The organism is Flavobacterium movens (genome assembly GCF_039581425.1).
GTDB lineage: Bacteria > Bacteroidota > Bacteroidia > Flavobacteriales > Flavobacteriaceae > Flavobacterium > Flavobacterium luteolum.
Genome location: NZ_JBCPXY010000005.1, coordinates 57,672 through 115,342, shown reverse-complemented (window position 1 = coordinate 115,342; position 57,671 = coordinate 57,672). Strand labels below are relative to the sequence as shown.

Annotated in this window: 50 protein-coding genes and 1 pseudogene (2 of these 51 cut by a window edge); 30 read left to right on the top strand and 21 right to left on the bottom strand. The window is 34.6% G+C overall.

What is annotated here, in order from left to right:
* The 4 genes from AAYQ05_RS10830 to AAYQ05_RS10815 all read left to right on the top strand — a co-directional run.
* On the top strand, positions 1 to 574 hold the 3' portion of the coding sequence (locus tag AAYQ05_RS10830) for a helix-turn-helix domain-containing protein (protein WP_343543271.1). Its footprint begins 296 nt before the window's first position; only the last 574 of its 870 coding nucleotides appear in the window; its start codon lies off the left edge, out of view; it ends in the stop codon at positions 572 to 574.
* A gap of 311 nt (positions 575 to 885) precedes the next feature.
* Entirely contained in the window at positions 886 to 1,284 is a 399-nt protein-coding gene (locus AAYQ05_RS10825) for a cupin domain-containing protein (RefSeq protein ID WP_343543270.1), read from the top strand.
* Between the two features lie 260 nt (positions 1,285 to 1,544).
* Positions 1,545 to 2,597 carry an NAD(P)-dependent alcohol dehydrogenase gene (locus AAYQ05_RS10820; RefSeq protein WP_343543268.1) on the top strand — a complete coding sequence of 351 codons (1,053 nt, stop codon included), beginning with the start codon at positions 1,545 to 1,547 and terminating at the stop codon, positions 2,595 to 2,597.
* A 129-nt stretch (positions 2,598 to 2,726) separates the two neighbouring features.
* Positions 2,727 to 3,710 (top strand): aldo/keto reductase, encoded by a 984-nt coding sequence (locus AAYQ05_RS10815; RefSeq protein ID WP_343543267.1) that lies wholly within the window; start codon positions 2,727 to 2,729, stop codon positions 3,708 to 3,710.
* A gap of 185 nt (positions 3,711 to 3,895) precedes the next feature.
* On the opposite strand, the gene AAYQ05_RS10810 is transcribed toward AAYQ05_RS10815, so the two are convergent.
* Complete coding sequence (locus AAYQ05_RS10810) at positions 3,896 to 4,483, bottom strand: DUF4142 domain-containing protein (RefSeq protein WP_343543266.1); 588 nt, start codon at positions 4,481 to 4,483, stop codon at positions 3,896 to 3,898.
* A 126-nt stretch (positions 4,484 to 4,609) separates the two neighbouring features.
* On the opposite strand from AAYQ05_RS10810, the gene AAYQ05_RS10805 reads away from it, so the two are divergent.
* The 6 genes from AAYQ05_RS10805 to AAYQ05_RS10780 all read left to right on the top strand — a co-directional run bounded on the left by AAYQ05_RS10805 (position 4,610) and on the right by AAYQ05_RS10780 (position 8,071).
* Positions 4,610 to 4,846 (top strand): hypothetical protein, encoded by a 237-nt coding sequence (locus AAYQ05_RS10805; RefSeq protein WP_343543265.1) that lies wholly within the window; start codon positions 4,610 to 4,612, stop codon positions 4,844 to 4,846.
* Between the two features lie 208 nt (positions 4,847 to 5,054).
* Positions 5,055 to 5,462 (top strand): hypothetical protein, encoded by a 408-nt coding sequence (locus AAYQ05_RS10800; RefSeq protein WP_343543264.1) that lies wholly within the window; start codon positions 5,055 to 5,057, stop codon positions 5,460 to 5,462.
* Between the two features lie 252 nt (positions 5,463 to 5,714).
* On the top strand, positions 5,715 to 5,954 hold the full coding sequence (locus AAYQ05_RS10795; protein ID WP_281632244.1) for a DUF7218 family protein: 240 nt from the start codon (positions 5,715 to 5,717) through the stop codon (positions 5,952 to 5,954).
* A 40-nt stretch (positions 5,955 to 5,994) separates the two neighbouring features.
* Positions 5,995 to 7,092, top strand: a complete 1,098-nt coding sequence (locus AAYQ05_RS10790; protein ID WP_343543262.1) for a DNA topoisomerase IB — start codon at positions 5,995 to 5,997, stop codon at positions 7,090 to 7,092.
* A gap of 77 nt (positions 7,093 to 7,169) precedes the next feature.
* Positions 7,170 to 7,334: a DUF1328 domain-containing protein gene (locus AAYQ05_RS10785; RefSeq protein WP_008463190.1), complete on the top strand. Its 165-nt coding sequence runs from the start codon at positions 7,170 to 7,172 to the stop codon at positions 7,332 to 7,334.
* Between the two features lie 89 nt (positions 7,335 to 7,423).
* Positions 7,424 to 8,071: a DUF5661 family protein gene (locus AAYQ05_RS10780; RefSeq protein WP_343543257.1), complete on the top strand. Its 648-nt coding sequence runs from the start codon at positions 7,424 to 7,426 to the stop codon at positions 8,069 to 8,071.
* 70 nt (positions 8,072 to 8,141) lie between these two features.
* On the opposite strand, the gene AAYQ05_RS10775 is transcribed toward AAYQ05_RS10780, so the two are convergent.
* Complete coding sequence (locus AAYQ05_RS10775; protein ID WP_343543255.1) at positions 8,142 to 8,681, bottom strand: hypothetical protein; 540 nt, start codon at positions 8,679 to 8,681, stop codon at positions 8,142 to 8,144.
* 186 nt (positions 8,682 to 8,867) lie between these two features.
* On the opposite strand from AAYQ05_RS10775, the gene AAYQ05_RS10770 reads away from it, so the two are divergent.
* The 3 genes from AAYQ05_RS10770 (at position 8,868) to AAYQ05_RS10760 (ending at position 10,943) form a co-directional block, all read left to right on the top strand.
* Positions 8,868 to 9,431 carry a YciE/YciF ferroxidase family protein gene (locus tag AAYQ05_RS10770; protein WP_281632248.1) on the top strand — a complete coding sequence of 188 codons (564 nt, stop codon included), beginning with the start codon at positions 8,868 to 8,870 and terminating at the stop codon, positions 9,429 to 9,431.
* A gap of 70 nt (positions 9,432 to 9,501) precedes the next feature.
* Positions 9,502 to 10,233 (top strand): DNA-formamidopyrimidine glycosylase family protein, encoded by a 732-nt coding sequence (locus AAYQ05_RS10765; protein WP_343543253.1) that lies wholly within the window; start codon positions 9,502 to 9,504, stop codon positions 10,231 to 10,233.
* Positions 10,230 to 10,943, top strand: a complete 714-nt coding sequence (locus AAYQ05_RS10760) for a DUF72 domain-containing protein (protein ID WP_343543252.1) — start codon at positions 10,230 to 10,232, stop codon at positions 10,941 to 10,943. Before AAYQ05_RS10765 ends, AAYQ05_RS10760 begins: the two co-directional genes overlap by 4 nt.
* 281 nt (positions 10,944 to 11,224) lie before the next feature.
* Here the strand turns inward: AAYQ05_RS10760 and AAYQ05_RS10755 are convergent, their stop codons facing one another.
* Entirely contained in the window at positions 11,225 to 11,725 is a 501-nt protein-coding gene (locus tag AAYQ05_RS10755) for a pyridoxamine 5'-phosphate oxidase family protein (RefSeq protein WP_281632251.1), read from the bottom strand.
* Positions 11,726 to 11,955: 230 nt separating this feature from the next.
* Between AAYQ05_RS10755 and AAYQ05_RS10750 the strand changes: the two genes are divergently transcribed.
* Positions 11,956 to 12,387 (top strand): response regulator, encoded by a 432-nt coding sequence (locus AAYQ05_RS10750; RefSeq protein ID WP_343543249.1) that lies wholly within the window; start codon positions 11,956 to 11,958, stop codon positions 12,385 to 12,387.
* Here AAYQ05_RS10750 and AAYQ05_RS10745 read toward each other — a convergent pair.
* A complete protein-coding gene (locus AAYQ05_RS10745; protein WP_343543247.1) occupies positions 12,377 to 15,199 on the bottom strand; it encodes a PAS domain-containing sensor histidine kinase in 2,823 nt (940 codons plus the stop codon). The genes AAYQ05_RS10750 and AAYQ05_RS10745 overlap by 11 nt on opposite strands.
* 189 nt (positions 15,200 to 15,388) lie before the next feature.
* Between AAYQ05_RS10745 and AAYQ05_RS10740 the strand changes: the two genes are divergently transcribed.
* Together AAYQ05_RS10740 and AAYQ05_RS10735 are read left to right on the top strand one after the other, a co-directional pair.
* Positions 15,389 to 15,730, top strand: coding sequence for a hypothetical protein (locus AAYQ05_RS10740; protein WP_177209914.1), 342 nt, complete (start codon positions 15,389 to 15,391; stop codon positions 15,728 to 15,730).
* A 331-nt stretch (positions 15,731 to 16,061) separates the two neighbouring features.
* Positions 16,062 to 16,892 carry a hypothetical protein gene (locus AAYQ05_RS10735; RefSeq protein ID WP_343543246.1) on the top strand — a complete coding sequence of 277 codons (831 nt, stop codon included), beginning with the start codon at positions 16,062 to 16,064 and terminating at the stop codon, positions 16,890 to 16,892.
* A 62-nt stretch (positions 16,893 to 16,954) separates the two neighbouring features.
* On the opposite strand, the gene AAYQ05_RS10730 is transcribed toward AAYQ05_RS10735, so the two are convergent.
* Positions 16,955 to 17,215, bottom strand: coding sequence for an SWEET family sugar transporter (locus AAYQ05_RS10730; protein WP_343543245.1), 261 nt, complete (start codon positions 17,213 to 17,215; stop codon positions 16,955 to 16,957).
* A 130-nt stretch (positions 17,216 to 17,345) separates the two neighbouring features.
* Positions 17,346 to 18,191 carry an SDR family oxidoreductase gene (locus AAYQ05_RS10725; RefSeq protein WP_343543244.1) on the bottom strand — a complete coding sequence of 282 codons (846 nt, stop codon included), beginning with the start codon at positions 18,189 to 18,191 and terminating at the stop codon, positions 17,346 to 17,348.
* A gap of 392 nt (positions 18,192 to 18,583) precedes the next feature.
* Here AAYQ05_RS10725 and AAYQ05_RS10720 point away from each other — a divergent pair, with 392 nt between their 5' ends.
* From AAYQ05_RS10720 to AAYQ05_RS10700, 5 genes are read left to right on the top strand one after another with little or no spacing between them, the layout of a single operon-like run.
* Entirely contained in the window at positions 18,584 to 19,798 is a 1,215-nt protein-coding gene (locus tag AAYQ05_RS10720; RefSeq protein WP_281632257.1) for a hybrid sensor histidine kinase/response regulator, read from the top strand.
* A gap of 17 nt (positions 19,799 to 19,815) precedes the next feature.
* Entirely contained in the window at positions 19,816 to 23,382 is a 3,567-nt protein-coding gene (locus AAYQ05_RS10715) for a response regulator (protein ID WP_343543241.1), read from the top strand.
* 17 nt (positions 23,383 to 23,399) lie between these two features.
* Positions 23,400 to 23,765, top strand: coding sequence for a response regulator (locus AAYQ05_RS10710; protein ID WP_281632259.1), 366 nt, complete (start codon positions 23,400 to 23,402; stop codon positions 23,763 to 23,765).
* A gap of 7 nt (positions 23,766 to 23,772) precedes the next feature.
* On the top strand, positions 23,773 to 24,585 hold the full coding sequence (locus AAYQ05_RS10705) for a CheR family methyltransferase (protein WP_281632260.1): 813 nt from the start codon (positions 23,773 to 23,775) through the stop codon (positions 24,583 to 24,585).
* The gene (locus AAYQ05_RS10700; RefSeq protein ID WP_343543236.1) at positions 24,564 to 25,157 is read left to right on the top strand and encodes a chemotaxis protein CheB; all 594 of its coding nucleotides are present in this window, start codon (positions 24,564 to 24,566) and stop codon (positions 25,155 to 25,157) included. Before AAYQ05_RS10705 ends, AAYQ05_RS10700 begins: the two co-directional genes overlap by 22 nt.
* Positions 25,158 to 25,226: 69 nt before the next feature.
* On the opposite strand, the gene AAYQ05_RS10695 is transcribed toward AAYQ05_RS10700, so the two are convergent.
* Together AAYQ05_RS10695 and AAYQ05_RS10690 are read right to left on the bottom strand one after the other, a co-directional pair.
* Positions 25,227 to 25,991, bottom strand: coding sequence for a porin family protein (locus AAYQ05_RS10695; protein WP_343543235.1), 765 nt, complete (start codon positions 25,989 to 25,991; stop codon positions 25,227 to 25,229).
* Between the two features lie 12 nt (positions 25,992 to 26,003).
* The gene (locus tag AAYQ05_RS10690) at positions 26,004 to 27,125 is read right to left on the bottom strand and encodes a hypothetical protein (RefSeq protein ID WP_343543234.1); all 1,122 of its coding nucleotides are present in this window, start codon (positions 27,123 to 27,125) and stop codon (positions 26,004 to 26,006) included.
* 295 nt (positions 27,126 to 27,420) lie between these two features.
* Between AAYQ05_RS10690 and AAYQ05_RS10685 the strand changes: the two genes are divergently transcribed.
* The 7 genes and pseudogenes from AAYQ05_RS10685 to AAYQ05_RS10655 form a co-directional block, all read left to right on the top strand.
* On the top strand, positions 27,421 to 27,744 hold the full coding sequence (locus AAYQ05_RS10685; RefSeq protein WP_343543233.1) for a DUF6660 family protein: 324 nt from the start codon (positions 27,421 to 27,423) through the stop codon (positions 27,742 to 27,744).
* 120 nt (positions 27,745 to 27,864) lie between these two features.
* Positions 27,865 to 30,987, top strand: a complete 3,123-nt coding sequence (locus AAYQ05_RS10680) for an efflux RND transporter permease subunit (RefSeq protein WP_343543232.1) — start codon at positions 27,865 to 27,867, stop codon at positions 30,985 to 30,987.
* Positions 30,988 to 31,024: 37 nt separating this feature from the next.
* Positions 31,025 to 32,308: a TolC family protein gene (locus tag AAYQ05_RS10675; RefSeq protein WP_343543230.1), complete on the top strand. Its 1,284-nt coding sequence runs from the start codon at positions 31,025 to 31,027 to the stop codon at positions 32,306 to 32,308.
* Positions 32,309 to 32,310: 2 nt separating this feature from the next.
* Positions 32,311 to 33,585 (top strand): efflux RND transporter periplasmic adaptor subunit, encoded by a 1,275-nt coding sequence (locus AAYQ05_RS10670; RefSeq protein ID WP_343543228.1) that lies wholly within the window; start codon positions 32,311 to 32,313, stop codon positions 33,583 to 33,585.
* A 549-nt stretch (positions 33,586 to 34,134) separates the two neighbouring features.
* Positions 34,135 to 36,135, top strand: a complete 2,001-nt coding sequence (locus tag AAYQ05_RS10665; RefSeq protein WP_343543226.1) for a heavy metal translocating P-type ATPase — start codon at positions 34,135 to 34,137, stop codon at positions 36,133 to 36,135.
* Positions 36,136 to 36,228: 93 nt separating this feature from the next.
* A complete protein-coding gene (locus tag AAYQ05_RS10660; protein ID WP_343543224.1) occupies positions 36,229 to 37,188 on the top strand; it encodes a hypothetical protein in 960 nt (319 codons plus the stop codon).
* Positions 37,189 to 37,193: 5 nt separating this feature from the next.
* Positions 37,194 to 37,382: pseudogene (locus AAYQ05_RS10655) on the top strand (hypothetical protein); the annotation flags it as partial.
* Positions 37,383 to 37,420: 38 nt separating this feature from the next.
* On the opposite strand, the gene AAYQ05_RS10650 reads toward AAYQ05_RS10655, so the two are convergent.
* The 10 genes from AAYQ05_RS10650 to AAYQ05_RS10605 all read right to left on the bottom strand — a co-directional run bounded on the left by AAYQ05_RS10650 (position 37,421) and on the right by AAYQ05_RS10605 (position 50,579).
* Positions 37,421 to 37,819, bottom strand: a complete 399-nt coding sequence (locus tag AAYQ05_RS10650) for a tautomerase family protein (RefSeq protein WP_343543220.1) — start codon at positions 37,817 to 37,819, stop codon at positions 37,421 to 37,423.
* 43 nt (positions 37,820 to 37,862) lie between these two features.
* Complete coding sequence (locus tag AAYQ05_RS10645) at positions 37,863 to 39,143, bottom strand: DUF6624 domain-containing protein (RefSeq protein WP_343543219.1); 1,281 nt, start codon at positions 39,141 to 39,143, stop codon at positions 37,863 to 37,865.
* 62 nt (positions 39,144 to 39,205) lie between these two features.
* Positions 39,206 to 39,856, bottom strand: a complete 651-nt coding sequence (locus AAYQ05_RS10640) for a VOC family protein (RefSeq protein WP_343543217.1) — start codon at positions 39,854 to 39,856, stop codon at positions 39,206 to 39,208.
* Positions 39,857 to 40,520: 664 nt separating this feature from the next.
* Positions 40,521 to 41,663 (bottom strand): cytochrome-c peroxidase, encoded by a 1,143-nt coding sequence (locus AAYQ05_RS10635; protein WP_343543216.1) that lies wholly within the window; start codon positions 41,661 to 41,663, stop codon positions 40,521 to 40,523.
* Positions 41,664 to 41,760: 97 nt separating this feature from the next.
* Positions 41,761 to 43,224 carry a hypothetical protein gene (locus AAYQ05_RS10630; RefSeq protein WP_343543215.1) on the bottom strand — a complete coding sequence of 488 codons (1,464 nt, stop codon included), beginning with the start codon at positions 43,222 to 43,224 and terminating at the stop codon, positions 41,761 to 41,763.
* Entirely contained in the window at positions 43,211 to 44,671 is a 1,461-nt protein-coding gene (locus tag AAYQ05_RS10625; RefSeq protein WP_343543214.1) for a RagB/SusD family nutrient uptake outer membrane protein, read from the bottom strand. Before AAYQ05_RS10625 ends, AAYQ05_RS10630 begins: the two co-directional genes overlap by 14 nt.
* A gap of 4 nt (positions 44,672 to 44,675) precedes the next feature.
* Positions 44,676 to 48,032 (bottom strand): SusC/RagA family TonB-linked outer membrane protein, encoded by a 3,357-nt coding sequence (locus AAYQ05_RS10620; RefSeq protein WP_343543213.1) that lies wholly within the window; start codon positions 48,030 to 48,032, stop codon positions 44,676 to 44,678.
* A 10-nt stretch (positions 48,033 to 48,042) separates the two neighbouring features.
* Positions 48,043 to 49,146: a FecR family protein gene (locus AAYQ05_RS10615; RefSeq protein WP_343543212.1), complete on the bottom strand. Its 1,104-nt coding sequence runs from the start codon at positions 49,144 to 49,146 to the stop codon at positions 48,043 to 48,045.
* Positions 49,147 to 49,213: 67 nt separating this feature from the next.
* Positions 49,214 to 49,813 (bottom strand): RNA polymerase sigma-70 factor, encoded by a 600-nt coding sequence (locus tag AAYQ05_RS10610; protein WP_343543210.1) that lies wholly within the window; start codon positions 49,811 to 49,813, stop codon positions 49,214 to 49,216.
* A 355-nt stretch (positions 49,814 to 50,168) separates the two neighbouring features.
* Complete coding sequence (locus AAYQ05_RS10605; protein ID WP_343543209.1) at positions 50,169 to 50,579, bottom strand: DUF1810 domain-containing protein; 411 nt, start codon at positions 50,577 to 50,579, stop codon at positions 50,169 to 50,171.
* Between the two features lie 362 nt (positions 50,580 to 50,941).
* Here AAYQ05_RS10605 and AAYQ05_RS10600 point away from each other — a divergent pair, with 362 nt between their 5' ends.
* Positions 50,942 to 51,691: a 4-hydroxy-tetrahydrodipicolinate reductase gene (locus AAYQ05_RS10600; RefSeq protein ID WP_177209889.1), complete on the top strand. Its 750-nt coding sequence runs from the start codon at positions 50,942 to 50,944 to the stop codon at positions 51,689 to 51,691.
* A gap of 271 nt (positions 51,692 to 51,962) precedes the next feature.
* Here AAYQ05_RS10600 and AAYQ05_RS10595 read toward each other — a convergent pair whose 3' ends face one another.
* From AAYQ05_RS10595 to AAYQ05_RS10585, 3 genes are all read right to left on the bottom strand, one after another.
* Positions 51,963 to 52,709 carry a succinate dehydrogenase/fumarate reductase iron-sulfur subunit gene (locus tag AAYQ05_RS10595; RefSeq protein WP_111376931.1) on the bottom strand — a complete coding sequence of 249 codons (747 nt, stop codon included), beginning with the start codon at positions 52,707 to 52,709 and terminating at the stop codon, positions 51,963 to 51,965.
* 103 nt (positions 52,710 to 52,812) lie between these two features.
* Positions 52,813 to 54,723 carry a fumarate reductase/succinate dehydrogenase flavoprotein subunit gene (locus AAYQ05_RS10590; protein ID WP_343543207.1) on the bottom strand — a complete coding sequence of 637 codons (1,911 nt, stop codon included), beginning with the start codon at positions 54,721 to 54,723 and terminating at the stop codon, positions 52,813 to 52,815.
* Positions 54,724 to 55,013: 290 nt separating this feature from the next.
* Positions 55,014 to 56,291 (bottom strand): acetyl-CoA C-acetyltransferase, encoded by a 1,278-nt coding sequence (locus tag AAYQ05_RS10585; protein WP_343543206.1) that lies wholly within the window; start codon positions 56,289 to 56,291, stop codon positions 55,014 to 55,016.
* Between the two features lie 237 nt (positions 56,292 to 56,528).
* Between AAYQ05_RS10585 and AAYQ05_RS10580 the strand changes: the two genes are divergently transcribed.
* Positions 56,529 to 57,671: the 5' portion of a TonB-dependent siderophore receptor gene (locus tag AAYQ05_RS10580; protein WP_343543204.1), read on the top strand. It continues 1,293 nt past the right edge of the window; 1,143 of the gene's 2,436 nt are visible here — the first part of the coding sequence; the start codon lies at positions 56,529 to 56,531; its stop codon lies off the right edge, out of view.

Genomic DNA, 57,671 nt, shown 5'->3' with positions numbered 1-57,671 from the left:
AAAAGACCGTTCAGAAACCCTTCAGGAATCGCCTTTGTTTAAAATAGGAGGAACGCCAATCTTTACTTTAACACCTGAACAAAAGGTGTTTATAGATTCGTTGTTTCAAAAAATGATTGAAGAATATGAAACCGATTATGCATTCAAAGACGATTTGATGCGCAGTTACGTCAATTTGATTATTCATGAATCGATGAAAATGCAGCCTTCAGAGAGTTTCTTTAAACATAAAAATGCTTCTTCGAGAATTACTTCTTTGTTTTTAGAATTGCTGGAAAGACAATTCCCAATAGAAACCAAAGATCAGCCCTTAACTCTAAAAACACCTCAAGATTACGCGCAAAGTCTTTCTGTGCACGTGAATCATTTAAATCGTTCTGTAAAAGAAGTTACAGGAAAACCTACTACAGCGCACATTACCGAAAGAGTCATTAACGAAGCAAAAGCTTTATTGCAGCACACAGATTGGAGTATTTCGGATATTGGTTATTCGCTCGGTTTTGAATATCCAAGTTATTTCAATAATTATTTTAAAAGACTTACAGGAACAGTTCCAAAATCACTTCGCGTATAAATTGTTTCAATTTCTTAATTTTTTGTTTGAATTTTGTTATTTCGGCATTGTAGTATTGCACTACATTTGCCCTGAAATAAACAACGAATCTTTGTATCAGTTTTTTTAATGACTAAATAACACTTCACAAAAGCGATGCTCCGCTTTGCATTTAGTTTTAAATTTTGATAGTAGAAAAAATATAAATTTTTTAAAGTATTAACTAAAATCAACAATCTCCTTCTATAAGAGATTCGATGTGCTGATTATTTCATTCAAATAAGCTTATAAGAATTTTTAAAATTAATTATTAACCTAAAAAAATCGAAATTATGTCGACACAATTCACTGCCGTAACCGAAGAAGGTAAAATTCCAAATACTTATATGACAGGCGAAGTGTCATATAAGAAGCAGACAAGCGAAATTCATCCTGAAAACACTGTTATAAAAGATGTTTCTTTTGAGCCTGGTGCAAGAAGTAATTGGCGTATCAATGCGAGTCTGCAATTGATTATTGTAACCGATGGAGCGGGCTATTACCAAGAAAGAGGCGGACAAATTAATCTTATCGAAAAAGGAAAAGTAATCACGGTTTTACCTGGAATAGAGCATTGGTATGGAGCAACACCAAAAACGAAATATTCTCATATTACTATTGTTACAGAAGTAGACAAAGGTCATGGAACATGGCTAGATAGCGTTACAGATGAAGAATATCATTCTTTTTAAAGATGCTAAGGTTCTAAGATTCTAAGTTTTTTTACACAGATTTTACTGATTTATAACAGATTTTATTTTTTGGTTAGGTTAAAATAATCGAAATTTATATAACTATTTGTAAATCAGTGTAAATCGGTTGAATCTTTACGCCAATTTCGTAACAGTTTTTGAACTTGAAACTCTAAACCTGAAACCTGAAACCTGAAACCTGAAACCTGAAACCTGAAACTTCAAACAAAAAACAATTAACAACAAACTATAAAAAAAATATGGAAACAAAAGACATTAAAGCCTTTGGTACAGTAGCTGCCGAAGCACCATTAAAAACTTTAGATATTAAAAGAAGAGCTGTACAGGCGCATGATGTTGAAATAGAAATTTTGTATTGCGGAATCTGCCACTCAGATTTGCATTCGGCTAGAAACGAATGGCATGGCACTATTTATCCGATTGTTCCGGGACATGAGATTGTAGGTCGTGTAACAAAAGTGGGAGATCACGTAAAAGGTTTCAAAGTTGGCGATTTGGCGGGAGTTGGATGTATGGTCGATTCTTGCAGAGAATGTGAGCAATGTAAAGAAGGATTGGAGCAATATTGTGATCCAGGAAGCATCTTAACATTCAATTCTCCTGATAAACATTTAGGCGGACAAACTTTTGGAGGTTATTCTCAAAGTATTGTAGTCGATGAAAATTTTGTACTTCATATTTCAGATAAGTTAGAACTTTCTGCTGTTGCGCCATTATTATGCGCAGGAATCACAACATATTCTCCGTTAAGACACTGGAAAGTTGGTCCTGGTCAAACAGTTGGAATTGTTGGTATCGGAGGTTTAGGACATATGGGAATCAAATTAGCAAAAGCTATGGGAGCTCATGTGGTTGTTCTAACAACTTCTTTATCTAAAGTAGAAGATGCAAAACGTTTGGGTGCTGATGAGGTTATTTTGTCTACAGATCCAGAGCAAATGGCAAAACACGCCAAAAGCATGAATTTTATCTTAGACTGCGTTTCTGCTGAACACAACATCGATTCTTATTTAAGTTTACTAAAAGTAGACGGAACTTTAACTTTAGTTGGAGCGCCAATGGATCCGCTTCCTGTAACTTCTTTCAGCCTTATTTTAGGAAGAAGAAGCTTCGCTGGTTCTGCCATTGGAGGAATCGCAGAAACTCAAGAAATGCTTGATTTCTGTGCCGAACACAATATTACTGCCGATGTTGAAGTAATTGGCGTTAATGATGTAAACGATGCCTACGAAAGATTATTAAAAGGAGATATTAAGTACCGTTTTGTGATTGATATGGCATCGCTTAAATAAGGTGCTAAGGTTCTGAGGTACTAAGCTTCTGAGTTAAAAGAAAAGCTTAGAAGCTTAGTATCTCAACGCCTTAAAAACTTTAAAAAAAGCTTAGCTCCTTAGTATCTCAGAACCTTAGAACCTTAAAAAATGCAAACAAGAAAACTAGGAAATAGCGGTTTAGAAGTCTCAGCATTGGGACTCGGCTGCATGGGAATGAGTTTTGGATACGGTCCAGCTCATGATAAAAATGAAATGATAAGTCTGCTTCGTTCTGCTTATGAAAAAGGAATTACTTTTTTTGATACGGCTGAATGTTACGGACCATTTTTGAACGAAGAACTTTTAGGAGAGGCTTTAGCGCCTTTCAGAGATAAAGTTGTCATTGCAACAAAATTCGGCTTTTTGGAAGGCGATTCTAAAAAAGGATTAGACAGCCGTCCAGAATGGATTAGAAAAAGCATTGAAGGTTCGTTAAAAAGATTAAATACTGATGTAATCGATTTGTATTATCAGCATCGCGTTGATCCGAATGTGCCTATGGAAGATGTTGCCGGAACCATAAAAGATTTAATTCAGGAAGGAAAAGTAAAACATTTTGGACTCTCTGAAGCTGGCGTAGAAAGTATTCGCCGTGCGCATGCTGTTCAGCCTGTTACCGCACTGCAAAGCGAATATTCACTTTGGTGGAGAACTCCAGAAGAAGAAATTCTACCTGTTTTAGAAGAATTAGGAATTGGTTTTGTGCCTTTTAGTCCGTTAGGAAGAGGTTTTTTAACTGCAAAAATTGATGCAAACACACAATTTGACAGCACCGATTTTAGAAATACATTGCCTCGTTTTGCTCCTGAAGCTAGAAAAGCAAATCAAACGTTTGTAGATCTATTAGGAAAAATGGCTGCCGATAGAGGTGCAACAAATGCACAAATTGCACTTGCGTGGATTTTAGCACAAAAACCTTGGATTGCACCAATTCCAGGAACCACAAAATTACATCGTTTAGAAGAAAACCTCGGCGCATTAAATTTAGTGCTTTCTGCCAGCGACCTTTCAGAAATTAACGATGCCGCATCAAAAATAACAATAGAAGGCTCGCGATACCCAGAGCATTTGCAGAAGATAGCTGGGAAGTAAGTTTCTGAGATTCTAAGACGCTAAGATATTAAGCAACTAGGAGAAAACTTAGAATCTTAGCATCTAAAAAGGAAACCCCCTCAAGCAATTCAACTCTTGAGGGGGTTTTTAGCAAAGATTTGAGGTTCTTAGATACTTTATACTTAGAATCTCAGAACCTTAGAATCTTAGCGTCTTAATTCATTTTACTTTTTGTCTAGGTTTTGTTTCAGCAATTTAGCGTGTTCCAAATGCGCTGTTAAACCTGCAATATTATTAGAAGCCCAAGTTTTTACATCCTCGTCAACGGCATTTTTAGTTGCATCTTGAAGCTTTTTGATCGCTTTTTCGTGACCATCAATCATCATATCGGCGAATTTTTTATCAAAATCAACACCAGATTTTTCGTTTAATTTATTGTATTCTTCTTGTCCTTCCTCAGTTAGAGAAGTTGGAAGAGTAAAGTTTTTCGCTTTTGCTAAAGCACTTACTTCGGAAGCCGATTTAGTGTGCTCATCAACAAGCATTTTACCAAATTTTTTCACTTCAGGATTTGTACTTTTTGTTTGTGCCAGTTTACCGATTTCGATTTCAGCCAAATTAATTTCAGCTTGATCTACCAAAAATTCAGAATCATCTTCTTTGCTATCAATAGAATCAAATTTTGCTTCGTTTGCATCTTCTGCAACTTCTTTTGGATCTTCTTGTTTGGTTTCGTTTTTACAAGATTGAAGGAATATAATAATAAGTCCTGCTCCTAAAATGGCTTTTCCGGCTAATAGTAACTTTTTCATGATTTTAATAGTTTAAATGTTATAATGTAAAATTATGGAGTAGTTACAGGAATGTCTTACAGGATTTTGAGAGATTGTTATAGGATTAAGATGTAAATTTTTATATTAGCCTAAAATCAATTTAAAATGGAAAAAGATTTTATTTATGGCATGAAAGGTTCTTTAGAAAACGAATCTGGTATTGTCATAAGAGATAAAGAAGATCAATCATTTTTTTGTGGACTGATTCGTTGGGATACACCAAAAGAAAATGATATCGAAGATTGGAGAGGACAATTCGGGACATTTATTAGGGTACGAGGTATTATTTTAGATAGTGATTACGAATTTAAATACATAACTGAAGAAGGACTTTCTAAATAGTATTTAGAGATTTTATTTAATATTAAATGAAAAAGATACTTTTTATAATTTTAGTTCAATTCTAATAGTTTCATGCGAACAGAAGAAAAAATATAAAACCATCGACTTTGGTGATTTTGAAATAACAGTTCCAAAGCAATGGAATAAATTAGAATTTAAAGGAACTGATAGTTATGTTGGTGGAATAATTACACCAGAAAGAGATTCTTTGATTTTTGATATTGGCTTATATTCTGGAGATGCTTCAAATGATTTTTCATTAGTTTTTGATAAACAACCTTATGCAGAGTTAACTAAAAAGCAAAAAGAACTTTTGAAAAAAACGAAACATTTAGTTGTTGATTCTTTGTCTGGAGATATTGATTTTGGAAAATATCAAAAATATAAATCTGTTTTTTATTCCATAGATTGTTTTAAAGCTAAAATAACAATACCCACTAATGTAGAATTTGGTTCAACAGGTATTTATATTGATAGTTTAAAAGGAAATTCTAAAAATTTTAATAAGGTAAAAATGGCTTTCTATGGTTTTGATTTAAAAGAGAAAACTCAAAATCAATTTGTAACTGCTTTAAAAACAATTAAATTAAAAGGATACTGCCATTTAGAAAAATAAGATTAGAAAAGATAATTATAATCCCAACTCCAAAAGAGCTGGGATTTTTTTTTGCAACCAACATCTAACATTTCACAAATCACAAATCACAAATCACAAATCACACAAAAAACATTTTACATTTCCCCTTACACAATTCCCATCCTACAAATATGAAATATCGAGCCAAAATTCTATAACAGATTCGCTTAACATTTTGAGGAACTTTGACTTATCAGATTTTTAGAATTTAAACCCTTAAAATTTAAAGTCATGCCAGATCCAAGAATTAAGAATGAAGCGCAATATGAAGCATTGGTAAAAAAAGGATACAGCAAAGAAAAATCGGCTCGAATTGCCAATACACCAGACGCAGGTAAAAAGGGCGGAAAAGCAAAACCGTATGAAGAATGGACAAAAGAAGAACTTCTGAAACAAGCCAGTAAAGTAGGCATAAAAGGAAGATCTTATATGAACAAAAGAGGTTTAATTGAGTCTCTAAGAAATAATTAAAATAATAAATAAGTTTTAATGTGATAAAATTTTAAATATCATGAATGCTGCAGCTAGAAAAGAAATCTTAATGAATCAGCTGATTAAAGCTCCACATTTGGTCATCGAAAAACTGGATTTGGAGTACATCAATGATCATCAATTGACGATTGTACGCTGTCGCGAAGGTGAGAATTTCGTTTATAAAAAGAACGGAAGAAGCCTTAAAAATAAAAATGAAATTAAACGCATTAATAGCTTAGTGCTTCCGCCAGCTTGGGAAAATGTTAGAATTACAGATGTAACAAACGGGCATTTGCAAGCAGTAGGAACCGATCTTAAAAATAGAAAACAATACCGTTATCATCCGAGATGGAATTTGATACGAAACCAAACCAAGTTTTACAAAATTGCTTCGTTTGGCGCTAAGCTTCCTTTAATTAGAAAACAGGTCGATATTGATTTAGAAAAGAAAGAATGGTCAAAAGAGAAAGTAATTGCTTTGGTGATTCGGTTAATGGAAGAGACACACATTCGGATTGGAAATGAGAAATATGCCAAAGACAATAAATCGTACGGACTTTCGACTTTAAGAAAACGCCATATTAATATCAATAAGAATTCGCTTCGATTTGAATTTATTGGAAAAAAAGGAGTACAGCATACCATTACGACTCGAAATAAACAATTGATCAAACTGGTAAGCCGATGCGAAGAAATTCCAGGTTGGGAAGTTTTTAAATATTACGATAAAAATGGCGAAAAGAAAGTACTCGACAGCCATATGGTTAACGAGTATTTACATACTATTTCGGGAGAAGATTTTAGTGCAAAAGATTTTAGAACCTGGGCAGCCTCGATTATTTTTTTCGAAAGTTTAATGGAGCTCGGAATTACAAATGACGAAAAAGAAAGCAAACAGAACATTATAACTGCTTTCGATTTAACCGCCGAAGCACTTGGAAATACAAGAAAAGTATGTAAAGATTATTACGTTCATCCACTTTTAATTTCGACTTATGAAGACGGCTCTATTCAGAAATATTTTGATATAGCCAAGAAAAGCCGAAGCACAAAAAAGTATTTTACAAAATCAGAAATAGCATTTTCAGAATTGATTCAGAATTATCAGATCAATCTAGAATCGCCTTGTCAATAAAAGAGTTACTGCATCTCTTAAAAAGCTTAAAAGTTTGAATTACAAACAAAATCATTATTAACTAAAAAACTATTATTATGTTACGTTGGACAGTCACTTTTATTATTCTAGCCATAGTGGCGGGAATATTTGGTTTCGGTGGAATTGCCGCTGGAGCCGCTAGTATAGCTAAAATTTTATTCTTTATATTTTTAGTTCTTTTCGTTATTTCTTTAATAAGCGGAAGATCAACAAGAGTATAGAAGAAGTATCAGTAAATACAAAAAAATCAAAACGGCACATCTTATTTCGAAGATGTGTCGTTTGTGGTTTGATTAAAAAAAAGCAAATCATGGGAACAAAAAGCGGTGCTTATCAGGATGTTTATATTAAAAGAGAAGACAAAATGGTAAGCCTTAAAAATGATGTGACAGATTTTTGTGAAAAGTATATAAAACCTGTTCATCCTAAAGATTGGGATTGGTCGGTGCGTGATTTTGAAAATCCTAAAAACGATCCGACAACTGCAGAAGCGCGAGCTATTGCAAATGTAGTTTTTAAGGATTTAAATGATAAAAAACACACCGATGTTGATCTTTCTACAATGAATAATGTTCATGCAATAAAAGCCTACCTGGATCCGAAAAGCAAATATGAAGCTTTTAATATGGAAGAATTTGCTTTTGCATTAAAAGTAGAGTTGGAGCACGGAAGGGTAAAAGATGTAAATGTTACCAATAACCATCCGTTTTTGACGGCTATGATTGCGCTTGCACACATGACCGAAAGTCTAACGTATTATAAAAGATTAAAAGTGATGGAAGCTGAGGGCGAGATTTATGAAATTGTTAGAAAAATAGAATCATCGTCAGTTGGCAAGGAAAAATGGTATAAAGAATTAGGGAAAGCAGAACAGGAGCTTAACGAAGCCAAAGCTGGATTAGCCGAGCGTTTGGCGCGTATGGACGATATTCCAGTATTGAAAATTATTGGAGATTAGTGTTAAATTTTAAACTCAAAAAAACCGTCTTGTTATTCAACGAGACGGTTTTTTATCCTTTTAAAAAAAATTAGAATCGACGGGGATCATTTTCTGGATATCTATCGTCATCCTTATCTTCCTGAACATCATCCTCGATGTAATCGGTGTCGTCGTCCTCGTCAATATCTTCTTCTATGTACTCTTCTTCATCGTCTTCATCATCATCTTCGTCTTCGTCTTCGTCAAGATCTTCCAAGACGTCTTCAGTTTCATTAAAATCATATTCTTCTTCGGTTAAATCTGAAGGATTGTCAAATTCGTCGTTTTCTTCGAAATCATCTTCCAATTCGACTTCATAAATATCACCGTTATTGTCTTCTAAATCCCTGTCCTTATGAAAATCGTCATTTAAATCATCCAAATCATCATCGGCAAAATCCTCCTGATCTGGATTAGGTCGGTTCGGATTGAAGCCATTTCTTACCGTATATCCTCGTTCTGCAATTTCACGATTATCGGTATCCGGTTTTCTAATATCGTTTTTAAGATCTTCTGCCAGATTTCGGTCATCTGAGAAATGATCTCTGAAATCTTTATTTGTGCCGTTGTTTTTATCTATAGTACTCATGGTCGCTGTTTTTTATGATTATATATACAAAGCTAGCATGAAGCTGACGGATTATATTATAAAATTATAGAGTGTAATTCTATAATTAACAGATGTTTAGAATAGAATTTTAACTTGTAATCATATAACCAGTCTGATTGTACAGGCAGTAATTTTACCAGCATATTAATCATAAAAACTATTACCATGAAAACTACAGATAGTAAAAACGCAAAAGAAACTACGCCGAGAGGAGTTACCAAGCCGAAGTCGAATGCTGCTTCAGGATTAACAGAATTATTTGAAGACGGATTAAAAGATATTTATTGGGCAGAAAAAGCACTGACCAAAGCTTTGCCTGTAATGGTTAAAAATGCTTCTTCTGTTGAATTGAAAGACGCGATTGACAATCATTTAACCGAAACCGAAGAACAGATTATTCGTTTGGAAGAAATTTTTAAAATTATTGGTAAAAAAGCAACAGCAAAAAAATGCGACGCAATGGAAGGTTTAATTGAAGAAGCCAAAGGAATGCTCGAGGAAACCGAACTTGGTGTAGTGCGAGATGCAGCAATTATTGCAGCAAGTCAGAAAATTGAGCATTATGAAATTGCTACTTATGGTACTTTAAGACAATTTGCAGAAACGCTAGGTCTGCCAGAAGCGGCAACTTTATTAGAACAAACGCTCGACGAAGAAAAAGGAGCCGATAAAACCCTTACAGAAGTCGCTGTAAACGCAGTAAATCTTGAAGCTGCTGAACTTGAATAGCAGATTAAGAAATGAAATAAAAGTGCAGTTCTAAATCTGCACTTTTTTAGTTAAATAAAAAATTCAGTATATGCCCGAAGGTCCGTCTATAGTAATCTTAAAAGAAGAAGTGCAGCAATTTGCCGGACAGAAAATAATTTCTGTATCTGGAAATGCCCATATTGATATTTCTCGCCTGAAGGATAAAACCGTTCTTGCTTTTAAAACCTGGGGAAAACATTTTTTAATCTGTTTTGATTCCTTTACAGTGAAAATTCATATGTTAATGTTCGGAACGTATCGAATTAATGAACGCAAAGATTCAAAACCAAGATTGAGTTTAGTTTTTGAGAATGGAGAGATCAATTTCTACACCTGCTCAGTTAAAATTTTAGAAGGCGATGTCAATTCACATTACGATTGGAGTGTCGATGTAATGAATGAAAATTGGAATCCGAAAAAGGCAAAAGCTAGTGTCGACAAAATGGAAAACAAAATGATTTGTGATGTAATTCTAGATCAGGAAATTTTTTCTGGAGTAGGTAATATCATTAAAAATGAAGTTTTGTACCGCTGTTATGTACATCCAGAATCGATTGTAGAGAAAATTCCGCCTCACGTTATTAGTGAGCTTATTGCAGAATGTTCTACCTATAGTTTTGAATTTTTGTATTGGAAAAAGAAATTCGAACTGAAACAACATTGGGAAGCTTATACCAAAAGTATTTGTTTGCGATGTAATCTGCCGTTTCAAAGAAAACAGACGGGAGAGCGAAAACGCAGAAGTTTTTTCTGCACCAATTGTCAACAACTATACAAATGAAAAATCAAGTAATAATAGGATGTTCAAGCTTTTACAACAGTTTCTGGAAAAATATTTTTTATCCTCAAAACCTGCCTTCAAAGCAATGGTTTGAGTTTTATTGCCATCATTTTGATACTTACGAATTTAACGGTAGTTTTTATAAATTTCCGACAGTAAGAATTTTTCAAAATTGGTACAATAAAACGCCTGAATCTTTTTTGTTTTCTGTAAAAGTACCCAAAGAAATTACTCATATCAAAAAACTGCAAGAATGTGAAACACTATTGAATGACTTTTATGAGATCTGTAAAGTAGGTATGAAGGAAAAACTTGCGGTAGTTTTATTTCAATTTCCTCCGAGTTATATTTTTAGTCGAGAAAAATTAGAAACTATAATCAATAGCCTAGATTATAATTTTAAAAATGTGGTCGAATTTCGTCATGAAAGCTGGTGGAATGACGAGGTGTGGAATGTTTTCAAAGAAAATAATATTACATTTTGCAGTGTGAGCCATCCTAATCTTCCTCAAACTATTTTTAAAGATTTTCCACTCTTCTATATGCGATTTCACGGAGTTCCAAAATTGTTTTATTCCAGTTATTCTACTGAAGAATTGACTAAAATAAACCGTGAAATTAATTCCAAAAAAGGTTTTATTTATTTTAATAACACAGCAAGCGAAGCAGGAATTTTGAATGCCTTGGAGTTAAAAAGAATGAATGGTTAGAGTCTTTCTTGTTTTTTTAACCGCAAAGTGCGCAAAGGTTTTTTGTTTTGAAGACTTAATGCAAACGTAAAAAAGTTCGCAAAGCTGTTCTTGGTATATGTAGATTTAAACAGATTCAATTTAATCTTTTATCCCGATAACTATCGGGAATGGCAAAAAAAAAATTAACCACAAAGAGCACAAAGATTTACGCAAAGCACACAAAAGAAAAAATCTTAGCGAACTTAGCGTAAACCTTTGCGCTCTTTGCGGTTAAATAATCTTTGCGGTTAAACAGAAAACTACAATTTCAAACTTCCTTCAATTCCGTCATCCATGGTTTTTCCTGTTACAAAAGCAGCGGTCATTTTTGCAATGGCAACCATTTTTCCATTTTTGTTGTTCCAATAATATCCATCTTCGGGAACTACTTTAATCACACTCAAATTTGGATCATCGACACCGCCAGGCATCCAGATTTTCACAATAGGATTCCATAATTTTTCGATAGTTTCCCTGTCGTATGAAATGCTTGCGGTTCCGTGAAGTGTTAGAAATTTATCATGCGGTTCAGAAAAGAAGATTTCAACCATTGGGTTTAATGTAATTTCTGCATTCTGACTGCTGTTTCGGTCAGATAAAAACCATAAGTTTCCCAAATCGTCAATTTTCTGAACAGACATTGGTCGTGACTGTAATCTATATTCATTGTATGTACAAAACATACACGTTTTAATATGCTCAGCAAGATCTTTTATCTTATCAACAGCAAATTCATCTGTAAGGTCTTTATGATCGCCCATAACGTTATTTTTTTAAGTTTTTTTATATTTAATTATTTGACTGACAGTAAGATATTGTCTGAAAAATGTAGAAAGTAAAGTTGGTGCTTTTTGTACTTTTTTAATTTATATAATTAAACTTATAAATTATGAGATTTCTATTTGTTTTGTAACAAACTCGGGCGGTTCTGCCTTTTGTTACATAAAATTGCACTATATTTGGAAAAATAAACTTCTAAGCCTAAAATACCATGACAGATTTTACCATATTCTATACCGATGATGACGAAGATGATTTGTGTATTTTTGCTGATGCCGTAGAATCTATACCTCAGAATATCAATTTGCAAACCTATTCAGGAAGTCAAAATTTTCTGAATGCGCTTTCAGATTCATCTGTTGTTCCGTCTGTTATTTTCTTGGATTTAAATATGCCAGGAAAAAATGGTTTTGATGTTTTGGAAGAACTTAGAAAATCTGATGATAAAAAAGACATTCCTGTTGTGATTTATTCAACATCGAGTGAACCGGGCAACATTGAGAGATGTCTTAATCTTGGAGCCAACTGCTTTATTACCAAACCAGTTTTAATGAGCGATATTATAAAAGCAATAGAACACGCTATGAAGATTGACTGGGATAAATTTATTCCGAACAAATCTAATTTTGTATTTAAATATTAATTTCTGATAAATCGGGAATATAAATATTAAAAACCGAGCCTTTACCTTTTTCACTCGAAACTGTAATTACGCCTTTGTGGTTTTCTACGATTTTTTTCACTATTGCAAGACCGATTCCTGTTCCTTTGTATTCGCTTTCGGTGTTTAAGCGCTGGAAAACTTCAAAGATTTTTTCTTTATAAATCAATTCAAAACCAATTCCGTTATCCGAAACTTGGAGATGATGGTACATTTTGTCTTTAAATTCAGCATTTGGAACCGATTTTCCGTCAACTTTTGTAACCTTTATTTTTACTTTTGGAGGAACACCTGGACGCGAAAATTTTAAGGCATTTTCTACTAAATTATGAAGCAGCTGTCTAAACTGAAATTGTATAAGAGTAGCTTCTCCTAAATCATGATATTCAACTACAGCATTTTTTTCTTCAATTCGATCCGAAAAATCACCAATTACTTCGTCGGCAATTTCGTCTATTTTAACCGTTGTAAAAACTCGATCGGCAGAATTGGCGCGGGAATAGGTTAGTAAATCCTGTATTAGATTTTGCATTTTCTTTGCCGAAAACTCAATTCTTGCTAAATAGGTTTTGGCATTCGCCGAAATATTCTGCTCATCTAAGTCAGATAATCGGCTTGCAAAAGTCTGTATTTTTCGTAATGGTTCTTGAAGGTCGTGGCTAGAAATATAAGCAAATGATTGCAGTTCAATATTCATATTGACAAGGTCTCTATTGGTAAGTTCCAGCTGTGTGGTGCGTTCAATAATCTGTTCTTCCAATTTATTGGTAATATTCTTCTGTTCTTCTATATCGGTACTGGTTCCAACCCACATTTGTACCTTTCCAAGTTCGTCCAATTGCGGAATAGCACGACTCAGCTGCCATCTGTATTCGCCATCATATCGCTTAAAACGATGCACAAAAAGAAATTCGTGTCCAGTTTTGACAGATTCCATCCAAAGCTTTACATTTTCTTCTCTATCATCTGGATGCACGACTTGAAGCCATCCATTTTTGTCAATTTCTTCCTTTGTAAATCCAGAATAGGTGAAGAAAGTTTCATTAAAATAATTCAGATTTCCTAAAGTATCACTTGTCCAGATTAATTGAGGGATAGAGTCGGCAAGTAGCCTGAATTTTTTCTCACTTTTTGCTAAAACTTGCTGACCTTCTTTTTCGGTTGTAACATCCATAACAGTTCCCACCATTTTTGAAGGTTCATTATTTTCATCAAAAAAGATTTTGCCATGCACTTTAATCCAAGCTATAGAATTGTCCACCTTAAAAACTCGGGCTTCATATTTATAAATGCTCGTTTGTAAAGCCTTTTCAAATGCATCTGCAACAATATGTTCATCTTCAGGAATAACACGGCTTCGAATGTCTTGATGCACTATTTTTTTATTTTTGTCAAATCCGAAAATGTCAAGGATATTATCGCTGTAGATTAATTTTTTGTTCTTTAAATTCAAATCCCACATTGCAATTTCGCCAATTTCGGCAGCTTGTCTAGCTCTTTCTTCAGCAGTTTCAATTTTTTTACGGGCTTTGACTTTAGCAGTTACATCATAAACGGTACACATAATACCAGAGGCGGTTCCATTTTTTTCATAAAGTGTTGTATATTCATAATCAAGGTAGAATTTTTTTAGTTTTCCGTTGATATCAACATAAGCAACGCCTTCATTTTCTTGGATTGTTTTTCCATTAATCAGAACTTCAAGCAGCAATTCAGGATATTTTTGATTTTTCAATTCAGGAAAAACTTCTAATAGCGGTATGCCAATACAGTCTTTTTCTTCTTTTTGCCAGATATTATGCATCATGGTTTTATTGGCCATTTCGATTATAAAATCTTTTCCTCTAAATATCGCCATTGCAATAGGAGAGTCCATTACAATTTCTCTAAATGCTTTTTCGCTTTCAGTCAAAAGGTGTCTTGCTTTTACTTCTTCAGTTACTTCGTAAGACACAACGGTGACACCTTCGATGACACCATTTTCATCTTTTAATGGATAAAAAACGAGATTAAAGTAGCCCAATTCCTCTTTGTTATAACGATTTAAAGTCACAGGAAGTTCATCAGTAAAATAGGCGGTTCCAGTTTCGAAAACATTTTTCAGCAACGGGAAAACCTTTTCTTTTGCCTCAGGAACCGAATCAAAAATAGGTTTGTCAAGAATGTCTTTCTCCTCTTTGTCAATAATATGAAGATAGGTGGCATTAACCATTTCTGCAATTAGATCTGGGCCTTTTAAAACGCAGATTCCAAGCGGAAGCTGTTTTACTGTGTTTCTAAAGCGTTTTTCACTTTCTTCAAGTTTTTTTCGAGTAAGAACTTGCTCTGTTGTTTCATTGCATATAACGAGAACACCAGCAATTTTGCCATTGTCATCATTGACAGGACTATAACTAAAAGTCCAGTAAACGTCCTCCATTTTGCCATTTCTATAAATAGGCAATAATTGGTCTTCATGCCAAGTTGCTTCTCCTTTGGTTAGCACCTGATCAATTAAAGGCTGAATAAAATGCCAGATTTCTGGCCAATAAGCAGCACCTTTTTCACCAAGGATAGAAGGGTGTTTGCCGTTATTTCCTAAACTCGGTCTATAAGCATCATTATAAAAGCAAATATGATCTGGTCCCCAAAATAAAAACATGGGAAATTTAGAGTTTAGCAGAATGCCTAAAGTCGTGCGGAGACTTTGAGGCCAATATTCTACTGGCCCTACTGCTGTTTTGCTCCAATCTTTGGCACGGGTAAGTTCTCCCATTTCGCCTCCGTTGGCCAGAAAATCATGGTTTTTATTCATTAATAGTTTGCTTTTTGTTTAATTTCTAATAGGCTTTTATTCAGTATTTCGAATTTAGCTCTGTTAAAATTAGTAAAAAATAAAATCTCTTTTAAAGTCGTTTTTTGAATGAGGCAAGATTAAAATCAATTGAGTTAATTTTATCTCCTTTGTATACGGAAATTTGATAAACAGATAAACTGAAAAGATATGAAACGAGAAGATTCAAAACATGAAACCGACAATATAAAGAGATATCAAGAGGAAGGTTATACTGCTAATTACATATTCGAAAATGATCGTTTAGTAGACTCAGAAACTAAGGAGGTTTATAATCCTGAAGATGTATTTATTGTGGCGCATCATCGATATGAAGGAATGAGCGATCCAGATGACATGTCAATTTTATATGTTATCGAAACAAAAGATAAAAGAAAAGGAACTCATTTATTAGGATACGGACCTATGGCCGATTTGGAAGAAGCAGAATTTTTTAAAGACATTCCGAAAGCCAATTATGCTAAAAATGCAGACATAAACGAATTGACTTAAAAGAATAAAAATAGATTGGTATTTTTATTTTGCTGATGAGCAGTTGTTTCAAATTTATTTGAGGCAGCTGCTTTTTTTTTTGAAGTTGCTGAGATGCTAAGTTTCTAAGATGCTAAGTTTTTTTTTTCACTATTTTTTTGAAATCTTAGAATCTTAGAAACTTAGCATCTCAGCAACTCTAAATAAGAATTATGAAATATCTTCTAAAAATTGTATAAATGGTTGAAGGTAAATATAAACGAAATTTGGATTATAGAAATGAAGTAAAAACCAAAGTTAGTTTTTGTACGTAAATAATTACTAACCACTTTATTAAAACCAAAACCATATAATGAAAAAACTTTACATAAATACTGGAAGCTTTGATGCTGTTTTTAATAATCTAAAAGAGAGTTTTGGCGGAGACTTAAGTGTTACTGCCAATGAATACAAATTGACAATTAAATCAAAATGGGCAAAAGGAAGCATTTCTGGAGTACGTTTTGAAAAAGAAATGACGTATCTCAACTTTGATTTGTCTTTTAATCAAGACGTTAATTTAAGTATCGAATCTAATCCGTTTGCGCCTGTATTTTTTGCTTATTGCGAAAATGGAAATGTTTTGCACAGTTTTGGTGCAAATGGAGCTGTTAAACGCTTAAAAAAGCAGCAGTCTGGTATTATGAGTAATTCTTCTTCAATTAATAGCGTATTGTATTTTGAAAGCCACAAACAGATTCAGTTTTCATTGATTGGAATGCCAACTAATAGAGAATCAAAAGAAGCCGATGTTGATTTTATTGCTCAAGTTAGAAAGAGATTTACGTGCGAATCTGGAAATTATATTTATATCGGAGCTGAGAATTTAAAAATAGGAGAGAAGTTTCAGGAACTTAAAGCAATTCCAAAGCAAGGAACTGTTCGCTATCTGCTGATGAAAAGCATTTTGCGAGATATTTTAGAGTTGGAGGTAGCGCAGCATAGTTACAATTATTTAACTCCGTTTGTTCCGATTTTGAATTTCGCTATTAAACAGCTAGGCGAAATCAGAAAACTTTCAGAAATAAATTTGGGAGCAGTTATGTCGCCAGTACTATTCTTTAAAAGAAGCTTGCAATCGCGAACTTTAAAAGAAAAGTTGCATTTAGAATTAAAACCTTATAATCAAAAATTAGCTAGCTAGTAAGCATTATTATATTCTTCAATTTCTGAAAAAACAGCTTCATCCGAGCTGTTTTTTTATGCTTATTCTTTTTCATAATAAATGATAAAATAAACCATGATGAGATTTAAAATAAGCGAAATGCTATTGGTGATAATAATGGGCAAATCGTTTTTTAAAATCCCATAAACCACCCAAACCGCAATTCCGAAAGTGAGTGTGCCAAACATTTTAAGCGAAATTTCTTTTACTTTTTTGGTTCTCCAAACTTTCAGAATCTGCGGTATCGTTGCGATGGTCACACAAGTTCCAGCAAAAAGTCCGATGATTTCTACAAAATTCATTTTTCTTTTTTTTAAGTTTCTAAGCTCCTAAGGTTCTAAGGTATTCGCTGGTTTTGTTATTAGGCTCATTATGTAGATTACAAAAAGAAAAACTTAGAACCTTAGCATCTCAGAACCTCAGAACCTTATTTTACCCCACCAATTCACCGCCATTGATATGAATAAACTGTCCAGTAATATAACTGCTGTCTTCGCAGGCCAGAAATACATACGCAGGAGCTACTTCAGATGGCTGTCCGGCTCTTTCCATCGGATTATCTTTTCCGAAATCAGATAATTTATCAAAACTGGCTACGATCAAAGGAGTCCAGATTGGTCCTGGAGCAACGCCATTTACACGTATTTTCTTTTTTGCCAACATAGTCGAAAGTGATCGCGTAAAACTAACAATCGCACCCTTTGTGCTGGCATAATCTGCTAAATGCTCGCTTCCGCGGAAAGCAGTTACAGACGTTGTATTGATAATTGAATCGCCTTCTTTTAAGAAAGCAAGTGCCGCTTTTGTGATATAAAAGAAAGGATAAATGTTGGTTTCAAAAGTTTTATGGAGTTGTGTCGTAGTTATATTTTCTATTTCAGTTTGCGGAAACTGAGTTGCCGCATTATTCACAATAATATTGAGGCTTTTAAAAGTACTATGACACTTTTTAATGGCATTTTGGCAAAATTTTTCATCTTTTAAGTCACCGCTAATCAATAGACATTGCTGACCTTCTTTTTCGATCATTGCTTTGGTTTCTTTGGCATCTTTATCTTCTTTTAAGTAGACAATCGCTATATTGGCACCTTCGCGGGCAAAATGTACCGCGACACTTCGTCCTATTCCGCTGTCTCCTCCAGTAATAAAAGCTGTTTTTCCAAATAATTTACCGCTTCCAACATAGTTTTCTCTAATAATTTCAGGCTCGGGATTCATCATGTGTTCATTGCCGGGAAGATTTTGTTTTTGCTCGGGAAATGTTTGTTTCTTTTTCATGATTTCTCTTTTTAAGCTTTTTTAATGCAATTAAAATTAGATGATAGCTATAATTTTACTTGCCTTAAAAGACATTTTGTTTGCCTCAATAAAATCAAAAAGCGGTGTGTTGTATGAAAATACATCAATTAGTGGAAAATGTTGAAATAATAAGAAATTTCTAATAAGTTAGCAATCATACAGTATGATTAAAATCACGGCAAAAGATGGGAATTTTGTAACTATTTCCGATTTAGATAAAAAACCTGCTCGCTATTTTTTTTATACATTTGAGAATTTCTACATAATTTTTAAGAGTTGCTTCGGCAATTCTTTAAAAAAATAAGAAAATTTTTAAATTTCACTTTAAATTCAAGAGTTTTGATTTACAACAGATTTAGCTCCCACACGGCATGGTATTAATTGTAGACGATATAAGGGCGAATATTATTGCCTTAAAGAAAACATTAGAGCTGCATAATATCGATGTCGATAGTGCCGAATCTGGAGAAGAAGCTTTAAAGAAAATCCTAAAAACAGATTATTGTCTGATAATTATGGATGTTCAAATGCCAGGACTTGATGGCTTTGAAGTGGTAAAAATCCTTTCAGGAAACCAACGCACAAAAGACATTCCCGTAATTTTTCTTTCGGCACTTAATACCGAGAAAAAATACATTTTTAAAGGATATGAAACAGGTGCTGTTGAATATATTACCAAACCAGTAGACAGCGATTTGCTGATTCTTAAAGTAAAGACTTTCATTAAGATTTACGAACAGCAAAACGAACTTCGAGCTATGAAAGACCTGCTTTCTAAAGAAATCAAAATTAGAAAAGAAGCTCAGGACAATCTTGAAATAAAAATTGCGGAGAGAACGCGGGAATTGGTTCAGAAAAACGAAGAACTGGAACTCCGAAATCATGAGTTGCAGCAGTTTTCGTGGGTAGTATCGCATGATTTAAATGAACCTATTCGCAAGATTCAGATATTCATTAAAATTATAAAAGATCTGTATTTAAAGGCAGACGACAAAGCGATTGATTATGTAGATCGAACGATAAAATCGGCAGAAAGAATGCAGACTTTGATTACCGATCTTTTGGCCTATTCTAGACTTTCGGCACAAGTTAAACCTGAGAAAACAGATTTAAACGTGGTTTTACAGGAAGTGTTGGGTGATTTTGATTATCTCATAGAACGCAAAAATGCCACAATAAAAACCAACGAACTACCAACAATTGACAGTATTCCGAGCCAGATGCGTCAGGTTTTTCAAAATCTCATTGGAAATGCTTTGAAGTTTTCTGGAAATGACGAAAAAGCGGTAATCGAAATTACTTCGGAAACTATTTTAGAAAAAGCAATCGAAAGTCCGACTTCGCCAGAAGGAAAATTTTGCAGAATTACAGTAAAAGATAACGGAATTGGTTTTGATGAGATTTATCTTGATCGTATTTTTATTATCTTTCAAAGCTTAAACGATCGCCAATCTTACGAAGGAACGGGAATTGGACTGGCAATTGCTAAGAAAATCATAGAAAAACATAACGGATTAATTACGGCTAAAAGTAAAGTGGGAGAAGGTGCAAGCTTTATCATTGTTCTTCCTTTAAAATACGAATAAAAATAATTTAGAAATATATGAATGGTAATTTTAAAAGAAATTTATTAATCAGTTCACTAGTTTCACTGCTTGTACTTACTATTAGTTCTGTTGCCTCTTTTATTAGTATTAAAAGTTTACTAAACAGTAACTTTTGGGTAAACCATACGCAGGATGTAATCTATAACCTAAACGAAGGTTCATCGATTATTACAGAAGCCCAAACCAGCATGAGAGGCTATCTGCTTACAGGAGACGAACAGTTTGTGGGCCGTTTTAATGATTCGGAAGCCAAATCAAATACTTATTTTGAAAAGTTAGATGAACTTACGTCTGACAATCCCTCACAGACAAAATTACTAGAAGAATTGCGTACCAAACGCTCCGGTTTCTTTAAATATTTGAATAATCAGATTGTCAAAAAACGATTAAGCAAAGAAACACTGATTTTCGACTTGAATGAAGGTCGAAAAATGATGAATGACATTAAGGCAATCGTCAAAAAAGTTGAAAATACAGAACAAAAACTTTTAGAGGAACGTAATTCAAATTCAGAACGTTACGGAAATTATAGTTTGGCTTTAATTGCCATTGCTTTCTTTATAGCCTTTCTTATTTCTATTGTTTTCCTAATCAGAATTCTGAAAGATTACAACGAGAGAACTTTGCTGCAACAAGAATTAATAAAAAAAGATAAAGAAACAGCAGAAAGACTTGAAGTAATAAGTGGCATTGCGACACAAATTGCTAAAGGAAATTACGATGTCCAAATCGATGATAGAAAAGCTGATACTTTAGGTGCTTTGGGATCATCTATTCATAACATGAAAGATTCATTAAAAGATTCTTTCGAATTATTGTCTCAAAAAGAATGGCTTCAATCAGGCGTTGCGACTTTGAATGATAAAATGCTGGGCGAAAAAACAATTCAGAAATTATCTAAAGATGTAATCGAATTTTTGTGCCAATATACCAACAGCAGTGCAGGAGTTTTGTATGTTGTAGATGGAGAAGAATTGACTGTTACAGGAGGTTACAGTTATATACCGAGTAAAAACAGAGAACGAATCAAGAAAGGCGAGGGGTTGATTGGGCAATCTATTGTTTCTGGAAAAATGTTGGAGTTAAAAACACTTTCTCCAGACGATATTCAGATCAATTATGCATTGGGAGAAATAAAACCAACTCATATCGTGGCAATGCCTTTAATGGATTTCAAGATTGAAGGAGCGGTTGAGCTGGCTAGCATCTACGGATTTTCGATGCTGCAGCTTGAGTTCTTGAATATTGTAGCCAATAATATCGGAATTGCCATAAAAGCAACTCAAAATCGCAAAAGAGTAATGGAACTTCTGGAAGAAACCAAATCTCAGTCTGAAGAACTTCAAATTCAGCACAGCGAATTGGAAGCGATAAATGCTGAGTTAGAAGCGCAGACGGAAAAATTACAGGCTTCTGAAGAAGAACTTCGCGTGCAGCAGGAAGAGTTGGAACAAACCAATGAAGAACTTTCTGAAAGAAGTGTTTTATTGGAAGAAAAAAATACAGAAATTCAGAAAAAATCAGAAGCTTTGGAGCTGACAACTCGTTATAAATCGGAATTTTTGGCTAACATGTCGCACGAATTGAGAACACCGCTGAATTCTATTTTATTGTTAAGCCGTTTGTTGTCTGAAAATAACAATAAAACGATGAACAATGAAGAAATCGAATTTGCAAAAGTAATTCAGAGTTCAGGAAACAGTTTGTTGGGATTAATTGATGAAATTCTAGATTTATCTAAAATTGAAGCTGGAAAAATGGATCTGGAATTCTTAGATGTTTCAACTAAAGAAATTACAGATAATCTTCATAATCTGTTTTATCTGGTTGCAAAAGAAAGGGGAATTAATTTTGAAATTATTGCCAAAGAAGCGCCAATTGTTATTAAAACAGACAAAATGCGTTTGGAGCAGATTTTGAAAAACCTGATTTCGAATGCCATTAAATTTACCGAAAAAGGAACTGTTTCTCTTGAAATTAAAGTCGATACAGACGATGATAAAATAATCTGTTTTATAGTAAAAGATACCGGAATCGGAATTCCGATCGAAAAACAGCCATTGATTTTTGAGGCGTTCCAGCAAGCCGATGGTTCAACAAAACGTAAATATGGCGGAACTGGTTTAGGATTGTCAATCAGTCGTGAATTGGCTAAATTATTGCGAGGAGAAATCATTTTGCATAGTAAAGTAAACGAAGGAAGTACGTTTACGCTATGTCTTCCAGTTTTAGGATTTGCTATCAACAAAGTTTCGGTAAATAAAATTCCGCATGCTGAAGAAATCGAAGTAACGATGGAAGGCGATGAAGAAAAACCAAAATACATCAGTGAAGTTATTCCGCAAGAAATTGAAGACGACAGAGATTCAATTGTCGAAGGCGATAAAGTCATTTTGATTGTAGAAGACGATATCAATTTTGCAAAATCGTTATTGGCTTTCACACAGAAAAAAGGATACAAAGGAGTAGTGGCAGTAAGAGGTGATTATGCCTTAAATTTTGCTTTAATTTACAGACCAATCGGAATCTTATTGGATATCGAACTTCCAATAAAAAGTGGATGGCAGGTTTTAGAAGAGCTAAAAAATCATTCTCATACCAAACATATTTCGGTGCATATTATGTCTTCGCATAAACTGAAACAGGAAAGTCTGCTAAAAGGAGCTGTAGATTTCTTAGATAAACCGGTTGCTTTTGATCGAATTCCAGATGTTTTCAAACGTATTGAACACATTATAAACAAAGAATCGCAGAAAGTTTTAATTATTGAAGATAACCCGAAACATGCAAAAGCACTAGCATATTTTCTAGAGACTTATAATATTAATTCAGAAATTAAAAGCGAAGTTTCAGAAGGTTTATCTTCTTTAGGAAAAGAAGAGGTAGACTGTGTAATTCTAGATATGGGAATTCCAGACAAGCAGGCGTACGAAATTCTAGACGGCGTTAAGAAAAGTCCAGGTTTAGAGAATCTACCAGTAATTGTGTTTACAGGAAAGAGCCTTTCTATAAAAGAAGAATTAAAAATTAAGAAATATGCCGATTCGATCATTGTAAAAACGGCACATTCGTACCAAAGAATGCTCGATGAGGTTTCGCTTTTCCTTCACTTAGTAGAAAATAAAAAAGAAGGAAATGCAGGAAAAGAAAGCAGTAAAAAACTGAATTCGTTAAACAATATTTTATTTGAGAAAAAAGTATTAATTGTTGATGATGATGTGCGAAACATCTATTCGCTTTCTAAAGCTTTAGAAGCATTTAAAATGAATGTTATTACAGCTTTTGACGGAAAAGAGGCAATTAAGATTCTGAACGAAAATCCAGATACAGATGTAGTGCTTTTAGATATGATGATGCCAAATATGGATGGTTACGAAACAGCAGAAAAGATTAGAAGCAATCCTAAATTTCTTAACTTAGCAGTAATCGCTGTAACAGCAAAAGCGATGACTGGTGATAGAGAAAAATGTATTAAGGCGGGAGCTTCAGATTACATTACAAAACCGGTCGATGTCGATCAATTGTTATCGCTGCTTCGAGTTTGGTTATACGATAAAATCTAATCTTAAAAATACTGTACATGGAAAAGAAAAAAGTATTGATTGTAGATGACGATTCTAGAAATATTTTTGCTTTAGTAAATACTTTAAAAGCAAAATCTTTTGACTGTTTGTCTTGTTTAAGTGCCGAAGAAGCCTTGAAAATATTAGCAAAAGATAACTCAATTGATGCCGTTTTATTGGATATGATGATGCCAGAAATGGATGGTTACGAGGCGATTCCGCTTATTAAAGCCATTCCCTCGCAAGAGAATACTTTTGTAGTTGCCGTAACAGCGCAAGCTATGACAGGAGATAAAGAAAAATGTTTACAAGCCGGAGCAGATGCATACATCTCAAAACCTGTAGATGTAGATAAATTACTTCACATCTTGGGAGAAATTTAAATGAATTATGATTGAAGATATTGAATTAGAAACTCTCATTAATGAAGTTTACGAATATTATGGTTTTGATTTTGGAAGTTATTCAAGAGCATCACTTAAAAGACGTGTAAGCAGGGTATTTACTTTGGATGGATTCAAGCATTTTCATGAATTTTTGTCTAAAGTCCGCACCGATCCAGAATATTGCAAAAAAATGATTGACGAAATAACGGTTAACGTTACAGAGATGTTTCGTGATCCGTCTTTTTATCAAACCCTTCGAAAAGAAATTCTCCCTTTACTAGGAACCAAACCTTTTATTAGAATCTGGCATGCCGGATGTTCTACGGGAGAAGAAGTGTATTCGATGGCCATTATGCTCAAAGAAGAAGGCTTGCTGCACAAATCATTATTGTATGCAACAGACATAAATGCAACGGTTTTGGAAACAGCCAAAAGCGGTATTTTTCCGTTGAGAATGATAAAAGATTATGCCGATAATTACCGAGAGGCGGGCGGTCAGGAAGATTTTTCAGATTATTATATTGCCAATTACGGGTTTGCAAAGTTTAATGAAAATCTATCGGAGAAAATGGTTTTCTCACAGCATAATCTGGTTTCAGACACTTCGTTCAATGAATTCGACCTCATTTTATGCCGCAATGTTTTAATTTATTTTGATAATAATCTGCAGAAAAGAGTAGTCAATCTTTTTGATGACAGTCTGGCCGTTTTAGGCTTTTTAGCTCTCGGAACAAAAGAAACTATAAAGTATTCTATATCTCAAACCAAATACAAACAATTTGATAAGGAGAAAATATGGAGGAAAATAAAAGAATAACAAATTGTAAGGTAGTTATAATTGGCGGTTCGGCTGGAAGTTTGCAGGCATTATTGCAGATTCTACCATTTTTAGATAAAGCAGTTTCTTTCGCAATTGTTATTGTTGTTCACAGAAAAAACTCAGATGAGCAGACTCTAGAAGACTTAATCGCTTTAAAATCAAAAATTGGAGTAAAAGAAGTAGAAGATAAAGTCAAACTCAAACCAGGATTTATTTATATAGCGCCTTCTAATTATCATTTATTATTTGAAAAAAGCGAAACCTTGTCTTTAGACACTTCAGAAAAAATAAACTATAGCAGACCAAGTATAGATGTTTCTTTTGAGTCTGCTGCAGAGGTTTATGGTGAAAATCTGGTTGGTATTTTGCTGTCGGGTTCCAATTCTGATGGAACGGTTGGATTGCGAGCAATTCAGACAGCTGGCGGAATAAGCGTTGTACAGAATCCGCTTTCTGCAGATATGCCTTTTATGCCCAATAATGCCATTTTGCATACTATGCCTGATTTTATTTTAAGTACCGAAGAGATTTTGGAGTTTATAAAAGAAATTAATATTGCTGATTTTTGATTAACGATTTTAAATTTCAGATGGAAGAAATCAAAAATCGTTAATCCTCAATCTAAAATTTTCAATTTCTTATTTTTTTTCATCTTCTGGAAGCACCACTTTATTTAATTCAGCTTCTTTTTCAGCTCTTCTTTGCGCTGCTTTTCCTTTTCCAATTGGCAATCCCGCGGTGACATACAAAGATCTGTTGTATTGATTATTTGGACCATCTCCTTTCATTACTGTCACAAGTCCCAAGTAATATTGAACGGTAATATTTAAACCATGACCAACATTCATGTGATAACCAGCACCAAAGGCAAGTCCGGCATCTATAACATGAATTTGGTCTCTGATGTTTTTCTTATATACCACATCGTCATTGTTGATTTCGTTTTTAAACTCATCAAATGCTTTGGCTAACAAACCAAATTGCGGACCTGCTTTAAGGTAGATATTGTTTTTGAATTGGTATTTAATTAATATCGGAACATTAAAATATCGAATTTCACGATTTACATGTCCGCCAGCAAAAGTATTGTCTAGATTTTCATCATTTAATGAATACACCGGAATATCTTTGGCTCCCATAGGCGATTTTACAATTACTCCAGTATTGATCATCCAAGCTGGATTTTTCTTAGACCTGAAGTCAAAGTAAAAACCAAGATTAAAACCCGGGTTTAAAGCAGACGATCCCATATTGGAAATAGTAGAAAAATTAGCACCGCCTTCAAGACCAAATTCTAAAAACTCTGAGTTGAGTTTATCTCCAAAGATTAAGGAAATCAAGACTTGGGATCGTGCTGTGGTAATACAAAAGAAAACGATAAAGATCAGAAAACTTTTTTTCATATGATTTATGAATTAAAGTCCAAAACGATACTGAAGACTGCCCAATACTTGTGTACGTGAACCTAAGAAACCGGCTTCTGCGCGAAACATAACGTGTCGGCTGAATTGATATTGAGATCCTATAATAAAGTTCCACATATCTTTTGGTCTTTTTTGAAGTGAATATTGAACAGATGAATCTGAAGCTGTACTCAATGCTCCGTCTAGAGTTGCTAAGAATGTACCTGCTCTATCTAAAGCTCTATCGGCAGTGTTATGTTTAGCAATATTAACTGGATTTTTTTGTTCAGCTGGAGTCAAACCATCCCACCAGTTATCTACTTTTGTTTGATTCTCAGAGACTTTTTGAAGTCCAGTGTCTACTTTAGCTTGGGCACTGCTTAGATCAATAAAATCAGATAAAGGCAAATCTCCATTGGTATCTCCAGAAATATGAACTCTAAAAGCTCCAACCCAAATTGCTATGTTAGTGTCTGGTTTATTAAATTTAAATGTTTTTCCTAATCTAGGACCAAAAATATAAGAGAATGCAGGTTTGTCAAGAGAACTAATATCTGTCCAAGCCATGTTCATATCTAGTGCAAACCAACCACCGCCAATACCAATTGTTGGGGTCATACCGATACCAAAAGTAGTAGCATCAAAATTGGCTTTAGTACTGAAACTTGCAATTTCAGACCAATTGTTATCTGCGTCTGGCACCCAAATACCAGCATTAATTTTTGTTGCCGTTTTGGCCTTTCCGAAAATTCCATAAATATTTAAAAAGGGAAGCAGCCACACATCAGGTCTAATCGTAAGCGCACCAGCTTCAACCGTTGATTTATTAAATCGTACAATTTCATCTAAGTTATATTGTGGGCCATGATTAAAGCCAATATTCAAATCATTAATAACAATTTCAGATTCCTGCCAAAAATAATTAACAGAAACTCCTGCAGAATAAGGAAGTTTATAGCCTTTCTGTGCTACTTTTTCTCCCCAGATTGGTAGTGCGTAAGGGTATTTTTCGACTTTAAGACTATCTTTTAAATCTTCATTTTTTTTACCTACAATTTTATCGGTATAAACCTGCGCAAAAATTTGCATGCTGAATAATAATAAAAAGGCTGATATTAGTGTATTACATTTCATTGATTAGAGTGTTTTAATGTTAATTAATTAAACTGCGAAAAATAAATATGTACTAATGCTATTATGGGAATCTTTTTATTGGTATGCGATATAGGTTTGTATTATAATTAAAGATTAAGGCTTAAGAATGTGTTAATTAGTGTTAAAGTTAACGAAATTTTCTTACCTCCGACAAAAATTAAATGAGAAAATGATAAAAGATTTAAAAATAATTTTAAGATATTTTTAAGTATTTTTCTTTTACTAATTATCGCTATCAATTACCAGTTTAAAAAATAATTGTATTTTTACAGCTGTGAAATGGATAACAATCATATTATCAATTTACCTGTTGGCATTATCTAATATGCCATGTGCGGATATGGAAGTAAACAGCGCTATGCATAAAACCGCTCAGTTTGCTTCAGAAGACAATCATTCGCACGACAAAAACAATGATTTATGTTCTCCTTTTTGTGTCTGCAACTGCTGTGGAGCACAAGTTCTAAGTTACCATTCTGCTGTAAGTTTTGAATTTCCTAAAACTTACAATCAAATTTCAATTGTCTTACCAAGTTATAGTTCTGTTTTTATTTCCAATTTCTTCGGAAGTATTTGGCAGCCCCCTCAAATAGCATAATGATTATGCCTGTTCAGTTCCGATAGTTGTCGGAATCGAAAACGGGCGAGAGAGTTGTGGACTTTCCACACATTTACAGACAATTCATTTGTCTAATTTCTCACGTCATTATATATTAAAATGTTAGATAAAATCATTCAATTTAGTATACGAAACAAATTCGTAATACTATTATTTACCCTTGCACTCATTGCTTGGGGAAGCTATTCGCTTAAAAATTTACCACTCGATGCCCTGCCGGATGTAACCAACAATCAGGTTCAGATTATTACAACGGCACCAACTTTAGCGAGTCAGGAAGTAGAGCAATTAATTACCTATCCTTTAGAAAGAGCTGTAAAGACCGTTCCAGATATCATAGAACTCCGCAGTATTTCGCGTTTTGGACTATCGGTTGTAACCGTTGTTTTTGAAGACGATGTAGATATTTATTGGGCTCGCGAACAAATATTTCAGCGTTTAAAACAAGCCGAAGAAAACATTCCAGATTATGTAAATTCTCCCGAATTAGCGCCAATTTCAACAGGATTGGGAGAAATTTATCAATATGATGTTTATGCCAAAAAAGGGTATGAAAACAAGTATAGTGCTGTTGAGCTAAGAACAATTCAGGATTGGATTATTATTCCGCAATTGCAGGGAATCCGCGGTGTTGCTGATGTAAGTACTTGGGGGGGAAAATTGAAACAATTCGAAATTGCCGTAAATCCGAATATGCTGAATAGTTTAGGTGTAACGATTACCGAAATTTTTGATGCTTTAGAAAAAAACAATCAAAATACAGGTGGTGCATACATCGAAAAAGACCAATACACGTATTTTATTCGAGGCGTCGGAATGGCAAAAGGCATAAAAGACCTTGAAAATGTTGTAGTTAAAAACCGAAACGGATCGCCTGTTTTGGTGCGCAATGTGGCGCAAGTACGCGAAGGAGTAGCTTTGCGTTATGGCGCTTCAACCAAAGACGGAAAAGGAGAAATTGTTTCTGGAATGGTTTTAATGCTCAAAGGAGAGAATTCTAGCGCTGTTGTAAACCGTGTTCACGAAAAAATGGCTCAGATTAACAAAAGCCTTCCAGAAGGTGTTGTTGCCGAGGCCTTTATAGACAGAGGGAAATTGGTAGACAATTCTATTAGAACCGTTGCGAAGAATTTATTAGAAGGAGCGTTAATCGTGATTTTTGTTCTGATTTTATTCTTAGGAAATCTTCGTGCAGGATTGATTGTTGCTTCTGTAATTCCGCTGGCAATGCTTTTTGCTGTTATTTTAATGAATGCCTTTGGAGTAAGTGGAAACCTGATGAGTCTTGGAGCCATAGATTTCGGAATCATAGTCGACGGAGCCGTAATTATTGTGGAAGCCACGATGCATCATCTGCAGCAATTCAAAAACAAAAAAGAATTGACCCAGCAAGAAATGGATGATGAAGTTTACAATTCGGCTTCAAAAATCAGGAATAGCGCCGCTTTTGGTGAGATAATTATCTTGATTGTATATCTGCCAATTCTAGCTTTAATTGGAACCGAAGGAAAAATGTTTAAACCAATGGCAATGACGGTTGGTTTTGCCATTATTGGAGCATTTATTCTTTCTCTGACTTATATTCCGATGATGAGCGCCTTGTTTCTTTCTAAAAAAACAGAACACAAAGAAAATTTCAGCGACCGCATGATTGCGTGGTTGGAAAGCCGTTATACGCCTTTGTTGAAAAAAGCTTTAGAATTTAAAAAAGTAGTGCTTTCTGTCGCGATTGGGTTATTTGCTTTTGCTTTTATTGTTTTCCAAAATATGGGAGGCGAATTTATTCCGACAATCGAAGAAGGCGATTTGGCAATCAATGCTACGATTATGACGGGAAGTTCGCTTACGCAGATGGTAGAAACTACAACCAAATACGAACAGATTCTGAAAGCTAAATTCCCAGAAATTAAAACGATTGTCACCAAAATCGGAAGCGGTGAAATTCCGACCGATCCGATGCCAATAGAAAGCGGGGATTTAATCATTGTTTTAAAAGACAAAAAGGAATGGAAAAGAAAATATCATAATTGGGAAGATTTGGCCAATGCCATGAAAGAGGAAATGGAGATTATTCCAGGAGCAAATATTGAGATTTCTCAGCCTATTCAGATGCGTTTTAATGAGCTAATGACAGGAAGCCGTTCTGATATTGCCATCAAGATTTTTGGCGACGATTTGGAAATCTTAGATGCTAAAGCGACTGAGTTAATTTCGAAAATAAAAGGAATTGACGGAATCGGTGATTTAAAAGCCGATAAAGTAACGGGATTGCCTCAAATTACCATCAAATACGATTATGATAAGATCGCGTTGTACGGACTGAATATTTCAGATATCAACCAAATTATTCGTTCGTCTTTTGCTGGAGAAGTGGCCGGAAAGATTTATGACGAAAGCAAAAGGTTTGATGTAGTGGTGAGAATGGACGAAAATAATCGTGCTGATATTACCGATGTCAGCAATCTTTTTATTCCGCTTCCAAGTGGACAGCAAGTGCCGCTTTCTCAGGTTGCTTCTGTTGATTACGAACAAGGCCCTGTACAGGTTATCCGCGAAGACGGAAAAAGAAGAATTACGGTTGGATTGAATGTTCGCGGAAGAGACATTAAAAGTGTAGTGGAAGAAATTCAGGCGAAATTGGATAAAAGTTTTAAACTTCCAGCAGGTTATTATGTAACATATGGCGGACAGTTTGAAAATCTGATTGAAGCTTCAAAAAGACTTTCTGTAGCCTTGCCAATTGCTTTGGGACTAATTTTGGTCTTACTGTATTTTACTTTCAAAAGTGCGAAACAAGCATTGTTGATTTTTAGTGCGATTCCGTTATCGGCCATCGGAGGTGTTTTTGCGCTTTCGCTGAGAGGAATGCCGTTTAGTATTTCTGCCGGAATTGGGTTTATCGCCTTGTTCGGAATAGCCGTTTTAAACGGAATTGTATTGATTTCGTATTTCAATCAATTAAAGACAGAAGGAATTTTAGATCCGTTTCAGCGCGTTCTTATCGGAACCAAAACACGTTTGCGTCCTGTTTTAATGACTGCAGCAGTAGCTTCATTAGGATTTTTACCAATGGCTTTATCTACAAGCGGCGGAGCAGAAGTGCAAAAACCTTTGGCAACCGTAGTAATCGGCGGATTAATCTCAGCAACTTTATTGACATTAATTGTTTTGCCGATTTTGTATTTATTGTTGGAGCGTGGGTTTAACCGCAAAGAACGCTAAGGTTTACGCAAAGCACACAAAGAAAAATTTAAAGAAAATGAAAAATTTATTATACAGTTTAAGAAAGATAACCTTTGCGAACTTCGCGCATCCTTTGCGGACTTTGCGGTTAAATGAGTTGCTATTAGCAAATAAGGTTTTGTGGTTAATTGCGTTTCTATTGGTTGCCCTACCTTCACAAGCACAGCAATCCATAAGCCTAGAAAAAGCAATAGAATTAGCGAAATCAAACAATGTCGACTTAAAAATTGCCGATAAGGAAATCGAAAAACAAACCGTTCTCAAAAAAGCTGCATTTCAGCCCGATCCACTTCAGGTGCAGTATCAAGGCGGGCAGTTTAATAGTGCCGATTACGATCATAATGTTTCGGTACAGCAGTTTTTTCCGTTAGGAAATATTACTAAAGCAAACCGACAATTGCAGGAAGAACTGGCAAAACTGGCAGAGAAAAGAAAAGCTTTGTCTTCTTACGAAATCGAAAAAGCAGTGACATTGGCCTATTATCAATATTTGTATGGTATTTCAATCCAGAAACTCAACTCAGAATTGAATGATATTTATACGAAGTTCTTGAAGAACGCTGAACTTCGTTTTAAAACAGGAGAAAGCGGGAATATTGAAGTAATTAGCGCTAAAGCGAAAGTAAAAGAAATTGAGACACAGAAAGCACAGTTAGAATATGACTTGGCAATTTATCAGAAGCAATTGCAGTTTTTTATCCAAACAGATGAAAATGTCATTCCAGATTCTAATACTGCTTTGCAATATAACTTTGCAGAAAATCAGGAAAATACAAAAGCAGAAACGCTAATGACCGATTTGTATCAGCAGCAGATTTCGGTTTATCAAAAAGAAGTAGGAACCTTTAAAGCTTTGCGTACGCCCAAAGTAGGATTAGGATATTTTGCTCAAACTATCAATACCGAATCTTTGTTTCAAGGATTTACAGCAGGATTGCAGATTCCGTTATTTGGCGGTGTTAATACGACAAAAGCAAAAGCGGCCGAAATCAGTATATCACAGTCACAATTGGCTTTAGATCGAAATAAAATGATGCTGAACTTGCAGAAAGAAGAATTGCAGAACAATTTCAAAAAGCAGCAGAAAAACTTAGCGTATTTCCAAAATGAAGGCTTGCATTATGCCAATCAGATTATTGAAACGGCTCAGAAAAGTTATGCCAATGGCGATATGAGTTACTGGTCTTATATCAGCTTTTTAAATCAGGCTATCGATATAAAAAAGCAATTTGCAGAAGCGACACATAGCTATAATCAAAGCGCTATCGAACTTCAATTTCCAACTATCAAAAACAATTAAAAATGAAAAATATACTTAGAAACTTAACTGCAGATTTAACCGCAAAGTTCGCAAAGAAAAATCGCACAGCTCGCAAGGAAATTAAACTTGGCGTGCTTTGCGGAACCTTTGCGCTCTTTGCGGTTACCTTAATAAGCTGTAACCAAAAGAAAGTAGAAGAAACTCAGGAAGAAGAAAAATCTACTACAGAAGTGGCGTTAAGCGCTTCTCAATACAAAACGGTTGGAATAGAAACCGGTATTGTAGAAGACCGAAATTTGAATAAAGTAATCAAAGCGAATGGCTATACAACTGTTCCTCCGCAAAATTCTGCTGAGGTTTCGACTTTAATTGGCGGAACGGTAAAGGATATTTTTGTTTTGGAAGGAACTTATGTTAACAAAGGAAAAGTATTGGCAACGATTCAGAATCTGGAAGTTATAGGAATGCAGGAAGATTATCAGTCAGCGGTTGCAAACGTGGAGTACTTGCAGTTAGAATATAATCGTCAGAAAACGTTGAGTGACGAAAATGTGAATCCGAGAAAGACTTTTCAGGAAGTAAAAGCCAAATTAGCAGCCGAAAGAGCCAGAGCGCAAGCAGCAAAAAACAAGTTAGATGCTTTGCATGTTAATACAAAAGGAACAACATCTGTCGTGCCAATTGTTTCGCCAATAAATGGTTTTGTTGGAAAAATCAATATTGCCAAAGGTGCTTTTGCCAATACAGGAGTTTCGCTTTTTGAAGTGGTCGACAACAGCCAGATGCATTTGGATTTGAATGTGTATGAGAAAGATTTAGGTTCGATTTCTATTGGTCAGGTAATTGATTTTGTCTTAACAAACCAGTCGAATAAATCGATTAAAGGAAAGATTTTCGGAATCAATAAGTCTTTTTCAAACGAAAGTAAAACAGTTGCAGTACACGCCAAAATTGATCCCGCTGATGCGAAAGGATTGATTCCAGGAATGTACGTTTCGGCAAATATTAATATTACCAATGCAACTGTTCCAGCACTTCCAAAAGATGCCGTGGTTCGTAATGCCGATAAATATTTTGTTTTTGTTCAAGAAGAAGGTCATGTAGAAGAAAAACAGGAACACGCAGCAGGCGAAAAAGAAGAAGCACACGAAGAAGAAATTCATTTTAAAGCTGTAGAAGTAATTCCAGGCACAACCGATTTAGGGTTTACAGAAGTTAAATTCGTTGATAAAATTGATCCTCAAGCGAAGATTGTTACAAAAGGCGCTTTTTATCTGCTTTCTGCAATGAAAGGAGGCGGGGAGCATTCGCACTAGTGGATTTTGCCACGAAGGCGCCAAGGCACAAAGTTTTTTTTAAAGATGCTAAGTTGCGAAGAAACTAAGGGACTAAGTTTTTTTTGCTGGAGCGGAATTTGCTCGCAAAGCCGCAAAGTTTTTTTAAAGCAGATTTAAGAGATTGATTTTAGTTGCCTCCAGCTTTAGCTGGAGGTAAAAAGAGACAATAAGAAAAGGCTTTAGCCAAAATGCGCAAGTTTGGCTAAAGCCTAGAGATTAGAATTGATTCAACCTCCAGCTAAAGCTGGAGGCAATTGAAATTTTGCCACAGATTAAAATGATTTTTATTTTATACAGATTAATAGTTTTTTTTAATTCTTTCAATCCTTTTAATCTGTGGCAAAAAAAACTTTGCGACTTTGGGTCTTTGCGAGATTAACTCCAGCATACTAAAAAAAACTTAGAGACTTAGTGCCTTCGTGGCAATAAACTTTACCACAAAATGCTTAAATTTAGGACATTATTTAAACAAAGTTTTGCTAACGTGAAACATGAAACGTGAAACTTTAAAAGTTAAAAAAGTTATCCATGATACATCAAGATAAAGAAGTAAAAACGATAAAAAATAAGGTCAAACCTTCCTGTTGCTGTTCTCATGACGAACCTGTACATTCAGATAATGACGGGCACAATCACGAAGGGCATGATCATGAACATAGCGCAAACGGCAGTCTTTTTCAATTGTTCCTGCCATCGATCATATCTTTTGTTTTATTGATTATCGGAATCGGTTTAGACAATTATTTTCCGCAAGATTGGTTTAAAGATTATGTTAGAATCGTTTGGTATGCAATTGCCTATCTTCCGGTTGGACTTCCGGTTTTAAGAGAAGCTTACGAAAGCATTGTAAAAGGAGATGTTTTCTCTGAGTTTTTCCTTATGTGTATTGCGACAATTGGTGCGTTTGCCATTGGCGAATATCCTGAAGGTGTAGCTGTTATGCTGTTTTATACGATTGGAGAAACCTTTCAGGGAATGGCGGTTAACAGAGCTAAATCGAGCATTAAAAGTCTCTTAGACCAGCGCCCAGATGAGGTAAATATTTTAGAAAATAATGTTGCAGTAAAAGTAAAAGCCAAAGACGTTCAAATTGGAGCGGTTATTCAGCTTAAAGCTGGAGAAAAACTAGGATTAGATGGTGTTTTGCTATCAGATTCAGCTTCGTTTAATACAGCAGCTTTAACAGGAGAAAGCAAACCAGATACTAAAAAGAAAGGCGATATAGTTTTGGCCGGAATGTTAAACGGAAATACCATTGCAGAAGTAAAAGTAACAACTGCTTACAACGACAGTAAACTGTCTAAAATCCTGGAGCTAGTCCAAAATGCCACAACTAAAAAAGCGCCAGCGGAATTATTCATCAGAAAGTTTGCGAAAATTTATACCCCAATTGTAGTCTATCTGGCAATTGCAATTTGTTTGCTTCCAATGCTTTTTGTAGACAATTATGTTTTTAGCGATTGGCTTTACAGAGCTTTGGTTTTCTTGGTTATTTCTTGTCCGTGCGCTTTGGTTATCAGTATTCCGTTGGGTTATTTTGGCGGAATCGGTGCTGCAAGTAAAAACGGAATTCTGTTTAAAGGCAGTAATTTCCTTGATAGCATTTCGACGATTCAGAATGTGGTGGTAGACAAAACGGGAACTATGACCGAAGGTGTTTTTAAAGTTCAGGAAGTCATTATAAAACCCGAATTTGATCAGGCAGAAATCTTAAAACTGGTCAATGCTTTAGAAAGTAGAAGCACGCATCCAGTAGCAACGGCCATTCATAATCATGTTGGATCAATTGATCCTTCTGTTGAACTGAAAGATATTGAAGAAATTTCAGGCCATGGATTGAAAGCTTCTTATAACGAAAAAGAATTGCTGGTAGGGAATTTTAAACTTTTGGATAAATATGTGATTTCGTACGATATTGATCCATCTTCAATTGTTTACACGACAATTGCAATTGCTTACGGAGGTCAATTTGCAGGCCATCTTACAATTGCCGATGAAATTAAAGAAGATGCGCAAGAAACGGTTTCAAAACTAAAAGCATTAGGAGTTAAACTTACTATGCTGAGTGGAGACAAAGCGAATGTCGTTCAGTTTGTTGCAGATAAAATCGGAATTAAAAGTGCTTTTGGTGATTTGCTTCCAGAAGATAAAGTCAATAAAGTCAACGAAATTAAAGCTAAAAACGAAACCGTGGCCTTTGTTGGCGATGGTGTAAACGATGCGCCGGTAATTGCTTTGAGCACAGTCGGAATTGCAATGGGAGGTTTAGGTAGCGATGTTGCGATCGAAACAGCAGATATTGTTATTCAGGACGATAAACCTAGTAAAATTGCAATGGCAGTCAATATTGGGAAACAGACCAAAAAGATTGTCTGGCAGAATATTACACTCGCTTTTGTAGTAAAGGCTTTTGTACTAATTCTAGGCGCGGGCGGACTTGCCACAATGTGGGAAGCTGTTTTTGCAGATGTTGGAGTAGCGCTGTTAGCTATATTAAATGCAGTTCGAATTCAGAGGATGAAATTTTAGGATGGAATATTAGTCTTATTTTGATACAAATGTGGTTTATTAGGGCTGTTTAGCATATTAAGAATAATAATCTTGTGTCAAAAAATCAATCTTATGGAAATAAGTCTAAAACAACCTGTTGTCAATAAAAGATTTTCATTACCTGAAAATATCTATCTATTAGAAAAAACAAGTGTAATTCTTGGTAATGGTAAATTTGTGGCTCTAGGACATTTTAATGGTGGTGAATATTATGCAATTATTACCATTTATAATGAAAAATTAGAATATAAAATATTAGAAGATTTAGGAGAAGTTTTTAAAAAATATCATGGTATTTCTTTAATTGCGATTGATGATAATCATTTTGCAATAATAGATAATGCTGATTCAATCTATATTTTTAATGATATAAATCAAAAACCATCTTATATAAAAATCGACAATATTTCAATCCTCGATACTTTTAGCAAGCATGGACAAGCGCCGAGAGTTTATAATTATTCTGTTATCAGCAATAATGAATACTATAATATTGTATTTTCAGAACCTATTTGTAGTACAGAAGCAAGATATATTGCTGAATTGAATGTAAACAAAGAAAAAGGTAAAGCTGAATGGGAAAAAATATATTCAATCTATGATAAAAAAACTCCAATAATAGGGCATTCATTATATAATGGAGCAAATTTTTATGTCTTTTTAGAAGGTTCAGATCATGGCAGTGTAAATAGATATGGAATGGATTTTTATGCTTTGGTTGAGTTAGATTTTAATGGAAAATTAATAGAAAAAATTTATGAAGTTTCAGGTTTGAAAAATGGTTCAAAAAATCCTACTGGAAAAAAATATGGTATAAGAGGAAATTTTACATCCTCGGCAGAATATTTAATTATGACACCAGTTTTTAAAAGTGATGATTGGAAAGGAAAACAAAAGTTATTTTCTATTAAAGAAAAAAAACTTATTGATATTCAATTACCAAGAGGGGCAAAAGATTTTAGAATTATTGAACATAAGTATGATGTTTTTTGGCTGACAGATTTTGATAATGAAATATTGATTTATCATTGATTAAAGTAAACCTCGGAAAACAAACTAAAAAGATTGTTTGGCAAAATATTACATTGGCTTTTGTAGTAAAAGCTTTTGTCTTAATTCTAGGCGCTGGTGGACTTGCCACGATGTGGGAAGCTGTTTTTGCTGATGTCGGCGTGGCGTTATTAGCGATATTAAATGCGGTTCGAATTCAGAGGATGAAATTTTAAGATAAAAAAGCCCGATTCGTATGAATTGGGCTTTTTACTTATTTTTTTAAATGTTTTTGCTCTTGAATTTCTCCATTACCAAAAGACCAATTTTCATGACCATTATTTTCTAGTAAAACAATAATTATGTTGTTGATTAAGATTTCAGTTGAAGCCGAAATTTTCGAAGCAATTTGGTGATATAGTTTTTTCTTTTGCTCTAAAGTTCTTCCTTGTCCTGCAGTTATTTGCACAAAAATGATTTCGTCAGAATGCGAAATTCCTAAATAACTTTTAGGATATTTTAATTGATGCGGTTCTAGTTCTTCAATCACATGAAAATAATCATCGACAGGAATATTAAATTCTTCGGCTAAAGATTGATGAACAGCTTCAGAAATAGTATTTTTTGTTTCAAGCGAAAGCTTTTTGGGAAGACTGATTCTAACAAATGGCATTTTATTCAGTTTTTTAATCAACAATAAAAGTACAAAAATCAAATTATTTATTGATTATATCCTTCCATCGATTTTCAGAATAGAATTTTTGAAATGCGGCATTAGATAATAATGATTTTAAGTTTAAATCGCCTCTAAGGTGATTTAAACTTAAAAAATCTAAAGCAATACTTCGATATTGCTCTTCATTGGTCTGATTGTAAATTTTACCGAAAAGTTCCGCAGCTTCAAAGTTTTGGTTGCTTGTCATTCCGCCCAGAATCATTGAGGCGTTATTGTAGTTTTCATATACTTTCTGAAATTCTTTTGTGGCATAATATTTTTTAGCCAAGTTGATAAGACTTAAAGTGTCTTCTATATCTTTTTTATTCTTTTCTGAAGCATCAGAAGCTGTCGGGAGCGTATAATTAAAACCATAATTTAGCGCGTAAATCTTTAAAGGAAGCAGACCTAAAGCGGTTCGTCTTTTATCGGTTTCATTTTCTTTTAAAATTCCTCTAAAACCTGATGCTTCACCGTTTTGGGTCCAATTTACTTGCGTTCCGTAAAGTTGCTTGTAATTGAGATTACATTGAACTCTATCATATAAAAAGGCATAATTTTCCATGTCGAGTTCTTTGGTTTCTTTTAATTTTTCCATTTCATGTAAAGCCGCTTTTTGAAATAGAATATCTTGATCTGAATGTTGTACAATCAGCCAGAAATTATGAGCGCCGTCTTTACCAATTTGAGATATTTTGAGCCAGCCGTGATTTTTCAAAATCTCTTTTGCGGTCGAAAGATTTTTAAAATCTAACTCGTTAATCTTCTGCTGTAATTCATTCAATTGCGCAGGATCAGAAGTTTGAATTTTAGAATATCGTATTCTCTGATCTTCAATTCCCATTGCAATAATTTGCTTTCGAAGTTCTGGCAGCTCCAGCGTTTTTTCATATTCTTTTTCTTTTAAATGCGCTTTTTGCGTTATGGCTTTCCATTCTTCAGGATAATTATTTCGAATGAAATCAAAATATGGATCGATCAATAATTGGTCTGCTTCGGTCCAACCTTTATCCAATGAAAAATTTAAATACTGAAATGCTTTTGTATTATTTTCGTCAAGCGAATACATTCCAGCCGCTTTGTAGGCACTTAAAGCATCGGGTTTTTCAATTGAAAATGCCTTTTCTAGTTTTGGAATAGCGTTTTTATAATCTTTTTGAAGATGTAGTAACGAAGCTTCTGCAATTAAAGCTTCGTATTCGATATTGTTTTGCGCTTTAGAAGTATAAAAACTAAATAGCAATAAGACAAATCCAAATTGTTTCAGATATTTTAAACTCATTTTTTCACCTTTTGTAAGATGAAAATACAAATTATATTTTTATGTATTTGAAACAAAACGTTTTAAAAATCCAATTCAATTATGTTTTCATTATTCTCCAAAGTAATTTTTACCGGATTACTTTCAGAAGGAATTTGAGTTGGATACCAATTTCTAGTAGGTTGCACCAGAATTAATAAGCCTTCATGATCGCCAATTGCAGCAAATTTATCGGTATTAGTATTTTGAGAAAAGAAATGCAATCCGTGTTCTTCAATTAATTGATTTCCTAATTGTAATGGACTTTCCGTAACAATTCCGATTTCGCTAATGTTTAAAATAGAAGTAGCGTTAAATTCTCCAATTTGTTCGTTGTTAAGATCATGTCGAGCAATGAATTCGAGTAAATTTCCGTTGTGATCAAAGAAATAAATAGAATGTGCATTCCAATTTTCGAAATTCGTAACGACACTTTTATCTTCTAAAACAATTAAATCAACTTTGTCTTTGCACCATTGAATAGCTTCTTCAAGCTGATTTTCGGGAATATTGAAAGCAAAATGATATATGGAATTAAACTCTTTGTCTTCGACAAATTTTAAAATAGAAGTTCCTGCTTGGAATGTTATCGATTTTTGGTCATTTTCCAGAATGAAAAGCCCAAAAATGTTCTGATAAAATGCTTTCGTTTTTTGAATATCGTTTGTTTTAATTTGTATCTGATCTATTCTCATGACAATAATTTTTTATAAAAGAAAAAAGCTTCTTTTGAATGATAAACAAATTTAGAAAATGCCCGTGATATCAAGGATGCAACGCTATTTTATACGTCAATGAAAGGATAGTAAATAAGTATTGGCTGAAGTTAAATTGCATCTTTTTAAATGTTTTAATAAAGTTACAAAAAACACAAACAGTCATTGTTGCAAGATTATCTAAAAAACTTTCATTTTAAAATTTTTGAATTTGTAATCGTTGAGTTTAAAAAAATCGCTTTTTCAAAAGCATAGCTCTATTTTTGTAAGCTTCGGAGAAGCGAAATATTTATAGCAAAGAATAAACGTTTACAATATAAAGCTCCGGAGGTGCGACATATATTTAGGTTGCAAAAAAAATATGTCGCACCTCCGGAGCTTTTTTTATTCGTCTTATTGTAATTCTATAAATATTTCACCCCGCTGGGGTTTTACATATGAATTCAATTTTATTACTCGATTATATTTCACGATTTAAGAAAAGTTGAGAAAGAAGAAAAGTACTCAAGATTTAATAGCTGAAATGGATAATATTTATTTAGTTTTTAGAATAAATATTTCTAAAATAAAAAAGCCCATTTCGTAAAGAAATGGGCTTAGAAAATTTGCAAATTTTGGGGCAAATGCAAATCCATCAACTAACTTATTTTGGCATTTCTGGAATTATAGTTCGTCTTGTTGGAGTGCTTAGAGTTTCTATAAATGCGAGTAAATCGCTGATTTCTTCTTTGCTCAAATCTAGTTTTCTAAGCATTGGATCTGCTTTTGGAATAAGTGAATCTCTTGCAGTTCCTAAGTATTTCTTTTGAACAGGAGACGGATTTCCTAAATTGTATAGTTCGACAACATCCAATAAGGTTGGAAAATGTCCGTGATGCATCCATGGTTTTGTGTTTACGACTTCACGGAGCGTTGGCGTTCTAAATTTGCCAATATCTTTTACCTCTTTCGTCACATTATAACGTCCGAAATCTTCATTTTTTGTTCCAAATAAAGTTTGTCCGTCATTATGAAACTGATTGTCGCTGAAATAAGGCGTATTATGGCAATTGATGCATTGTGCTTTGGTTCTAAACAAATGCATTCCTTTTACTTGCTGATCGGTAAATGCGTCTGATTTTCCGCTTACAAACTGATCAAATTTACTTTTCGGACTATTGATTGATCTTTCGAAAGTGGCAATGGCGTATTGAATTCTTTCTAAAGTTACTTTTTTATCGCCAAAAGCGGCAGTAAATAAAGAATTATACCCTTTAATTTTTGCAATTTTATCAACGGCAATCGTCAGTTTTTCGTTCATTTCTAAAGGATCCTGAACAGGAAATTGTGCTTGATCTTCGAGACTTGACGCGCGTCCGTCCCAAAACAGAGAAGTTGCATACGCCGAGTTCAAAATTGTCATCGAATTGCGTTTTCCAGTTTGGCGATCATGGCCAAAAGAACGCGTTAAATTATCCGTCCAACCCAATTCAGGATTATGGCAGGAAGCACACGCAATTTGTCCGCTTTTAGACAACCTCGCATCAAAAAACAATATTTTCCCTAAACTTTCCTTTTCTTTAGAATACGGATTATAAGCCGGATACGGAACCGCAGGCAAAACGCCAATATCCTGAAATTTGGCTTTATCGACATTTTCGTGTAATTCTGCAGCAGGCCATTTTGACAAATCTCCGCTGGAATACAGTTTCCGTAATTCCTGAATGTCAATATAATCGGGATCTTCGGCTGTTTTATAAGCCGATAATCCAAGTAAGAATAGGAGAGGGAAGATTAGTTTTTTCAATTCTTTTTGGTTTTTGTTTTTTGTTCTTTTTTGTTTCAGGTTTCAAGTTTCACGTTCTGTTGCAACGTGAAACTTGAAACTTGAAACCATTTTCATATTAAAGAGAAACTTCTTTAGGACATGAAATGCTCAATGCTGTTGGTTTTGGATATGTTTTGTTATTGTACATTCTGTATTGTGTCGAAACCGTTCCTCCAAACAGTTTATCGTTGGTCAGTTTTAATTCAAATGAAATTTCATATAAACCTGCGCTGATTTCTTTATATGTCCCTTCTCCAGAAATGGCAATAACATGCGTATTTGCAGCGCTTGATCCGATCGTAATATCTTGCGGAATCACGAGAACGGTTCCTTCTGTTTTGCTATTTCCATTTGCTGGGAAAAACTCCAAAGCCGAAGTGATATTAAATCCAGGCGAAATTGCCGCAGAGTTACTTTCGTTAGAAAACCATCTTTTTAAGCCAAAAGAGTTGACTGTATTTGTCCCGCTAGAAACGTTAAATCCGATTTTGAAGGCATCGTGGTAAATGTCATCGTTAGGGTTTGTGGTGCCTTTATCGCTATATAAAATGGCGTTTGGATCGTCTTTGGTAACGACAACTGGATAAGTTAAAGCATTAAAAGTCTGCCATGTACAGTTTCCATTATTATTAAACCAATGTTCGCCATAAGTCAGATAAAAGGCATTTGTTGGATCTGTAAATTTAGATGCTGGATTGGCCTGAATATCTCTCGGAGATTTTATTGGTTTTACGATAGTTAGATTGGTATTTCCTGTAGCAGTGTAATTAGGAATATTTATTAAAGTAATCTTCGATTCGTAACGGGCATCATCATTTTGAAGATCTTCTAAAAGAGTTAAATGATACGTCACAGAACTTCTGTTATCTCCAAAATCATCATGCGTTAAAGAATATTCAAAACCATTTTGAAACTTGAAAAAGTTAGCGTTTTCAATTTCCTCGGGAAAGAAACCATTTGGAAAATTTACTTTAAAATCGATTGTTTCGCCTACTTCGCCTTTCATATTATATTGCGTTACCGGAAAAGTATAATTGGTGGCAATCGTTCCTAAATCTATTTTGAAAGTATTGTTTGGATAGGCCGAATTTAAATTCCCGATATGAATATCAGGATCAGAAACCGTTTCAAGCTTTAGATTAATACTTTGATTTGCAGTCCATCTTTTATCAAAAGAAACAAAAATAGTATCGGTTAGTCTGTTTCCTTGAAATGAAAGCTGATTTACCGGATTTACGCTAAAACTATTTGCAACGCCAGTTGTTTCTGAACTAAAATTGGCTGTAACGGCTTCTTTTAAGAAACGAGTGGTAAGAGTTACAGGAACTTTTAATGTTTTTACAGATTTGTTTTCATAAGTAGATTGAGGAACTAAATTTCCGTTTATAGCTGGATATTCGAGCGGAGAATTATCTGCTTTTACCAAGAAGTTAAATCTTAAATATGGATCAATTTCAGAACCTAATTTATAATCGTCTTTGGAACAGGAAATGTATAATAGGGCGGTAAATAATAAGCTAAATATCTTAATACGAGTCATTTTGCTGCAAGTTTGGGTTAAGATTAGTATTGAATGTTGGAATTGGCAGTACATATTTTAAAGACGGATAAGTCAAACTGCACACATTTGCAAGACAGCCATCGGTTCTAGAAACATCTTTATGGTTTCTGGCAATATCGAAGAACAAAAAGCCTTCAAAACACAATTCTTTTCTTCTTTCTAAAAAGATATCTTCTTTTAGATTTGCTGTATTGGTCAGTAATGAAGCATTGGCGCGGGCGCGAATCGTGTTAATGTCTGCCATTGTAATTTCAGCCCTGTTGGTTTGTAAAGCTGCTTCGGCACGAATCAAATACATTTCGCTAAGTCTGAAAGCAACATAACCTGCATTGTCTTGAAACTTTTTGGTAAAACTGTAATTTACGTAAGTCTGAACGCCATCAACTAGCGTGAAAAGTGGTTTTACTAAGAAAAGCTGCTTTCTTAAATCATTGTTTTCATATAAATTAATCAAATCATTTGAAGCGGTATATTTTTCAAAACTCAAATCTGTACTATAGCCAAATACTTTAGACATTGACCCTGAAACATTGTTTTCGCTATCTTTCGGAATTGAAAATTCAAGCAGAATTTCTGAAATTGGAAGATCTGGTTTTGCCCATTCTGCAACTAGGTTTTCTTTACTGGTTAAAACGGTTCCAGAATTGGCAATAACATCATTTGCTGTTTCGTAAGCATTTGCCCAATCTCCTTTTTGAAGATAAACTCTGGCCAATAAAGCTTTTGTGTTTTTTTGATTGAAAAAAGAATACGCAGCGCCAGAAAGCAAAGAGTTATCCGAATAATTAGCAATGGCAGTCTGCAGATCATTGATAAGTAAAGCATACGTTTCTGCAGCGGTTTTACGTGCAGGATATTGTATTCCGGCTTTTATAGATGCTGTACTGTAAACGATTCCTAAATGCGAAGCATCTGCAGTGTATTTATAATCCTGACTGTAAACCAGCGATAAAAGAAAATGCGTATAAGCTCTTATAGCCAATGCTTCTGCTTTGATCTGATTTTTCTCTGCATCGGTAGCATCTGTTAGGGAAGGAGTATATTCTAAAATTAGATTTGCCTGATTTATAATATCATAGCTCTCATCGTAAAATGATTTGTAATTACTCGTCAATGCCTGATCATCAAAAGAATATACTTGTTCAACATTGGATGGTGTCGAAATCTGTCCTCTAAGACTTCCTGTTGCAATTGGTGCGAATTTTATATTTCCGCCTTGTAAATCTGCATAAACAGCATAACGTTCTGGTCGAACATTGGCTTCTAGTGAAGAATAAAGCCCTCTAAGCGCTTGCAGAACCCCTGTTTTATTCTGCAAAAGTTCGTCTATAGAGGTTTGTGTTCCTGGTTCTTGTTCTAAAAAGTCACTGCAGCTTTGCAATGAAAATAGTAGAAAAAATATGGATAGGTATTTTGAATATTTCATTTTCTTAAAATTTAGCATTAACTCCTAACGAAATTGTTCTTGCCTGTGGATAGATGTAACTGTATTCACGTACGCCGTTCATTCCTTTTGGACTTTTTTCTTTGTACCAATATGCCACATTGGTAGCATCGGCAAAAACAGAAAGTGCATCTAGAAAAGTATTTTTTAACGGTACGTTATAGCTTAGATTAATATTGCTGATTCTGATGTAAGTGGCATCGTAAACGTATTTACTTAAGTTGGTTATAATTGGCGAAAGTGTCACGGCAGATTGTGTAACATTATCACCTGGGTTTCTCCAATAATCATAAGCATTTACAGAAAGATTTCTGTTTGTTGTTACATTATACTGATCAATAAGAACACTTGATGCTAAAAAGTCTCCGCCAATTTGGTAATCGCCTCTAATCGATAAAGTAAGATTATTGTAAAACGTAAAATTATTATAGAAACCTCCGTAAGCATCTGCCTGTTTGTCTCCAATAGGTTCCCAGTCAGCGATTGTGTATAATTCACCATATGTTTTAGCATCGTAAACTTGACCATTTTTCTGAACAAGATCTCTTCCAGTAGCAGGATCTACGCCAACCCATTTAACTCCCCACAATGTTGTAGTGCTGTAGCCAATTTTTTGTGCCAATGCAAGATTTGCTACAGAATAGTCGCTTCCTAAACCTTTTAAATCGGTTACTTTGCTGTCTACTGTAGAAATATTGAACGCTGTTGTCCATTTAAAGGCGTTGCTTTTTATCCATTTAATTCTTGTAGTAAGTTCAAAACCTTTGTTGTACATGCTTGCAGCATTTAATTGTATTGAACTATAACCCGTTTCAGTAGGAATGTCTCGGGCTGTAATTAAATTGCTTTTATTATCATAGTAGTATTCTAAAGTCAATTCGATTCTTTTGAAAACATTAAAATCAAATCCAGCATTGAATTTTGTGTTTTTTTCCCAACTTAATCTACCGTTTGGCGCCGCTCCAGGCGTTGCTTCTATATCGCCATTGTATCCATTTTGGCTGATATTGTACAAACCTTTAGATCGGTACGAACCAATTTTAGAATTTCCTGTTGTACCATAACTGGCTTTTAATTTCAGGAAATCAATCCAAGAATTAGAATTCAGAAAATTTTCATTGCTAATAATCCATCCAGCGCCCAAACCACCGTTATGAGCCACATCGGTATCATCTCCAAAAACAGAACTCTGGTCACGACGATAATTGGCCAATAAGAAATAGCGTTTTTTGTAATTGTAGTTTACTTGCGAGAACAAAGAAACTCTCGAGTTATAGCTAATTTCGTTTCTATAACTCTGTCCATCTGTAGATTCATCTTTAGGCGTATCTGGATTATCGTCTCGTATTGCTTCAGAAACTTTATGAATGTATTCTGGGTTTAAAAATCCAATTCCAGCTTTATAATTAAAATCAGTTTTATCCTCAGCAAGTTCAAAACCCACTACACCATCAATTTCATGAGTTTCGTTCCATTGTTTATTGAATAAAGCTTGTCCTTGCCAGTTCCATTTGGTAGAATTTCTCTGATTGATAACACGACGACCCCAAGCTGGGCGCGAAATTCCATCCAACATAAAAGTACCGTTAGACTGGCCGCTTTCATTGGCTGCAGAAAAATAGCGATCCTGTTCTTTATCGGTATAATCCATACCAAAAAGAGTCGAAAATTTAATATTTTTATTGAGTTTATAAGACAAATTCAAACTCCCTAAAAGACCAAAAGTCTGTGCTTCGTTTTTATTTTGCTCAATTGCCGCTAAAGGATTTCCTCTTGTTGTACCGCTTACGCCCAAATTGGCATACGAACCATCAGCATTATACAAGGCAAGCGTTGGAAGGTAGGCGAAACTATAAAAGATATTTGGAGCATCTTTTTGCACATAACTAGGATTCAGCATCAAATTGATATCCCATTTGCCAGAGTTGTAACCCAAATTAATTCCCGCGTTTAACTGTTTGGTTTCATTGCCAATCTGCGGTTCATCGATTTTGGTGTAGCTTACATTAGTTCTATACGAAAATTTAGAAGTAGAACCCGAAACATTAAAATTATACTTATTGTATATTCCTGCACGATTTAATATATTAAACCAATCGGTATTGATACCATTGTACGAAACAGGAACATAACCTGGAGTAGTATTTTTCATGAACTCATTTCGCAGTTCTGTATATTGTTCTCCGTTTAAATATTTAATCTGATTTATGGCAGAAGAAACTCCCAGCTGATTGGAGAAACCAAATTGTGTTTTTCCTTTTTTACCCTTTTTGGTTGTAATTAAAATTACACCATTAGCTCCGTCAGCACCATAAATACCAACCGCTGCAGCATCTTTTAAAACAGAAATAGTTTCAATATTCTCTGGAGCAATTTTCATTAACGGATTCGCTAGATTTTCGGCATAATCGCCATTTCCATTAAAATTGGCACTGTCAATAGCATATTCTTCGCTCATTACAACACCATCAATAATAATAAGAGGTTGAGACGAAGTTCCAGTAATGGCGCCACTTAAAGAAGACAAAGTACCTTGTCCGCGAATATTGATTTTAACCGGACCGCCAACGCCCGAAGTATTTTCAACCATAACTCCGGCAATCTGCCCCGTAATCATTTTATCAAAACTTTCAGAAGCCTGTTCAACCGCAATATCTTTTGCCTGTAAAGTCGAAATACTTCCAACAATTTCTTCTTTTAATTTCGTTGTGCCGTAAGAAGAAGTAATCACAACAGGATTCAGCTCATCGGTAGTTTCCTGAAGATAAAAAACAAACGTTTTTTTGTCTTCTGCTTTTTGCGACTGACTTTCCATTCCTAAAAATCCAGCTTCAAGAACCAGATTTTCGATATTGCTTCCTTTTAGCTGATAAACAAACTTTCCGTTGAAATCGGTTATAGCGCCCATTCCAGTTCCTTTTATGCGAATAGAAGCGCCTGGAAGAGGCTGTCTGTCTTTTGCATTGTAAACCGTTCCGCTAATCATTCGCTGCGTTTCCTGAACAGTATTATTTGGACTATCAGAAATTGAACTCGTTAAAAGAACTTGTTTTTTCTGAATGTAAAACGAAATGTTTTTATCTTTTAATAACTGCGTTAAAGCCGTTTCTAAACTGACATTATTTACATCTAAATCACCAAGCTGATCGGCATCGATTTTTCTAGCATTATAAATGATCCTAAAATCGGTTTGCTCTTCAATAGATTTGATAATTAGGTTTATAGGTTTGTTTTTTGCATGTAATGTTATGAGTTTATTCTGAGAAAATCCTTTAAATCCAGATATGAGGAGGGCTAAGAAAAACAGAATTTTTCTTAAAGCGGGCTGTATCGTAAATGTCATGTTTATTTATTTATCGCGGATTGGTGATGGTAATCGTTTTTTGTTTAATGGAATAATTAAAAGGCGTGTCGCGTTTTAGGAGATCTAAAATGTTCTCGACACTAGATTCGCTAATATTTATTGTACCAGTAAAATTCTGTCTGGCCAAATCAGAATTTTCATTGATAATTTCAACGTCGTAGGTACGCTGAATAATTTTAGCGATTGTAGAAAATGGGGTGTCTTTAAATGCCAGTTCTCCTTTTGTCCAGGCAGCGTAAAGGGAAACATCAACATTTTTGAGGGTAATTTTTTTAGCATTATTTTGCCAAGTTGCCATTTGATTTGGCTCAAGCAAAATAACATTCGAAGGATCTGCGGTTTCTGACATTTGGATGCTTCCTTCTACTAAAGTGCTGTTAACAGTAGGATTTTCGGGATAAGCGCTCACATTAAACTTTGTCCCAAGAACCTTAATATCAACCTGATTGGCGTTTACAACAAACGGATGCTCTTGATCTTTGGCTACTTCAAAAAATGCTTCACCGGTCAAGTATACATTTCTGTTTCCGTTTAGGCCAAATTGTTCCGGATAACGCAAAGAACTGCCGGCATTTAAACTTACAATAGTACCATCTGAAAGTTTAAGTTTAAAGCGTTTTCCGTATGGAACCGAAAGTGTGTTGTAAATCACTTTATGGTCCTGAACTTTACCAAAATAAATAATTTCAGTCGGAAATTTTTTGGCAATCAAATCACCTTTGTCATTTAACAATGCGGTTTCTTTTTTTCCAGATATATATTCCAGACGGCCGTCGCCCAATTCCAGAACAATTTCTTTTGGAGTTTCAGATTTGCTGTTAAATAAGTAAAAAGTCGTTCCTAACCCTAAGAACACTAAAAATATCGCAGCATATTGTAAATACTGTCTAATGCTATTTTTTGGTTTCATCTGGATTACCGGAACCGTTTCAATAGATAAATCAGAAAAAAGAGTGGTCAATGCCCAAATCTTTTTCGCTTTTATAAATTGTTTTTTGTTTTCTTCTGATGCCTCAATCCAATCAAAAAGTGCCTGAACTTCTTGTTCTGAAGCTTCATTAGAAAGGTATTTATGTATTATTTCCGATGTCATATTTGCGTTTTAAAACTTCTCGCCATTATAAGTACACCTCAGAATTAAAATACCCTACCTTTTATTCTTAATTATTATAAATAAGGATAAAAATTAAGAACAAATAATCAGATAATCGGGTTTTTAAAATCTTCAAAGCCTTTGTCATATGGGCTTCGACAGCTTTTAAAGAAACTCCCATTTCTTCGGCGATTTCTGCATTTTTTTTATTCTCGAAACGTTTTTTTATAAAAACTTCTCGCGTTTTTGGTGGCAGATCGCTAATAGATTCCTGAATAATACGTTCTAACTCGGTTAATTCTAAAGTGTCGAACTGAATAGAGTTTAAAACCTCAATATCCAATTCTCGCTCTTTGTGGTTTAAGAGGTCATTTTTGAATTTGTCCTTCACTTTATTGTGGCGAATTAAATTCAAACATTTTGATTTGGCATAGGTAAACAAGAAAGCCTGAATTCCGTTAATAGATTCCACATTTTCTTTATTTTGCCATAAGTGTAGTAAGGCTTCCTGAGCCAGATTTTCGGCTTCGTCCTGATCATAAATGAACTGAACGCTGAAAGACTGGATTCTTCTAAAGTATTTATCGTAAAAAAACTTGAATGCAGTTTCGTCGCCTTCCTTAAAGGAATGGAAAAGATCTAATTCGTAACGGGCATTATCATTCATTAAACGAAATTTACTTTGAAAAAAGCAATATTAAGTAAATTCTAAAAATAACTCAATTTTGCTCAGAAAGCGGCAAATATAAAAGTTTATTTATATTAATTCTAAATAAAATAAAAATAAAGACCTTTCTTGAAGAAATTATTCAGAATAGGTTTATTTAACTGCTAATTTGACTGCTAAGTCAACCGCAAAGAGCGCAATCCCGATGGCTATCGGGATACGCAAAGTTCGCAAAGTTTTTTACCAAAGCTTTGCGAACTTTGCGTTTTAATAAAGCTTTGTATAGAATAAATCTTTGCGCTCTTTGCGGTTAAATAAGCGGTTTCAAAAAATATCAAAGATTGCTATACAATAATTACAGTGTATGAAAATCGGATGAACCATCAAAGTGTTTGTGAAGCACTTCCTGAAAAATTGGTTCTGTATTTTGAACGCTGGCAAACAATGTCATACAGGATTGAAGATTTTCTAAGTCAATGCTTTCAAAAATATCAGAAACATTTTCTTCCTTTTTGATTAGTTCAGAAGTGATTTCTATAAGATGTTTTCCTAGAATTGGATGCTCTAAAAAAGCAATTGCTTCATCGGCATTTTTGATTTCGTAAAATTTGGAAGTATCACTAGAACCCATTCCTTTTATCTGCGGAAATATAAACCACATCCAAGGAGATTCTTTCTTACCATTCTTGATTTCGTCTAGAGCTGTCAGATACAATTTATTCTGAGCATCTAAAAAACGAAGCAGTCCATTATTGTTGTAGGCCATTACTTACTGATATTTATTTGGGGTATCAGGCCATAAATCTAGTCAAAATATGTTTACTTGTATAGAGGCAGATTCTTTTTTTAATGCCATTTTTTAACATTTTAAGCAGAATAATTTAGAAAAGCGATTCGGCGTAAAATTGGATAGATTTATTTTGCATTAACAGATAAAATCGTATTAATAAATGATTTTATTGTTATAAAATGAAGTTTTAGTTGGTGATTCTGTTATGATTTTCCTATTTTTATGAACAAGCGGTTTCTAAAACTGCTGTATTCTTTAAAATTAGAATTGATATTTACTTCTTTATAATATCAATATTTTTCAACCGGGCAGTCTCGCCCATAAAAAATAACATGCTTATGAAAATAGGATTAATCGGATTCGGAAAAACTGGAAAATCAGTAGCTTCAATATTATTAGAAAATAAAAAATTCTGCTTGGAATGGGTTTTAAGACAAAGTACAGTTTTGGAACACAGATCGGTACCAGAATTTTTTGGAGTGCAGTCAGAAGAACCCGGCTTAATCTATTCTAGTTCTAAAACTTCGATCGAGGAATTATTAGATAAACATCCTGTCGACGTTATTATTGATTTTTCATCGCATCAGGGAATTTATACTTACGGAGAAGCGGCAGCCAAAAAGAATATAAAAATCATTTCGGCAATCTCACATTATAAAGATAAAGAACTAGATTTTTTAAAGAAACTGGCTAAGAAAACTACAGTATTTTGGTCGCCGAATATTACTTTAGGAGTAAATTATTTATTATTTGCCGCTAAATTTTTAAAGAAAATTGCACCTTGGGTGGATATCGAAGTAAACGAAGAGCATTTTAAAACTAAACAGGGAACATCTGGAACAGCAGTAAAAATTGCCGAAGCACTAGACGTTGACAAGGAAAACATTAATTCTGTTAGGGCAGGAGGAATCGTTGGAAAACACGAAGTTATTTTTGGTTTTCCTTTTCAAACCGTGCGTTTAATTCACGAATCGATTTCGAGAGAAGCTTTTGGAAACGGAGTTATTTTTGTGGCCGAAAATCTAAAAGAGAAAGAAAAAGGATTATATAATTTTGAAGATATTCTGACGCCTTATTTTACGGTTTAAGTTTGTTTTTTGCCGCTAAGACACAAAGGCACTAAGTTTTTTTTTAATCTCGAAATCCCGATAGCTATCGGGAGCTAAGACGCAAAGTTTTTTATTGAAAAAATGATTGGATTGTGTTTGTCTTCCTGAGCGGAGTCGAAGGATAAGCGCAATGTATATTTTAATCTCGCAATCCCGATAGCTATCGGGAGCAAAGTCGCAAAGCTTTAAAACTTAAAAAACCTTAAAAAAGAAAAACTTTGCGCCTTTGTGTCTTAGCGGCAAAAAAAAATTATTTCCTAAAAGTCAAAGCCTTCATATATTCTAAATTCATTTTAGCAATAGAAAGCACTGAAATACCTTGCGGACATTCTATTTCGCAGGCTCTCGTATCAGAACACGCTCCAAAACCTTCTTCATCCATTTGTTTTACCATCGAAACTGCACGTGTTTGTGCTTCTAATTTTCCTTGTGGCAAAAGCGCTAAATGCGTTATTTTAGCACCAACAAACAAAGCGGCGCTGGCATTTTTACAGGAAGCCACACAAGCTCCGCACCCGATACAAGCAGCAGCATCAAAAGCAGCTTCGGCAGTTTCATACGAAATCGGAATACTGTTTGCTTCTGGCGCCTGCCCTGTAGCAGCGCCAATAAAACCTCCTGAAGCAATAATGGAATCAAATGCTTTTCGGTCAATTTTTAAATCTCGTAGAACAGGAAAAGCTTTAGCACGAAAAGGCTCAATATAAATAGTATCCCCATCCTTAAAACTTCTCATATGAAGCTGGCAGGTTGTAGTATTTTTTAAAGGACCATGAGCGCGTCCGTTTATCATTACACCGCATTGACCGCAGATTCCTTCACGGCAGTCGTGATCAAACTCGATTACGCGTTCTCCATTTTGAATCAGAGATTCGTTCAAAAGATCCAACATTTCTAGAAACGACATATGTTCAGATACTCCATCAATTTCATAATCTGTCATCTCTCCTTTTGTAGAAGAATTAAACTGGCGCCATATTTTTAGATAAAGTTTCATATATAATTGTTAATTATGAATTGTTAATTATGAATTGTTAATTATGAATGAGTATTGTGAATTAATAATTTACAATTAACAATTCACAATTAATATTCACCATTTATTTATAGCTTCTCACTGCAAGTTCTACCGATTCAAAGGTTAATGGTTCTTTGTGAAGTTCAGGTTCGTTATTTAAACCTTTCCATTCCCAGGCAGAAACATAGCAGAATTCATTGTCATTGCGGACAGCTTCACCATCAGCGGTTTGATATTCTTCTCTAAAATGTGCGCCACACGATTCTTCACGCTGTAAGGCATCGTAGCACATTAATTCGGCTAATTCTATATAATCGGCAATTCGTCCAGCTTTTTCAAGTTCGCTGTTTAAAGTATTATCGCCCGTAATTCTGAGATCTTTTTCAAATGAAGCTTTTAGTTCACGAATTTCGATTAAGGCTTCTTCCAATTTTTGTTTGCTTCGCGAAAGACCGCATTTTTCATACAAAAGACGACCAATTTTTTTATGGAAATAATCTGCTGAAAGTGTTCCGTTGGTGTGTAAAAAGCGATCCAGCTGTCTTCTTACGGTTTTCTCAGCTTCTTCAAATGCAGGATGCGAAATATCAGATTTGGGTAAATTCAATTCACCTGCCAAATAATTCGGGATTGTATATGGCGCAATAAAATAACCGTCGACACAAGCCTGAAGCAGTGAATTGGCTCCTAGACGATTGGCACCATGATCGGCAAAATTGGCTTCGCCTAAGGCAAACAAACCAGGAATAGTAGTCATAAGTTCATAATCAACCCAAAGTCCGCCCATGGTAAAATGCGCTGATGGCGAAATCAGCATTGGTTCCTTATAAGCGTTTATGCCTGTAATCTTTTCGTACATCGCAAAAAGATTGCTGTATTTGGCTTCGATTTTATCTTTTCCCTGTGCTTTAATGGCATCCGAGAAATCGAGATAAATCGCATTTTTCATAGGTCCAACACCATGACCGGCATCAATTCTTTCTTTTGCGGCTCTTGACGAAATATCTCTTGGTGCAAGATTTCCAAAGGAAGGATAACGGCGTTCTAAGTAATAATCGCGTTCTTCTTCGGGAATGGCGTTTGCAGTTCGTTCATCTGCGGCTTTTTTAGGAACCCAGATACGTCCGTCATTTCGCAGTGATTCCGACATTAAAGTCAGTTTTGACTGGTTTTCACCATGTTGTGGAAGTGAAGTAGGGTGAAACTGAATCCAGCTCACGCCTGCCATATAAGCGCCTTTTTTATGCGCGCGCCAAATCGCCGAGCTATTGCAGCCCATGGCTAAAGTAGACAGATAATATACTTTTCCGTAACCGCCAGAGGCCAAAACTACGGCATCTGCAGCATGACGTTCTAAAATTCCTGTTTCAAGATTTCGTGCAATTATTCCTTTGGCTTTGCCATCGATAACAACGAGTTCAAGCATTTCGTGACGGGTATACAAAGCCACTTTTCCTAAAGAAGCTTGACGTTCTAAAGCTTGATAAGCGCCCAATAAAAGCTGTTGTCCAGTTTGGCCTCTAGCATAAAAAGTTCGAGAAACCTGAACACCTCCAAAAGATCGGTTGTTTAAATATCCTGCATATTCTCTTGCAAAAGGAACACCTTGTGCAACTGCGTGGTCTATAAGATGTGCAGAACATTCGGCTAAACGATAAACATTGGCTTCACGAGATCTAAAATCGCCACCTTTTATAGTGTCATAAAACATTCTGTAGGTGCTGTCTCCATCATTTTTGTAGTTTTTGGCAGCATTTACTCCGCCTTGAGCGGCAACCGAATGCGCGCGTCGTGGAGAATCCTGAAAGCAGAAAGATTTTATATTATAACCTTGTTCAGCGAGAGAGGCCGCGCATGAAGCACCTGCAAGACCTGTTCCGACAACGATTATATTTAGTTTTTTTCGGTTTGCGGGATTGACCAATTTGGCTTTAGACTTGTAAAGACTCCATTTATCAGCAAGAGGACCTTCGGGTATTTTTGATTCCATCATTTTTAGTGGTTTAAAATGAATTGATACAAAAGCTTTAATAGAAAACTAAATTTAGTATAAAATATTGATATTTAGCTGTTTTTGTATGAGTATATTTAAACAAAAATGAACTTTAAGTATACAAATAGGTGTATTTTAAATTCAAACCCGACAGGTTTTTAAAACCTGCCGGGTTTAATTGATAGAGACAAAAAAATCTGCCAAATCTGCTAAATCTGCGGGAGTAATTTTGCTCGCAGATTTAGCAGATTCAGCAGATTTATAAAATTGAATTGAAGTATTTTTAAAAATTATTTCTCGATTATCATGGTAACTCCTTGTCCGCCTGCAGCACAGATGGAAATTAATCCTTTTCCAGAACCTTTTTCGTTAAGCAGTTTTGCCATTACGCCAATAATTCTTCCACCAGTTGCTGCAAAAGGATGCGCTGCCGCCAAACTGCTTCCTTTTACATTTAGTTTATTTCGATCTATTGCTCCTAGTGGTTTCTTTAAGCCAATTTCGGCACTCAATTCTGGACTTTCCCAAATTTTTAAAGTGGCTAAAGTCTGAGCAGCAAAAGCTTCGTGAATTTCATAATAATCAAAGTCCTGGAGATTTAATTCGGCTTTTTCTAACATTCTTGAAGCAGCGAATAAAGGTGCTAATAGTAGATTCTGTTGATTTTTAACGTATTCAATTGCTGCAATTTCTGCAAAAGTGATGTAAGCTAAAATTGGTAAACCTCGTTCTTTTGCCCATTCTTCGCTAGCCAAAAGAACACAAGAAGCTCCATCTGTTAGAGGAGTTGAATTTCCTGCAGTCAAAGTGCCATTTACTTTATCAAACGCTGGTCTTAATTTCGCTAGTTTTTCAATTGTACTGTCTCTTCTTAGATTATTATCTTTTTCTAATCCGTTAAAAGGAGTAATCATATCATCAAAGAAACCTTCATCATAGGCTTTTGCCATATTCAAATGGCTTCTTAAAGCAAACTCATCTTGGTCTTCACGCGAAATTTTATAATATTTTGCTGTAATCTCAGTATGTCCGCCCATAGAAAGTCCTGTTTGCGACTCTTCATTGCGAGGCACTAACGGACTAAGATCTTTTGGACGAAGTTTTAAAAACGTTTTAATTTTTGAACCTAATGATTTTGCTTGTCTGGCTTCTAACAATACTTTTCTAAGTTTTTCGCTTACAGCAATCGGCATATCACTGATTGAATCCACACCACCGGCAATTCCTGAGTCAATTTGTCCAAGTGCAATTTTGTTGGCAATATAAATAGCGCTTTCAATTCCGGTATCGCAAGCCTGCTGTAAATCGCATGCAGGTGTTGCGGGATCTAGACTGGTTTGCATTACACATTCTCGAATCAAATTGTTGTCGTAAGTATGTTTAATTACTGCGCCTCCTGCAACTTCGCCTAATAACTTTCCTTTTAGATCGTATTTATCAATAAGACCATTGAGTGCAGCGGTCATCATTTCTTTATTTCCCACATTAGAATAGGCTGTATTAGCTCTTGCAAAAGGAATTCTGTTGTAGCCTACAATGGCAACTTTTCTTATTGTATTTGATTTCATATCAGGAAGTTATTTGTTTTTGGTTTTGAAATTTCGAAATATAAAGATAGAAATAGATTTTGGTTTCCTGCTTAATGCAGATTAAGATTGTCGGCAAATAGGAGAGAAATGAATGCTTCAAATTTTATTTTAACGTATTTAGTACAATAATTTATATTTATTTAGAATGAATTAAAATAATTTGGAAATGTTAAGATTAGCATATACTTTTGTCGCTCAATTTAAAATCAAAACCAAATGAAAATAATTATGAATGCCAAAGTTTATCTTTTTGTGCTGCTTTTGAGCTCATTAAATATGATGGCGCAACAGCTTGGAACTGTAAACGGGAAAGTTTCTTTGAGTGGCAATAAACCTGCAGAAAATATTGCTGTAGCATTAAAAGGAACAAAATATTCAGATATTACAACTGTTTCGGGACATTATGAGATTAAAAATGTAAAACCAGGAACATACACTATCGTATTAAATGGAGTAGGAATTCAGCCTGTTGAGGATAAAATTGTAGTCAACTCAAAACAAACCACGACTAAGAATTTTTCTCTTTCTGAAAGTCAGCAAGATCTTGAAGAAGTGGTAATTAAAAAGAATAAATACAAGCAGGATAAACCTTCATTGTCATTACGTCTTCAAACGCCAGTCTTAGAAATTCCTCAAAACATACAAATTGTAAGTGGTCAAACCTTAAAAGACCAGCAAATTACAAGTATGAGCGATGGTGTAATTCGTAATGTGAGTGGTGCTGTACGTTTGGAGCATTGGGGTGATTTGTATACGAATATTACCATGAGAGGTTCTCAAATTCAAGCCTTTAGAAACGGATTTAATGTGGTTTCTTCTTTCTGGGGACCATTAACAGAAGATATGAGTTTTGTTGATCATATCGAGTTTGTAAAAGGTCCAGCTGGATTTATGCTTTCAAGCGGTGATCCAAGCGGATTGTATAATGTGGTGACTAAAAAGCCTACAGGAGTAACAAAAGGTGAGGTAAGCGTTCTTGGCGGAAGCTATGATTTTTATAGAGTTAGTGTCGATTTTGACGGAAAATTAGATAAAAAAGGAAAATTGCTTTATAGATTTAATGGAGCAGCACAAAAGAAAGGATCTCATCGTCCTTTTGAGCACAATGACCGTTACGTAATTGCTCCAGTTATTTCGTATCAGATTGACGATAAAACAAAAATTACTGCCGAATATAATTTTCAATACGCAAATATGACTGAAGTAGGTTCGTACTATGTTTTTGGACCTAAATCTGATGGATATGCAACTTTGCCTCGTAATTTTACAATGACACAGCCAGGACTGCCTGATACAAACATTCAAGATCATAGCGGTTATCTTCAGTTCGAACATAAGTTTGACGAAAATTGGAAACTT

Coding starts and splice junctions, on each gene's coding strand:
- AAYQ05_RS10825 (WP_343543270.1), top strand. CDS start 886: ATGTCGACACAATTCACTGCCGTAACCGAAGAAGGTAAAATTCCAAAT.
- AAYQ05_RS10820 (WP_343543268.1), top strand. CDS start 1,545: ATGGAAACAAAAGACATTAAAGCCTTTGGTACAGTAGCTGCCGAAGCA.
- AAYQ05_RS10815 (WP_343543267.1), top strand. CDS start 2,727: ATGCAAACAAGAAAACTAGGAAATAGCGGTTTAGAAGTCTCAGCATTG.
- AAYQ05_RS10810 (WP_343543266.1), bottom strand. CDS start 4,483: ATGAAAAAGTTACTATTAGCCGGAAAAGCCATTTTAGGAGCAGGACTT.
- AAYQ05_RS10805 (WP_343543265.1), top strand. CDS start 4,610: ATGGAAAAAGATTTTATTTATGGCATGAAAGGTTCTTTAGAAAACGAA.
- AAYQ05_RS10795 (WP_281632244.1), top strand. CDS start 5,715: ATGCCAGATCCAAGAATTAAGAATGAAGCGCAATATGAAGCATTGGTA.
- AAYQ05_RS10790 (WP_343543262.1), top strand. CDS start 5,995: ATGAATGCTGCAGCTAGAAAAGAAATCTTAATGAATCAGCTGATTAAA.
- AAYQ05_RS10785 (WP_008463190.1), top strand. CDS start 7,170: ATGTTACGTTGGACAGTCACTTTTATTATTCTAGCCATAGTGGCGGGA.
- AAYQ05_RS10780 (WP_343543257.1), top strand. CDS start 7,424: ATGGGAACAAAAAGCGGTGCTTATCAGGATGTTTATATTAAAAGAGAA.
- AAYQ05_RS10775 (WP_343543255.1), bottom strand. CDS start 8,681: ATGAGTACTATAGATAAAAACAACGGCACAAATAAAGATTTCAGAGAT.
- AAYQ05_RS10770 (WP_281632248.1), top strand. CDS start 8,868: ATGAAAACTACAGATAGTAAAAACGCAAAAGAAACTACGCCGAGAGGA.
- AAYQ05_RS10765 (WP_343543253.1), top strand. CDS start 9,502: ATGCCCGAAGGTCCGTCTATAGTAATCTTAAAAGAAGAAGTGCAGCAA.
- AAYQ05_RS10760 (WP_343543252.1), top strand. CDS start 10,230: ATGAAAAATCAAGTAATAATAGGATGTTCAAGCTTTTACAACAGTTTC.
- AAYQ05_RS10755 (WP_281632251.1), bottom strand. CDS start 11,725: ATGGGCGATCATAAAGACCTTACAGATGAATTTGCTGTTGATAAGATA.
- AAYQ05_RS10750 (WP_343543249.1), top strand. CDS start 11,956: ATGACAGATTTTACCATATTCTATACCGATGATGACGAAGATGATTTG.
- AAYQ05_RS10745 (WP_343543247.1), bottom strand. CDS start 15,199: ATGAATAAAAACCATGATTTTCTGGCCAACGGAGGCGAAATGGGAGAA.
- AAYQ05_RS10740 (WP_177209914.1), top strand. CDS start 15,389: ATGAAACGAGAAGATTCAAAACATGAAACCGACAATATAAAGAGATAT.
- AAYQ05_RS10735 (WP_343543246.1), top strand. CDS start 16,062: ATGAAAAAACTTTACATAAATACTGGAAGCTTTGATGCTGTTTTTAAT.
- AAYQ05_RS10730 (WP_343543245.1), bottom strand. CDS start 17,215: ATGAATTTTGTAGAAATCATCGGACTTTTTGCTGGAACTTGTGTGACC.
- AAYQ05_RS10725 (WP_343543244.1), bottom strand. CDS start 18,191: ATGAAAAAGAAACAAACATTTCCCGAGCAAAAACAAAATCTTCCCGGC.
- AAYQ05_RS10720 (WP_281632257.1), top strand. CDS start 18,584: ATGGTATTAATTGTAGACGATATAAGGGCGAATATTATTGCCTTAAAG.
- AAYQ05_RS10715 (WP_343543241.1), top strand. CDS start 19,816: ATGAATGGTAATTTTAAAAGAAATTTATTAATCAGTTCACTAGTTTCA.
- AAYQ05_RS10710 (WP_281632259.1), top strand. CDS start 23,400: ATGGAAAAGAAAAAAGTATTGATTGTAGATGACGATTCTAGAAATATT.
- AAYQ05_RS10705 (WP_281632260.1), top strand. CDS start 23,773: ATGATTGAAGATATTGAATTAGAAACTCTCATTAATGAAGTTTACGAA.
- AAYQ05_RS10700 (WP_343543236.1), top strand. CDS start 24,564: ATGGAGGAAAATAAAAGAATAACAAATTGTAAGGTAGTTATAATTGGC.
- AAYQ05_RS10695 (WP_343543235.1), bottom strand. CDS start 25,991: ATGAAAAAAAGTTTTCTGATCTTTATCGTTTTCTTTTGTATTACCACA.
- AAYQ05_RS10690 (WP_343543234.1), bottom strand. CDS start 27,125: ATGAAATGTAATACACTAATATCAGCCTTTTTATTATTATTCAGCATG.
- AAYQ05_RS10680 (WP_343543232.1), top strand. CDS start 27,865: ATGTTAGATAAAATCATTCAATTTAGTATACGAAACAAATTCGTAATA.
- AAYQ05_RS10675 (WP_343543230.1), top strand. CDS start 31,025: ATGAAAAATTTATTATACAGTTTAAGAAAGATAACCTTTGCGAACTTC.
- AAYQ05_RS10670 (WP_343543228.1), top strand. CDS start 32,311: ATGAAAAATATACTTAGAAACTTAACTGCAGATTTAACCGCAAAGTTC.
- AAYQ05_RS10665 (WP_343543226.1), top strand. CDS start 34,135: ATGATACATCAAGATAAAGAAGTAAAAACGATAAAAAATAAGGTCAAA.
- AAYQ05_RS10660 (WP_343543224.1), top strand. CDS start 36,229: ATGGAAATAAGTCTAAAACAACCTGTTGTCAATAAAAGATTTTCATTA.
- AAYQ05_RS10650 (WP_343543220.1), bottom strand. CDS start 37,819: ATGCCATTTGTTAGAATCAGTCTTCCCAAAAAGCTTTCGCTTGAAACA.
- AAYQ05_RS10645 (WP_343543219.1), bottom strand. CDS start 39,143: ATGAGTTTAAAATATCTGAAACAATTTGGATTTGTCTTATTGCTATTT.
- AAYQ05_RS10640 (WP_343543217.1), bottom strand. CDS start 39,856: ATGAGAATAGATCAGATACAAATTAAAACAAACGATATTCAAAAAACG.
- AAYQ05_RS10630 (WP_343543215.1), bottom strand. CDS start 43,224: ATGACTCGTATTAAGATATTTAGCTTATTATTTACCGCCCTATTATAC.
- AAYQ05_RS10625 (WP_343543214.1), bottom strand. CDS start 44,671: ATGAAATATTCAAAATACCTATCCATATTTTTTCTACTATTTTCATTG.
- AAYQ05_RS10620 (WP_343543213.1), bottom strand. CDS start 48,032: ATGACATTTACGATACAGCCCGCTTTAAGAAAAATTCTGTTTTTCTTA.
- AAYQ05_RS10615 (WP_343543212.1), bottom strand. CDS start 49,146: ATGACATCGGAAATAATACATAAATACCTTTCTAATGAAGCTTCAGAA.
- AAYQ05_RS10610 (WP_343543210.1), bottom strand. CDS start 49,813: ATGAATGATAATGCCCGTTACGAATTAGATCTTTTCCATTCCTTTAAG.
- AAYQ05_RS10605 (WP_343543209.1), bottom strand. CDS start 50,579: ATGGCCTACAACAATAATGGACTGCTTCGTTTTTTAGATGCTCAGAAT.
- AAYQ05_RS10600 (WP_177209889.1), top strand. CDS start 50,942: ATGAAAATAGGATTAATCGGATTCGGAAAAACTGGAAAATCAGTAGCT.
- AAYQ05_RS10595 (WP_111376931.1), bottom strand. CDS start 52,709: ATGAAACTTTATCTAAAAATATGGCGCCAGTTTAATTCTTCTACAAAA.
- AAYQ05_RS10590 (WP_343543207.1), bottom strand. CDS start 54,723: ATGATGGAATCAAAAATACCCGAAGGTCCTCTTGCTGATAAATGGAGT.
- AAYQ05_RS10585 (WP_343543206.1), bottom strand. CDS start 56,291: ATGAAATCAAATACAATAAGAAAAGTTGCCATTGTAGGCTACAACAGA.